A 55,406-nucleotide genomic window follows, 5' to 3' on the forward strand; every position below is an offset into this window, starting at 1 on the left:
CTCCAAAGGGAGACCTGGGGACAGGATCGCCCGCATCCGCTCAGGCCGATTTCGACCGCTTCAGGCTGTGGAACGGCAGATCGCGGGCCCTTGCCGTATCGGTCGGTCAGGTCCAGGATTTCGACGCGATCACCGCCCACCCTGCTCCGGAACCATTGCAGCATCGGGTCGGAAGAGGTGATGAAGCTGTCCCGGCTCTCGCGGATGATCAGCCCGTCGCCCAGCATCTTGCCTTCGTCATTGCACCAACGGGTCGAGCCCGCCTCGGTCATCAACACCGACCGCTGGCGCAGCTACAACCACCTCGGAGACTTCGGTTACGCCCATGTCCGCGTCGACCACGGCCGCGACGAATTCGTCCGCAGCGAGGTCCATATCAACGGCATCGAGGCCTTCTGGGGCTACGCCAAGACCCGCCTCGCCCGCTTCCGCGGCATGAACCCGAAGACCTTCCCGCTGCACTTGAAGGAATGCGAGTTCCGATACAACAATCGGGGCAGGAACCTGACGCGGCTCATCCTCAAGATCTGCCGCGAAAACCCGCTCTCCTAGTCAAGATCCTCTGCAGTTAACGAGCCTGTGACCGACCTACCCGCTGCTGGTGAAGCCGTGCGGGAAGGGCGGCCCCCGAGCGGCCTGTCGGCCCGGCAGAACGACGGGAAAAGTCGCGAGCCTCGGCGGCCTGACCGTCTGACGCGTCATGAAGAGGAGGAGCGGAGAACACGCTGTCGGAGGATCATGCCCACGGCCATGGCGGCAGGGCCGGCGACGGAAGACGCGGAAGAAAGGGCGACAGCGGGCTGGCGGCTTGTCGTTGCGCTGGCTGGCTGATCGTCGCGGGAGGGTCGCTGGACGCTGGCTGCCATCGGGGAGCTGGCTGTCTTGCTGCACCGATAGCTAGGCGCCGGGGCGGCGGGGGCCAATGCGACAGCTGCGCTCGACTGTTTCGGTCGGGATTGTCCGCAGGGCGGCCATGCGGCGCTGCCCCTCACCTCGGGGCGATCAGGATGTCCTTCAGCCCGGGCTTGGCGGCGACGGATTCCTCCACCAGGTCCAGCTCGGCCTCGATATGGTCGAAGTGGTGCTCCATCCAGCGGGCCGCCTCCGCCCCGTCCCCGGCCTCGACCAGGTCGACGATCTTGCGGTGGTCGTCCTGCGGGCAGGTCCGCACGTCGCGGCGCTGGTAGACCGCCAGGATCAGGTAGGAGCGCGACACCAGCCCGTTCAGGAACTCCCACAGCGCCGGGTTCTGCGCGCATTCGCCCAGCTTGAGGTGGAACTCGCCCGACAGCCGCATCATCGGCGCGACCTCGCCGTCGAGGCGGGCCTTGTCCTCCTCGACCAGGATGGCGCGCAGGCCGGCGATCTGCTGCGGGCTGGCGAATTTCGCCGCCTCCCGGACCATGTAGCCCTCGACCAGGCGGCGGGCGTCCAGGATGTTGCGCGACTCGATCACGCTCGGCCGCCAGACGAAGGCGCCACGGTTCGGCTCCTGCTTGACGATGTGCTCCTTGGCCAGAATCAGCAGGACCTTCCGCACCCTGGCCCGGCTGACGTTGAAAAGCGACGCCAGCGAATCCTCGGTCAGCTTGATCCCGGGCACCAGCCGCCGTTCGGCGATGGCGCGGCGGATCTCGCGGTAGAGTTCCTGCTCTGCCTCTCCTCCCGACAATTGCGACATGTTTTCTCTCACCATTCCGCCGGGCAAAGCCTGCTTTCCCGGCCAAGGACCTAGATACCGCGCATTTCCGCCGGCTGACAAGCTGCCCGGATGCCGCCGGGCCGCCGGCAGATTTTCCGCGGTTGCACGAGAAATGTGTAGACAACAAGAGAAAATATTGTGCACAATTTTTCGAAAGACGAACAGGGAAGCAGGAGCCGGCCGGTATCGGCGATGCGGCTCCAGGCCAAGAAAGGACGCGAATGCAGCCGTTCCTGAAAGTGGATCAGGTGACGAAGCGATTCCACAAGGTCGTGGCCAACGACCGGGTGAGCTTCGACGTGATGCCGGGCGAGATCCACTGCCTTCTGGGCGAGAACGGCGCCGGCAAGTCCACCATCGCCGAATGCATCTACGGTTTCTACAAGCCGGACGAGGGCACGATCACCGTCCAGGGGAACCCCGCGGGCCTGACCTCGCCGCGCGACGCCATCGCCCGCGGCATCGGCATGGTGCACCAGCATTTCGTGCTGGTCTCCTCGATGACCGTGCTGGAGAACATCGTCATCGGCACCGATGCGGCGCGGCCCATCCTCGACCTGAAGGCCGCCGCGGCGCGGATCAGGGAGATCGGCCGGCGCTACGATGTCGACATCGATCTGGAGGCGCGGATCTGGCAGCTGCCGGTCGGCCAGCAGCAATGGGTCGAGATCCTGAAGGCGCTGTTCCAGGGCGCCCGCCTGCTGATCATGGACGAGCCGACGGCGGTGCTGACCCCGCAGGAGGCGCGGCGGCTGTTCCAGATCTTCCGCGAGATGACGGCGGACGGCCTGTCGGTCATCCTGATCAGCCACAAGTTCGACGACGTGATGCAGTCCGACCGGGTGACGGTGCTGCGCCGGGCCAAGGTGATCGGCACGGTGAACACCCGCGAGACCACCAAGGAGGCGCTGACCAACATGATGGTCGGCCGGTCGGTCGAGCTGCGGGTCAAGCGCGACGAACACCCCCGCGGCGCGCCGGTGCTGGAGGTGCGCGACCTGCGGGCCGCGAACGACTTCGGCACCGAGAAGCTGTCGGGCATCGACCTCACCGTCCACCGGGGCGAGATCGTCGGCATCGCCGGCGTCGCCGGCAACGGCCAGGGCGAGCTGTTCGAGGCGCTGATCGGCGCGCGCAAAACCCGCGGCGGCAGCATCCGGCTGGACGGCGCCGACATCACCGGCCGCAGCCCGGCCGAGATCCAGCGCATGGGGATGGGCTACATCCCCGACGACCGCTTCGCCGACGGGCTGGTCGGCGACTACGACATCCAGAGCAACCTGATCCTCGGCCACCACCGCCGCGAACCCTTCGCCCGCCGCGGCCTGCTGCAGTTCCGCGCCATCCGCGACTTCGCCCGCAAGGCCATCGAAGAGCTGGAGATCAAGGCCCCGTCCGAGACCACGCGCACCCGCAGCCTGTCGGGCGGCAATGCGCAGAAGGTGATCGTCGCGCGCGAATTCGCCCAGGCGACCAAGGTGATCCTGGCCAACCAGCCCTCGCGCGGGCTGGACGTGGGGGTGATCGAATACATGCACGAGCGGCTGCTGGAGAAGCGCCGCAACGACTTCGGCATCCTTCTCGCCTCCGAGGAACTGGACGAGCTGCTCGGCCTCGCCGACCGGATCGTGGTGATCTTCAAGGGCCGCATCCTGGGCGAGTTCGCCGCCGGGACGGCCGACATCGAACGGATCGGTCTCTTGATGGCGGGCCAGGAGACGGCGGGCAAGGCGGAGGAAATTTCCTGATGGGACTGCGTCTCGAACCCCGGCTGGCCCCGAGCGCCCGCTGGCAGGCCGTGTCGGTGGCCGTGGCGCTGCTGGCCGCGCTGGCAGTCAGCGCGCTGCTGCTGGAAAGCGCCGGAACCGATGTCGGGGTGGCCTTCGCCGCCATCCTCGACGGCGCCTTCGGCGGGCTGCGGACGACGGCGAAGACGCTGGCCAAGGCGACGCCGATGATCCTGACCGGCCTTGCCATCACCGTCGCCTTCCGCGCCAAGGTCTGGAACATCGGCGCCGAGGGCCAGCTCTTCGCCGGGGCGATGGCCTCCTACTGGCTCTACACCCTGACCGGCCCTGCCCTGGGCATGGCGCTGCTGCCCCTGCTCTTCGCGGCGGGCTTCGTGGGCGGCGGGCTCTACGGCGGGCTGGCGGGCTGGCTGCGGTCGGCCTTCCGGGTCAACGAGGTGCTGACCACGGTGATGCTGAACTACGTCATCCTCTACCTGCTGTCCTTCCTGCTGGTCGGGCCCTGGCGCGACCAGAGCAGCTTCTACCAGCAGTCCGAGCGCATCGACCGGGCGGCCTGGCTGCCCGACCTCTGGGCGCCGGGCAAGCTGCACCTGGGCTTCCTGGTTGCCATCCTCGCCGCCGTCGCCATCCATGTGGTGATGAACCGCAGCTGGTTCGGCTACGAGGTCAAGGCCGTCGGCCTGAACGCCCGCGCCGCCCGCTTCAAGGGCATCAACGTCGAACGGACCGCGGTCGCGGTGATGGTCCTCAGCGGCGGGCTGGCCGGGCTGGCCGGGATGATCCAGGTCTTCGGCGTCAACCACCGGCTGGAATCCGACATCTCGCTCGGCTTCGGCTTCACCGGCATCATCATCGCGGTGCTGGCGATGCTGCGGCCGGGCTGGGTGGTCTTCGTCGCCATCCTGTTCGGCGGCTTCGAGAACGGCGGCATCAAGATGCAGGTCGCCACCGGCGCGCCGAGCGCGATCGTCTCGGCGATCGAGGCGATCACGCTGCTGTTCTTCCTGACCGCCGCCGCCCTGACCCGTTTCCGCATCGTCTGGAGGAGCACCTGATGGGCGACCTGTTCACCGACACCATCGTCATCAGTGTTCTGGCCGCGACGATCCGCATCGCCACGCCGCTGATCCTGGCCGCCCTGGGCGAATTGATCGCCGAGCGGGCGGGCATCCTGAACCTCGGGGTGGAGGGCACGATGCTGATGGCGGCCTTCGCGGCCTTCATCGGCGCCTATGCCACCGGGTCGACGCTGATGGCGCTGCTGCTGGCGGTGCTGGCCGGCATGGCGATGTCCTTCATCATGGTGTTCATGGCCGCCACGCTGAAGGTCGAGCAGGTGGTGACGGGGCTGGCGCTGAACCTGCTGGCGGCGGGGATGTCGCTCTATCTCTACAAGGCCTTCTTCGCGGTCGAGGGGCAGGCGATGCCGACTGTCGCGGTGATGCCGGTGGCGCCGATCCCCTTCCTGAGCGAGATCCCCTACATCGGACCGATCCTCTTCACCCAGAAGGTGCTGACCTATGTCGCCCTCCTGATGGTGCCGGTGGTCTGGTTCTTCCTCTACCGCACCAAATACGGGCTGGAGATCCGCTGCCTGGGCGAGAATCCCAAGGCCATCGACACCAAGGGGATGAGCGTCTCGCTGCGCCAGTATGGCGCGGTGATGGCCGGCGGCGCGCTTTGCGGCCTGGCCGGGGCCTTCGTCACCATCGGCTCCTCGGCCCGCTTCGTTCCCGACATCACCAACGGCCGGGGCTGGCTGGCACTGGTCATCGTCATCGCCGCCAACTGGCGGCCAAGCGGCATCCTGATCGCGGCGCTGGTCTTCGCCTTCCTCGACGCGCTGCAACTGCAGATCCAGGGGATCGGCGTGCAGATGCCCTACCAGATCTTCCTCGCCCTGCCCTATGTTCTGGCCATCGTGCTGATGGTGCTGAAAAGCCGCCGCGGCCGCTCGGAAGAGCCCGCCCGGCTGGGCGTGCCCTATTTCCGCGGCGAGAGATGACCGCCAGACCGGACCAAGCATGAAAATCCTCGTCCTCAATCCCAACACCAGCCAGTTCGTCACCGACCGCGTGGTCGAGACCGCCCGCGCCGCCGCCGGGCCGGAGTGCCGGGTGACCGGCGTCACCGGCCGCCGCGGCCCGCCCATCGTCGGCACAAGGTCGGAATGCGCGATGGCCGCGGCCGAGGCGCTGGACCTCGCGGCCGAACATGCCGGCGATGCCGACGGCATCCTGCTGGCGATCTCCTTCGACACCGGCCTCGACGCGCTGCGCGAGATGCTGCCCATCCCCGTCGTCGGGATGAGCGAGGCCGGGATGCTGGCGGCGATGACCGTCGCGCGGCGCTTCTCGCTGCTGACCTTCGGCAACCGCGCGGTGCCGATCTACGAGGAGCTGGTCGCCCATTACGGCTGGACCGGCCGTTCGGCCGGGGTGCTGTCGCTGCCGCCGCTGACCGAGGCGCAGCTGCGCGACACGGCGCTGGTGCTGCCCGACCTCGCCGCGGCGATCGCCGCCGCCGCGGACCGCGGCACCGAGGCGGTGGTGCTGGCCGGCGCGGTCTTCGCCGGGCTGACCGACCGCCTGCGCGACAGCGTGCCCATCCCGGTGATCGACGGCGTAGTGGCGGCCGTGCACCAGCTGCGGATGCTGCACGCGCTGGCCCCGGCCAAGCCCATGGCCGGCAGCCTGGCCTTCCCGCCCGCCAAGCCGCTTGCGGGGATGTCCCCCGCCCTCACCCGCCGGTTCCAGGACTTCCCGGCACCGCCCCCCCGCGACAACGGAAAACCGAAATGAACATTCTGATCGAGTGGCTGGGCATCCTCGGCCGGTGGGCCCATGTCCTGTTCGCCATCACCTGGATCGGGACCTCCTTCTATTTCAACTGGCTCGACCTGTCCGAGCGCAAGCCGAAGGCCCCGACGCTGAAGCCCAACGTCGAGGGCGAGGTGCACGAGATGCACGGCGGCAGCTTCTACTACCACGAACGTTTCTGGCCGACCGGGGACAACCCCCGCACGCTGGCGCATTCCGGCCCGGCGCAGTTCACCTTCCTGACCGGGCTGTTCCTGGTCGCCTATTTCTACTGGCGCGGGCCTTCGGTCTACCTGATCCCGCCCGGCTCGGCCCTGACCGTGGTCGAGGCGGTGATCCTCAGCGGCCTTGCCCTGCTGCTGCCCTGGCTGATCTACCACCAGACCTGCAAGCGGGTGCAGTCCGACACCGCCGTCCTGTGCGCCATGGCGGTGGTGGTCACCGTCGCCAGCTTCGTGCTGACCCGGGTCTTCAACCCGCCGGCCGCCTTCGTCCATGTCGGCGCGATGCTGGGCACAATCATGGCGGCGAACGTGCAATACGTCATCATCCCCAACCATATCCGGATGCGCCGGCAGGTGCAGGCGGGGCAAGAGGTGGACCTGACCTTCCACAAGCTGGCCAAGCGCCGGTCGCAGCACAACAACTACATGACGCTGCCGGTGCTGTTCGGGATGCTCAGCGCGCATTTCCCGCTGGCGACCTCCAGCGAACTGTCCTGGGCGATCCTGGTGCTGGTGATGGCGGCGCTCTTCACCCTGCGCCACTACCGCAACGTCCAGCTGCGGACCGACCGCAAGCCGCGGGCCCTGCTGGGGCTGGCGGGCGCGCTGCTGGCCTGCGGCATCGGGCTCAGCTTCGTGCCCCGCACCGCGGCGGTGGAGGACAGGTCCGCCCTTTCCGCCGCCGATGCCCGCATCCACGACATCGTGCAGACCCGCTGCGCCGTCTGCCACGCCACCACGCCCAGCTTCGACGGCTTCACCGTGGCGCCGAACGGCGTCCATCTGGAGACCATGGCCGAGATCGAGGTGCGCAAGGACCAGATCATGACCCTCGCCATCGCCAGCGACCTGATGCCCCCCGGCAACCTGACCGAGATGACCGACGCCGAGCGCAGGGAACTGGCCGACTGGCTGGCGGCCAGGGGCGCCGTCACCCTGGACCTGGAGTAGACATGGACCCCGTTCCCTATCCGCGCGACATGGTCGGCTACGGCCCGATGCCGCCGCAGCCCCTCTGGCCGGGCAAGGCGCGACTCGCACTGAACTTCGTGGTGAACTACGAGGAGGGCGGCGAGAACTGCGTCCTGCACGGCGACCCGGCCTCCGAAGCCTACCTGACCGAGATCGTCGGCACCGCCCCCCTGCCCGGCCAGCGCAACCCGACCATCGAGTCGCTCTACGAATTCGGCAGCCGGGTCGGGGTCTGGCGGCTGCTGTCGCTGTTCGCCGCGCATGGGCTGCCCTTCACCGCCTTCGCCGTCGGCATGGCGCTGGAGCGTAACCCCGAGGTCGCCCGCCGCATGGCCGCCGAGGGGCACGAGATCGCCAGCCACGGCTGGCGCTGGATCGACTACCGCGACATCGACGAGGCGACCGAGCGCGACCACATGCAGCGCGCCATCCGCCTGATCCGCGACCTGACCGGCCAGCGCCCGCTGGGCTGGTATACCGGCCGCATCAGCGCGCAGACCGCCCGGCTGGTGGCCGAGGAGGGCGGCTTCCTCTACCACTCCGACAGCTATGCCGACGAACTGCCCTATTGGGAGCGGATCGGCGCGGCCGGGAACCTGGTGGTGCCCTATACGCTCGACGTCAACGACATGAAGTTCGGCGGCTACCAGGGCTTCAACTCGGGCGACCAGTTCTTCACCTACCTGAAGGACAGCTTCGACTGGCTTTACCGCGAGGGCGCGACCACGCCGCGGATGATGTCGGTGGGCCTGCATTGCCGCATCGCCGGGCGGCCCGGCCGGATCGCGGCGCTGGACCGTTTCCTGACCCATGTGCGCCGGCACCCCGATGTCTGGGTCTGCCGGCGCGACGAGATCGCCCGCCACTGGCGGGCCACCCATCCCCTTTCTCCAATCCAGGCAGCGACATGAGACAATCCTTCGGCGAAACCCGCGCCCGCTTTCGCGACAACCACGCGCTGATCGGCGCCGACAGCCACGAGCGCACCACCCTGCCCAACTGGCCGGGCATCCCGGTGGTCTTCGTCATCGCGCCGCAGATGGGCGCGCGGTTCACCGAGTTCTTCGCCCACATGCCCGCCGGGGCCGAGGCCCTGCCCCCCCTGCCCGGCTACGAGCGGTTCTTCTTCGTCCTCGACGGCACGGTGGAACTGACGGTCGGTGCAAAGACGCATTCCCTCGCGGCCGAAGGCTACGCCTTCCTGCCCGCCGACACCGACCACCGCATCCGCAGCGCCGGCGAGGCCCGGCTGGTGGTGCTGGAGCGCCGCTACCTGCCGCTGCCCGGCGCGCAGCCGCCGGCGCCGCATGTCGGCGACTGCAAGGCGATGACCGCGGTGCCGATGAAGGGCGACACCGGCCTTATGCTGAAGAAGCTGTTGCCGGAGGAGCTGTCCTTCGACTGCGAGGTCAACGTGATGGACTTCGCCCCCGGCGCCTCGCTGCCCTATGTCGAGACGCATTTCATGGAACACGGGCTCCTGTTCCTGAACGGCGGCGGCGTCTACCGGCTGGACGACAGCTGGTATCCGGTGGCCGAGGGCGACGTGATCTGGATGGGCCCCTATTGCCCGCAATGGTTCGGCGCCATCGGCAAGGGGAATGCCCGCTACCTGATCTACAAGAACTGGAACCGCGACCCGCACGTCTCCTGACCGCGGTGCCGGGCCGGGATGCACAAGATTTTACTACATTGTAAACAATATTTGTGCACAATAATTCCTGCCAGACCGGACGAACCGAGTCGGCCAAGGACCAACCAACAGGAGGAGTGAATGGCAGAATTCGGACGAACGATCAGGGGCCTCGCGGCCGGCGCGGTCCTGTCCCTGGCGGCCGCGGCGGCCTCGGCGCAGGAGGCGACCACGCTGAAATTCGCCGCCGCCTTTCCGGCGGGGGTAGAGAATGCCTGGGTCAAGGCCTGGGTCGATGCCTTCCAGCGGGTGAAGGCGGAAAAGCCCTACGGGCTGGAGCTCGAACTGGCCTATACGGAAAACGTCTACGGCGACAAGGGCATCACCGTCCTGGAGGAATATGCCGAATCCGGCGAATATCCGATCATCTGGGCGCACAGTTCGTTCTCGGACGAGGTGGAGGAGCTGAAGGACAGCTACCCCGACACCATGTTCGTGACGGTGGGCGCGGGGAACCGGCCGCTCGGCGGCAATTCCTACCTGATCTACACCCACCTGCACGAACCGGCCTATCTGGCCGGCGTCCTTGCCGGCGGCATGACCCAGTCCGACCGGCTGGGCGTGGTGGGGCTGTTCCCGGCCGACGACGTGAACGACCAGGTCAACGGCTTCCGCGCCGGCGCCCGGTCGGTGAACCCCGACGTCAAGGTCTCCGTCACCTTCATCGAAAGCTGGTATGACCCGGCCAAGGCCGCCGAGGCGGCGAATGCGCAGATCGCGGCGGGCGCCGACCTGATCTTCCAGCTGGGCGAATCCTTCCAGACCTGCCAGGAGCGCAAGGTGCTCTGCATCGGCAACTACATCGACAGCAGCACCATCGCCCCCGAGGTCGTTCCCACCAGCTCGATGGTGTTCTGGGAACCGCAGATCCGCTATGCCATCGACCAGTGGAAGGCCAAGCAGGACAGCGGCGAAGCCTATGACGCGCCGATGGAGGCGGTCTGGTTCCCGATGGCCGAAGGCGGCGGCGACATCGCCCCCTACCACGACTTCGAGGACAAGATCCCGGCCGAGGTGAAGGAGAACGTCGCCAAGGCCCGCGCCGCCATCCTGGACGGCTCGCTGAAGGTGGAACTGGACAGCTCGCTGCCCGCCTCGGACTGAGCCTTTCCGGCAGGAGACAGAAACGGCCGCCCCCAACAGGCGGCCGTTTCGCCATGCGGCGGGGTCAGGCCGCGGCCCGCCGGTTGCGCTGCAACGTCAGCAGGATGTTCTCGGCGGTGGCGGGCGCGTCCAGCCCGGCGAAATCCCCCGGGCCGATGGCCTGCGCCACCGCATCGGCCAGCGCGCTCAGCACCACCAGCGCCAGGCACAGCGGCGGCTCGCCGATGGCCTTGGAATGGAACACCGTGTCCGGGATCTCGCCCGTGTTGTCGAGGAAGGCCATCCGCATCTCGCGCGGGCGGTCGGCGCAGGCCGGGATCTTGTAGGTCGAGGGCGCATGGGTCCGCAGCCGCCCGGCGGCGTCCCAGACCAGCTCCTCGGTGGTCATCCAGCCCATGCCCTGCACGAAGCCGCCCTCCAGCTGGCCGAAGTCCAGCGCCGGGTTCAGCGACCGGCCGACGTCGTGCAGGATGTCCACCCGGTCGACCGCGTTCTCGCCCGTCAGGGTGTCGATGGTCACCTCGGCCACCGCCGCGCCGTAGACATAGTAGCGGTAGGGATGGCCGGTCATCGCCACCGGGTCGTAGTCGTTCTCGGGCGCCTTGTAGCTGCCGGTCGCCGACAGCGGCACCCGCGCCATATAGGCCCGCTCGGCCAGGTCGTCGAAGCCGATCTCCTGGTTGCCGACGCGGACGCGGTTCGGCAGGAACTCGATCTGTTCGGGCGGGACGGAACCGTCCCGGCACAGGAAATCGACCAGCCGCGCCCGGATCTTCCCCGCCGCATTGCGCGCCGCCGCGGCGTTGATGTCGGTCCCCGACGAGGCCGCGGTGGCCACGGTGTTCGGCACCTTCTCGGTGGTGGTGGCGGAGACGCGGATGCGGGCGACATCGACCTGCAATTCCTCGGCCACCACCTGCGCCACCTTGGTGTGCAGGCCCTGCCCCATCTCCACCCCGCCGTGGTTGAGGTGCAGCGACCCATCGGCATAAAGGTGCAGCAGCGCCCCGCCCTGGTTCAGGAAGTTCAGCCCGAAGCCGACGCCGTATTTCAGCGGCATCAGCGCCAGCCCCTTCTTCAGTACCGGCGAGCCGGCGTTGAAGGCGGCAATCTGCCGCCGCCGGGCGTGATAGTCGGACGAGGCGACCAGCGCGGGCACCACCCGGCCCAGGAGGTTGTCGCCCACCTCCGAGCCGTAGGGGGTGATGTTGCGCGTCGCGGTGCCGTAGAAATTGGCCTGCCGCACCGCCAGCGGGTCGCGGCCCAGATGGCGGGCGATCCGGTCCATCACCCGCTCCACCACCAGAAGCCCCTGCGGCGAGCCGAAGCCGCGGAAGGCGACGGCGCTGACGGTATGGGTCTTCCAGTAATGGCAGGTGGCCCGGAAATGCTCCAGGTAATAGCAGTTGTCGGCGTGGAAGACCGCGCGGTTCAGCACCGGGATCGACTGGTCCAGCGAGTTGCCGCAGGCGCCGTGGATATCGAACTCGATCCCCAGCACCCGGCCTTCGCCGTCGAAGCCCACCCGGAAATCGGTGTGCATCTCGTGCCGCTTGCCGGTGATCTTCATGTCGTCGTCGCGGTCGAGCCGGATCTTCACCGGCCGGCCGGTCCGGCGGGCGGCGACGGCGGCGATGGCGGCGAAATGGCTGGGCACCGTCTCCTTGCCGCCGAAGCCGCCGCCGAGCCGCCGGACCTCGACCGTCACGCTGTTGGCCGGCTGGTCCAGCACGCGGGCGACGATGGTCTGCACCGCGCTCGGGTCCTGGGTGGCGGAGTAGAGGTGGATGTCGCCGTCCTCTTTCGGCACCGCCAGCGCGATCTGGCTTTCCAGGTAGAAATGCTCCTGCCCGCCGTTCGACACCCGCCCCGACAGCCGGTGCGGTGCGGCCTCGATCGCCGCCGCGCTGTCGCCGCGCCTCAGCACCCGCGGCGGCTCGTGCAGGCTGCCGGCCGCGCGCGCGGCGTCCACATCCAGGATGGCGGGCAGTTCCTGATAGTCGATCTCGGCCAGCGCCACCGCATCGCGCGCCGCCGCGCGGCTGTCAGCGACGACGACGAAGACCACCTGCCCGGCGTATTCGACCAGCCGGTCGGAAAACACCCGGTCGTCGCCCAGGCCGCCGTGGCTGAAATCGTTGGTGCCCGGAATGTCGGCCGAGGTCAGCACGGCGCGGACCCCGGGCGCGGCCTCCACCCGGCTCAGGTCCAGCCGGGCGATCCGGGCATGGGCATGGGGGCTGAGGCAGGGATAGAGATGCAGCGTCCCCCGCGGCTCGGGCATGTCGTCCAGATAGGCTGCCGTGCCGGTGACGTGCTTGCGGCCGCTTTCATGCTCCAGCCGGCTGCGGATGCCGCCGGCGATGGCGTCGGCCTTGCTGTCGATCTTGCCCATGCCCGTTCCCCCTATGCCCTGATCCGCGTCGGCACCCGGTCCGGCGCCGTCTCGACATGCACCTTGCGCAGCAGGTTCGCCGCGGCCTGGCGGCGGTAGTCCGCGCTGGCCCGCATGTCGGTGATCGGCGAGAAGTCCCGCTCCAGCGCCGCGCAGGACGCTTCGACCGTCGCCTCGGTCCAGGGCTGGCCCGTCAGCGCCGCCTCGGCCGCCGATGCCCGTTTCGGGGTCGCCGCCATGCCGCCGAAGGCGATGCGCGCGGCCTCCACCCGCCCCCGGGCGATCTTCAGGTTGAAGGCGCCGCAGACGGCCGAGATGTCCTGGTCGAAGCGCTTCGACAGCTTGAAGGCGAAGAAGCGCCAGCCCGGCGCCGGCCGCGGGATCGTCACGCCCACCACCACCTCGCCCGGCGCGCGGTCCTGCTTGCCGTAGGCCAGGAAGTAATCCTCCAGCGCCACCTCGCGCTGTGCCTCGCCGTGCCGCAGCAGCAGACGCGCGCCGATGGCGATCAGCAGCGGCGGGGTGTCGCCGATGGGAGAGCCGTTGGCGATGTTGCCGCCGACGGTGCCGAGGTTGCGGATCTGCCGCGAGCCGATCCGCCGCAGCACCGCGGCGAAGTCCGGGTAATCGGCCAGCAGCGCCGGAGGCAGGTCGCTGTAGCGGACGGCGGCGCCGATGAAGAAGGCCTCCGGCGTCTCGCGGACCTCCAGCAGCTCGGCCACCTGGCCGGTGTAGATGACATGGCGCAGCTTGCGGTTCTGCTTGGTCACCCAGAGCCCGACATCGGTGCCCCCCGCCAGCACGGTCGCCTCCGGCGCCTCGGCGCAGGCGCGGGCCAGGCTGGCCAGCGTCAGCGGCGCATGGAAGCTGCCGCGGGGGCCGGAAAGCAGCAGCTCCTCCTCGGGCCGGATCATTGCCAGCAGCCGGGCGATCCGCTCCTCCGCGGCCAGCACGGCGGGCTGGCCCATGGCGGCCTCCATCGCCTCGACGATGGGGCCGTATCCGGTGCAGCGGCAGAGGTTCCCCGCCAGTTCCTCGGCGATCTGCGCGCGCGAGGGGCGGCCTCCGCCGGCCCAAAGCACATACATCGACATGATGAACCCCGGCGTGCAGAAGCCGCATTGCGAGCCGTGGCGCGCCACCATCTCGGCCTGCACCGGATGCAGCAGGCCGCCGGGCTGGCCGATGCCTTCAACCGTCAGCAGGCTGCAGCCGTCCAGCGTGGCGAGGAACTGGATGCAGGCGTTGACGGCGCGGTAGCGCACCGCGCCGCCCTCCAGCCGCCCCACCGCCACCGTGCAGGCGCCGCAGTCGCCCTCGCCGCAGCCCTCCTTGGTGCCGCGCAGGTCGCGCACCTCGCGCAGGTAGTCGAGCACGGTCGTGGTCGGCCCGACATCGTCCATCTCGATGAGATCCCCGTTCAGGAGAAAGCGGACCGTCGCGCGCTTGACCATGGATCTGTCCCCTGCTGGAGTGGCTGACACCGGCGGCCGGGGCCGCAGTTCCTGCTTGCTTGCCGTCATATTGTTCGCAATACTGTTTGCAATTGTCTACAAAAATCGCCCCGGCAGAGGAGGAAGGATCACATGCCCACACAAAGCGAACAGGACCTCGGCTTCCTGCGCGAAACCATCCGCGTGGCGGCACGGGCGCGGGCCAACGGCGCGCATCCCTTCGGGTCGATCCTGGTCGGGCCGGACGGCAAGGTGCTGCTGGAATCCGAGAACGCCTTCCCCACCGACGGCGGACCCGGCCATGCCGAGACCAACCTGGCCCGGGCGGCGGCGAAGAAATACGCGCCCGAATTCCTGGAGGGCTGCACGCTCTACACCTCGGTCGAGCCCTGCTGCATGTGCGCGGGGTCGGCCTATTGGGCCGGCATCGGCGCGGTGGTCTTCGGCATGACCGAACGCCGGCTGGGCATCCTGACCGGCGACCACCCCGAGAACCTGACCATGGACCTGCCCTGCCGGACCGTCTTCGACGCCGGCCGCCGCAAGGTGCAGGTGCGCGGCCCCTTCCCCGAGCTGGAGGCCGAGATCATGAAGGGGCACGAGGGGTTCTGGGACTGACCCCGTTAATGGGTCAGGAACAGCGACTGGCCGAAGGGGGTGAACTTCAGCGGCAGGTGGTGGTGACGGCCGGGATCGTCGATCCCGAAGGCGAAGACCAGCACCTCCTGGAACAGCGGGCCGTCCCGGCCCGCCGCGCGCTGATAGTCGCCCAGATGGAAGACTGCCTCGAACCGCCCGCGGGCCTCGTTCGGCACCCCGATCATGCCCGCGGCATCGGTCAGCCCGCCCTGCAGCAGCCAGACCGGCCCCTCCGCCGCGTGATGGACCAGATCGACCCGCAGCCCCGCGGCCGGAAGGCCCGCGGCGATGTCGACGGCATGGACCGAGATCGCGCCCATGGTCAGTTGCCCCGGAACAGCGAATAGCCCCAGGGCGAGAACTTGAAGGGCAGATGGATGTGGAAATCGGGCGGCCCGGCCTCGAAATCGAAGCGCACCACGTCGAGGAAGGGCACCTCCGGCAGGTCGTCGCCGCGCCGGCGGAAATAGTCGGCGACCTTGAAGCGCAGGCTGTGGCGGCCCGGGACCAGCGGCTGCGCCAACGCCTCGGCGCAATCGGCCTGGCCGCCGGAGGCGATGCGCCCCGCGGCCAGCAGCCTGCCCGCGCCGTCGCGCAGCTCCAGCGCCAGCCCGATGGCGACCTCACCCCGCGTCAGGTCCACGGCATGGACGGACAGCCCCCCGGCCATGGTCAGGCCGTAACCCGGTCGGCCAGCCGCCAGAGGAAGGCCTCGCAGCGGGCGATCTGGTCGTGGGTCAGGAATTCGTCGGGCTTGTGGGCCTGGTCGATGTTGCCCGGCCCGCAGATGAAGGTGGGGATGCCCGCCTCCTGGAAATGCCCGGCCTCGGTGCCGAAGCCGACGCAGGCGGCGGTGGTCTCGCCCGACAGCGCCCGGGCCATCTCCATCACCGGGTCGTCCTCGGCGGTGTTCAGCGCCGCGCAACCGGGCACGAACTCCCATTTGAAGCCGCAGTCGGGGTTCACCGCCTTCATCTCCGGCTCGACATGGCGGGCCACGAAGTCGCGGCATTCGTTCACATAATCATGCGGGTCCTCGCTCGGCAGGTAGCGGATGTCGAAATCGAAGCTGCATTGCGCGGCGACGATGTTCACCGCGGTGCCGCCATGGACCATGCAGGTCTGGATGGTGGTATACTTGGGATCGTCGAATTCGTCCCGGTAGGGCCCCTCGTCGCGCAGCCGGCGCTGGATCCTCTTGAGGCAGGCGATGGCCTCCCCCGCCGCCTCGACCGCGTTGGCGCCCAGATGGGCGACGCCGGAATGGGCGGCATGGCCGGTCACGGTGACATGGCCGCCGATCTTGCCCTTGTGGGCGCGGATCAGGCCCATCTTCGACGGCTCGCCGACGATGCAGGCCAGCGGCGCCAGCCCCCGCGCCTTCAGGTCCCCGATCAGCAGCGGCACGCCGAGGCAGCCGACCTCCTCGTCGAAGGACATCGCCAGGTGGATCGGCGTCTTCAGTTCGCGCGCGGCGAAGATCGGCGCGAAGGCGGTGGCGATGGCCAGGAACCCCTTCATGTCGCAGACCCCGCGGCCGACCACCCGGTCGTTCAGCCGGGACAGCCGGAAGGGATCGCTGGTCCAGACCTGATCCTCGCAGGGCACGACGTCGGTATGGCCGGAAAGGATGATCCCCGGCCGGTCGGCCGGGCCGATGGTGGCGAAGAGGTTGGCCTTCTGCCCGGTCTCGTCATGGGTCAGCACCGAGTCGATGCCCAGGCCCGCCAGATAGTCCCGGACCCAGTGGATCAGCGGCAGGTTGGAGTTCCGGCTTACGGTATCGAAGCCGATGAAACGGTCGATCATCGGGATCGAGAACAGGGCGTCGGTCATGGCAGCCTCGTGTCAGGAGCCGCGGTAGCAGGAATATCCGGCCGGCGCGACAAGAAGGGGGATGTGGTGATGCCGGCTCGCGTCGGTGACGCGGAAGCCGACATGGGCGCGGGTGAAGAAGGACCGGGTGCCGAGGGCCGCGAAATAGCCGGCCAGGTCGAAGCGGATCTCGTAACCGCCCGGCTCCAGCCCGCCCGGCCCGACCAGCCAGTCGGCGGTCCTCCCTTCGGCATTGGTGACGAAGCTGCCCGTCGCAGACGAAGGACAAGTGAGGTCAAGCGCCATGCCGCCGGCGCCGGTGCCGCGCGCCATGTCGATGACATGGACCGTCAGCCCCGGCCCCAGCGAGCCGGGCGGCGCGCCGGAGGCGACGCCGGCGCCGGGCCCGGCCCCTTCCCGCGGCGGCGGCGCGGCGGCGGGCGGGCGGTGGGGCGGCGCGCCGCGGTAGGTGCTGAAGCCGAAGGGCGACAGGATCAGCGGCACATGGTGGTGGCGCGCCGGATCGGCGATGTCGAACTCCACCCGGATCCGGCCGAAGAAGCCGTTGGCGGTGTCGAAGGCGATGACATGGGTGCCGGCCTGCGCGGCGGCGGTGGTCAGCAGCGGCGCCGCCAGCCGGCCGTTGCCGTTGGTGACCGCCCGCATCAGCGGCTCCTCCCCGCCGGGCGACAGCCGGGAGATCGAGACCTCCATCCCCGCCAGCGGCACCCCCTTTTCCAGATCGAGCACATGCGTGGTGACGCAGGCGTCTTCGGCGTGCAGGTCGCGGGGCGTGTCGGACAGGTTGTTCATGGCGAGATACTATCGTGGGGAGTCGGAATGTCCACAATTTAATATCATATTGTGCACACTATCTTCCGGCGCTGCGCAACAGGGGTGCGGAGCCCCGTCCAGGGGGCTCCGCAGGGGCGAACCCCGTTCAGGGCGTCACTCCGCGGGCCGCCCGGCGGCCGCCTCGGCCCCGGCCTGGTGCTGCGTGCCGCCGTTGAAATAGGCGTTCAGCAGCACGGCGGCGATGGCCGACATGGCGATGCCGCTGTGGGTCAGCGGCGACAGGGCCGCGGGCATGTAGGTGAAGAAGGTCGGCGCGACCAGCGGGATCATCCCGACGCCGACGGCGATGGCGACGATGAAGAGGTTGTGCCGCGCCGAGAAATCCACCGCCGCCAGGATCTTGATCCCGGTGGCGCAGACCATGCCGAACATCACGATCCCCGCCCCGCCCAGAACGTAGATCGGGATCGAGGCCGCGATCACCGCCAGCTTGGGAAACAGCGCCAGCGCGATCAGGATCGCCCCCGCCGCCACGCAGATCCAGCGGCTGCGCACCCCGGTGACGCCGACCAGCCCGACGTTCTGCGAGAAGGAGACATAGGGGAAGGTGTTGAAGATGCCGCCGAACATGGTGCCGAAACCGTCGACCATCAGGCCGCGGGTGATGGCCTTGGAGTCGGGGCGGCGCCCCACCATTTCGCCCACCGCCAGCAGCATCCCGATGGTTTCGACCATGACGATGACCATGACGATGGACAGCGAGGCGATGGCCCAGAAGTCGAAGGTCGGCATCCCGAAGGCCAGCGGCCGCACCGGCTCGATCCAGGGCGCCTCGGCCAGGCCGGAGAAATCGACCCGCCCCATCGCCAGCGCCACCAGGAAGCCGACGACAAGGCCGACCAGCACCGAGATATTGGCCCAGAAGCCCTTGGTGAACCGGGCCATCAGCAGGATGACGATCAGCACCAGCAGCGCGAAGAGCAGGTTCTCGGGCGCGCCATAGGCCGGGTTGGTCACCGTGGTCGGCACGCCGTCCACCACCTGGGTGATGGTGGGATTGCCCCCCGCCGCCCAGTTCAGCCCGACGCGCATGATGGTCAGGCCGGTGACGGTGATCACCGTGCCGGTCACGATCGGCGGGAAGAAGCGGACGAAGCGCCCGACCACCGGCGCCAGCAGCATGCTGGCGATGCCGGCGCCGATGATCGCACCGAACAGCCCCGGCGCCCCCATCTCGGGATTGCCGGCCAGCACCACCATCGAGGGCACCGCCGCGAAGGTGACGCCCATCATCACCGGCAGCCGGACGCCGAGCTTCCAGAAGCCCGCCGACTGGATGATCGACACCACCCCGCAGGCGAAGAGATCGCAGCTGATCAGCAGCGCCAGCTGGTCCTTCGGCAGCTTCAGCACCCCGCCGATGATGATCGGCACCGCGATGGCGCCGGCATACATGATCAGCACGTGCTGCAGGCCGTATATGAACAGCTCGCGCGGCGGCGGCACCTGGTCGACCGGGTGCGTCCCGGAATGTTGGTTCATCTCTTCCTCCCTGTTTGACCGCCACGGCCGGGAAGGCAGCGGTGGACATGTCGCCAAATCTCGGATGGATTGTGGACATATATATATGGTTTTGTATACGAAAAATTTCGGGGCGGCCGATCACGGTCGGGCGTCGGCGCTGAGGACCTGCGTGGGGAAAATTCCTGATGCAGATTAAAGGTTGAAGGCTCCCCCTTCCCCGGCCGCACTTGCCTGCGGATCGCGCGGGATCGTTCGGGCCTGGAAGCAACCGGGGGCCGGACGGCGGGAAGCGCCGTCCGTTCCTTCTTCATTGCGCGACATGCAGGGGCCGCAGCCCCCGCCGTGACTCGCCGGCCGGCTACTCCGGCAACTGCGCATCCTTCCAGGCGCAGATGCCCAGGAAGGCATCCGCTGCGACCTCGGCATTCGGGACCAGCCGGCTGCGCCCGTCCTGGCAGACGACGGTATGGTCCCCCAGCCCGGCCAGATCGACGAGGATCTGGTCCCAGTGCCGGTATTGCGCGGTATGGCCCTCGCCCGGGTAGACCGTGGCCTTGGCCACGTTCTGCACCGCCGCCTGCCATTCCTTCATGTGGTCGACCGGAACCGAGGTGTCGGCCTCGCCGTAGTAAAGATAGACCGGCGCCGTCACGCCGCTGACATCGGCGATGGCCCTGTCGCCGCAGGGCAGCAGGTATTCATGCGCCAGCGCCGCCGGATCGCCCATCTGTCCGGCGACGTAGAAAGAGCGCGTCGCATCGGCATAGGCCCGCGCCTGCCAGCCCGGGATCACCAGCACCGGAGAGCCGGGCACGCCCCACCAGTCCCTGGGGCTGCGGGTATAGGCGCCATAGGTCTCTAGCGCCTCCTCGGGGGTGCGGGTGCAGTTCGGCTCGGTCCGGTTCGGCAGGCTGCGCGACGACGCCACCGCCAGATGCAGCGAGACCAGCCGCTCTCCGGCCGCCTGGGCCAGATGCGCGGCATAGGCGCCGCCGCCCGATATGGCGATGATCGAGAACCTGTCCACCCCGCGCGCATCCAGCACCGCCAGCACCTCGGCGGCATAGTCCTGATAGCCGAGCGCCGGGTCGAAGGGCGATTCGCCGAAGCCGTTCCGTTCCACCGAGATCATCCGCAGCCTTAGGGTCTCGCGTGTGGAGCGGGCGAATTCGGTCAGCTGGAAGGCTTCTAGGCTGGTGCCCTGCCCGCCGATGAAGACGGTGACGCGGCCGTCGCGCGGGCCTTCATCGATGAAATAGACCGCCCGCTCGCCGTGCTTGGTCGCGTGCACTTCGGCGCCGATCGGATCGAACCGGGTCTGAAGCTCCAGGCTGGCGGGATCGGTCTCGGCCATCGCCAGAGTGCCGAGGCCCGCGCCGGCCACGACCGCAAGAAGCGGGGGCAGCCCCCGCCGGAGGATATCGGACATGTCTCTCTCCCTGTTCCGCCCGGGCCCGCCGCCCGGCACATCCTCAGGTTGAAGCCGGCGCGGGCGGGGTTCAAGCCGTTTGTCGCCCGGCCCGCGGCGGCGGCGGCATTTCCGCGCAGCGCGTCCTACCGGCAGCCCATCCTGTCCGCCAGCCAGGACAGGATGCGCCGCATCACCCAGGGGTTGCGCTTGAAGCTGGCATGGTCGTCGTTGGCGGTCAGCAGCAGGTCGAAGGACTTGCCCGCCCGCTCCAGCGCCTTGGCCAGCTGCAGCGTGGTCGAGGGCAGGACATTCTCGTCCATGTCGCCGTGGCCGAGCAGCAGGTGTCCCTGCAACCGCCCCGCCAGCGGCGCATTGGCCGCGCTGTCGTAGCTGGTGCTGCCGTCGGGATGGCGGATCAGCTCCCCCTGCCATTTCTCGGGCCAGCAGCGGTTGTAGCTGCGCGGCTCGTGGCTGCCCGCGGTCGAGACCGCGACCTTGTAGACCTCGGGCCAGGCCAGGACGCCGCGGGCGGCGGCATGTCCGCCGGCGGAATGGCCCATGATGCCGATCCGCGACAGATCGAGCCAGGGCCGCGTCGCCGCCAGCTGCGGGAAGGCGGCGACATGGTCGCTGAGAAAGCCGGGATCGGCCAGGTTGCCGTGGCACAGTTCATGGAAGGCGCGCGAGCGATAGGGCGTGCCGCGCCCGTCCATCATCAGCACCGCCATGCCCATCTCGGCCGCGGCCTGCGCCCAGGCGATCTTGGTCACCTCGTCATGCGGCAGGGCGGTGCGCGGCGACTGGATGCATTGCGGCCCGGGATAGACCATGTCCAGCAGCGGATATGTCCGCGCCGGGTCGAAGTCCCGCGGCTTCCACAGCATCCCGAACAGCCGCGTCCTTCCATCGGCGGCCAGAAGCTCCACCCGCTCGGGCCAGACCAGCGGCAGGGCGCAGCTTCCCTGCTCCAGATCGGCCACGCGGGCGCCGTCGGCCACCCGGCACAGCCAGCTTCGCCCCGGCCCGCCGGCATCGGCGGTGGTGACGACGACATGGCCGCCCCCCGGCGACAGGCCCGAGGGCAGCGGGCCGTTGGCGCCGTTGGTCTCCAGGATCTCGGCCCAGCCGAGGTCGCGCAGGACCGGGGCGTGATCCCCGGCCCCGGGCGTCAGCACCCGCATCCCGCCGCCGTCCAGCGCCGCCACGCAGACCCGGCGCTGGTAGGGATCGGCCGAGGTCTCGCCGCTGCCGGCCAGGAAGACCGCCTGCCGCGCCGCTTCGTCCACCCCCAGCAGTTCCACCACCGGCCAGTCGCCCGTGGTGATCTGCGCCTTCACCGCCCCCGTCGCCAGGTCGCAGAGGTAGAGATGGGCGAAACCGTCGCGCTGCGAGAACCAGACCAGTTCCTCCGAACGGTCCAGCACCCGGATGTTCGGCATCGCGCCATAGGCCATGTTCACGTCGACGAAGGTCTCGGCCTCCTCGGCGATCACCCGCCGCGCCGTGCCGGTGGCGGCATCGGTCTCGACCAGGGTGACCGCGCGCTCGAAGCGGTCGTGGTCCAGCCAGAACACCCGGCGGCTGTCGGCGCTCCACCAGGCCTCGCGCTTTTCCAGGCCCGAGGTCTCGGTCACATGGGTCGGGCCGCAGGGGATGATCCGGCCGGAAGCGATCTCGATCACCGTCTGATGGGCCATCGGCAGATGCTCGTCGCCGGTGAAGGCGTTGCGCATCTCGTAGAGCCGGGGCGCGAAGCCGCCGTCCTCGGGCACGTTCTGGACGATGGGCACGCGGCGGACCGCACGTTCGTCCAGCTGATAGGTGAAGATCCGCCGCGAATCCGGCGACCAGAGCGCAATGGGCGGCAGCCTAAGGCCGCGGCGGGCGATCAGGATCGTCTCCAGGCTCTGGTCGGGCGATTTCGCCCATTCGAAATGCGGCTCCGCCGTTGCGGTCAGCCGCCGCTCCGCCCCGCCCGCCGCCGGCCGCAGCCAGAGGTCGCCATCGCGGCGGAACAGCACCCATTGCCCGTCGGGCGACAGGCTTTCGTCATCGGCATGGGGACGGCCGGGCAGGTCCTCCAGCCGTCCTTCGGCGGAATGCCAGCGCCAGCGCCGGCGGCCATGGGCCAGCCCAACGCCTTGCCCGTCCGCGGCGGTGATCTCCAGCGCGGCGAAAGCCTCGTCGTCGCGCAGCGCCGCCCGCAGCGCCACGGGGTCGAAGGCCGCAGCCTTCCGGCCCGTCGCGGCCTCGACCAGCACGTATTCCGGCCCTGCCTCGCCGTCGCGGCAATACCAGAACCGGCCGTCGTCCAGCCAATGCGGCGCCACGGTCAGGTTGCGGCAGGCGCCGGGAAAGGCCGAGGGCAGACGGTCCTCGACCGAGGGTTTCAGTAAAAGGTCGGTCATGTCCATTCGCCTCGCAACGGATGATGGCAGGTGAAGCCGCGGTCCGCCTCGACGCGGAGATCCGGCGCCCGCAGGCGGCAATCCTCCTGCACGAAGGGGCAGCGGCCGTGGAATTCGCAGCCCTGCGGGCGGCGGGCCAGGCTCGGCACCTCGCCCTCCAGGTCGATCCGGGCGCGGCGCGCCTCGGGGTCGATGATCGGATTGGCCGACAGCAGCGCCACGGTATAGGGATGGCGCGGCCCGGCGAAGATGCGGGCGGTGGCGCCGGTCTCGACGAACCGGCCGAGATACATGATCGCCATCCGGTCGGCGACATGGCGCACCACGTTCAGGTTGTGGGTGATGATCAGCAGCGACAGCCCCAGCTCCTCGCGCAGCGCGTTCAGCAGGTTCAGCACCTCGCTCTGCACCGAGACGTCCAGCCCCGCCGTCGGCTCGTCGGCAATGACCAGCCGGGGTTTCAGCGTCAGCGCCCGCGCCACCCCCACCCGCCGGGCCTGGCCGCCCGACAGCTGATGCGGGTGGCGGTCGGCGATCTCGGGCGACAGGCCGACCAGCTTCAGCAGGCGCTCCACCTCGCCTTCCGGGCACGGCAGGCCGTGGATGCGGAACGGCTCGCGGATCAGGCTGCGGACGGTGAAGCGCGGGCTGAGCGAGCTGATGGCGTCCTGGAAGATGAAGGCGATCTCGCGGCGCAGCCGGTGGCCGTCGCGCCGCAGGTCCAGCTTCTTGCCGGCGAAGCCTATCTCGCCGCCGACCTCGCCGCCGAGGCCCGCCACCGCCCGCGCCAGCGTGGTCTTGCCCGAGCCGCTTTCGCCGACCAGCGCCATGGTCTCGCCGGGGGCGAGGTCGAAATCGACCCCCGCCACCACCTCCAGCCGGTCGGGCCGGCCCATCAGCCGCGCGGCAAGGCCGCCGGTGCGGAAGGCCACCGTCAGGCCGCGGACCTGAAGCAGCGCCGTCATCGCGCCACCTCCAGCCGGGGGGCGTCCGGGTAGTGGCAGCGCACGAGTTCGGACCGGCCGGCGGGGCGGTCGGCCGGATGCAGCCGGCGGCAGGTCTGGTCGGCACGCGGGCAGCGGGGCGCGAAGATGCAGCCCTGCGGCAGGTCGATCAGGTCGGGAAGGCCGCCGCCGATGGCGGGCAGGTGCCGCGTCGCCTCGCGGATCTGCGCCGGGTCGCAGGCGAAGAGCAGCTGGGTATAGGGATGCCGCGGGTCGCGGAACACCGGCATCACGGGCCCGCTTTCGACCAGTTCGCCCGCATACATGATGTCGATGCGGTCGCAGAGTTCCGCCACCACGCCCAGGTGGTGGGTGATGAACAGGATCGCGCAGCCGATCTCCTGCTGCAACTCGCGCAACAGCTTGATGGTGGCGATCTCCAGCGTGGCGTCCAGCGCCGTGGTCGGCTCGTCCGCCACCAACAGGGCGGGCTCGGCCATCAGCGCCATGGCGATGGCGATGCGCTGGCGCATCCCGCCCGAGAATTCGTGCGGATAGCGGTCGATCCGGCTTTCCACGTCGGGAATGCGGACGCGGCGCAGCATCTCGACCGCCCGCCGGCGCTTGGCGGCGCGGCTTTCCGGGCGGCGGTGCTGGATGTCGATCATCTGCCGGCCGATGGTCAGCACCGGGTTGAGCGAGGTCATCGGGTCCTGGAACACCACCGAGATGCGGTCCCCCAGCAGGCCCGACATGCCGTGCGGGCCAAGCTGCACAAGGTCGCGGCCCTCGAACAGGATGCGCCCGCCGGTCACCCGCGCCGCCGCCGGCATCAGCTGCAGGATCGCCTGCATCAGGCTGGACTTGCCCGAGCCGCTTTCGCCGACCAGGCCGACGATCTCGCCCGGGCCGATGGTCAGGTTCACGTCGCGCAGCGCCAGCAACTCGCCGTTCGGCGTGTCGTAGGACAGGCTCAGCCCCTCGACGCTGAGCACGGGGTCGCGGGATCGGGTCATCGTTTCGCCAGCTTCGGATCGAAGGTGTCGCGCAGCGCCTCGCCCAGGAAGGTGAAGCCGAGCGCGGTGACCACGATGGGCAGCCCGCCCGCCACCACCATCCAGACGCTGTCGCGGATATAGGAGAAGCCGTCGAAGAGGATGGTGCCCCAGGACGGCGTCGGCGGCCGCACCCCCATGCCGAGGAAGCTGAGCCCCGCCTCGATGCCGACGACGATGGGAATGTCCATCGCCGCCAGGATCAGCAGCGGGCCGAGGATGTTCGGCAGGATGTGGAAGAAGACGATGCGCGGGAACCGCGCGCCGAGCGCCCGCTCGGCTTCGATGAACTCGGCGCTGCGCAGGGCCAGCACATGGGTGCGGGCGATCCGGGCATAGCCGGGGCCGTTGACCAGCACCACGACCAGCACCACCGCCCAGAGGCTGGGGCCGGTATAGGTGATCAGCAGCAGCGCCAGCATCACCGTGGGGATGCTGTTCATCGCGTCCATGACCAGAAGCAGCAGCGAATCCAGCCAGCGCGGCCCGAAGCCGGCGACGATCCCCAGCACCAGCCCCACCGCCAGCGACAGCGCCGTGGCCCCGATCGAGATCGCCAGCGCGATGCGGGCCCCGTGCAGGACGCGGCTGAACAGGTCGCGGCCCAGGTTGTCGGTGCCCAGCCAGTGCAGGCCCGAGGGCGCCATGAAGCGGTTGGCCGGGCTCAGCTTCGACGGCTCGAAGGGCGCGAAATCCGCCAGCAGCGCCGCGCCGACGGTCAGCACGATCAGCGCCAGCCCGGCCAGCCCCAGCGGGTCCGAGACCAGCCGGGACAGCGCGCCCTGCGGCCGCCTGCGGCGCGACGGCGGGCTGGGTTCAGCGGCTGATGACATTGCGCACCCTCGGGTCGAGAAAGGCGATCAGCAGGTCGGCCAGCAGGCTGACCAGCACGAAGAAGCCGGTCGTCAGCAGCACCGTCCCGGTGACGATGGGATAATTGCGGTTGGCGATGGCATCGTAGACCAGCTTGCCGACGCCGGGCCGGCCGAAGACGATCTCGGCGAAGACCGCGCCCGAGATCATCTGGCCGATGCCCATCCCCAGCACGGTGATGGTGGGCAGGATGGCGATGCGCAGCACGTAGTCATACATGATCCGCCGCTGCGATATGCCGAAGGCGCGCGCGGTGCGCACATGGTTCTCCGCCATCACCTCCAGCATCGAGGCCCGCAGGATGCGCGCCAGATAGCCGATCCAGGCCAGGCCCAGCGCGATGGAGGGCAGCACCAGCCGGTGCAGCTTGTCGGCGAGGCCGTCGCCGGAACCGATGGCCGGGAACCAGCCCAGCCGGATCGAGAAGATCAAGAGCAGGTAGATGGCGATGACGAAAGAGGGCACCGCCATGACCGAGACCGACAGCACCGAGGTGACGCGGTCGAACAGGCTGCCGCGGTGGGTGGCCGAGACCACGCCCAGATGGATGCCCGGGATCACCGCCACCAGCATCGCCCCCGCGATCAGGTAAAGCGTGTCGGGCAGCTGCGACAGGATGACCTGCAGCACCGGCGTGCCCGAGATGGCGTCCTGCCCCAGGTCGCCGCGCAGGATGGCTCCGAAATAGCGCAGGATCTGCACCCAGACCGGCTGGTCGAGGCCCAGCCTGGCGCGATAGGCCTCGACCATCGCTTCGCTGGCGCGCGGGCCCAGCGCGGTGCGGACCGCATCGCCGGGCACGGCGTGCATCATCACGAACATCGCCGCGATCACCGTGAGGATCACGATGATCGCAAGGGTCACACGCCTGGCGATATAGCTGAGCATCCCGGCAGGTCAGCCGCGCTTGAAGCGGGCGAGGATCGGCCAGCCGTCCGGGCGCATCGCCGAGGCGATGCCCGCCCCGGTCAGGGTGCCGACCGGCTCGTAGGTCAGGTAGACCACGTCGCCGGATTCCTCCAGCAGCTCCTGCATCCTGACATACATCGCGTGGCGCTTCTCCGGGTCCATCTCGACCACGGCATCGGCGTTCAGCTGGTCGAACTCGGCATTGCTGAAGCGCTGCCAGTTCCAGACGCCGACCTGGTCGCCGGTGAACCACATCGTGGCCCAGCTGGGGTCGGGCTGCATGGCGAAGCTGAACAGGAACAGTTGCAGGTCCTTCCAGCTGTCGCCGTCGGCCTCGACGCCGAGGCTCCAGAAGCTGCCGCTTTCGTGCTGGTCGATGCGGACTGTGACGCCGATGTCGGCCAGCATCGCCTGGATGATCTGCGCCGCCGCCAGATCCTCGGCCGTCTGCTGGATCGCCAGCGAGACCTGCAGGTCGGCGACCCCCGCCTCGGCCAGCAGGGCGCGGGCGGCGTCGGGGTCGTAGTTGTAGGTGTTCTCGGCCCGGTTGCCGATCAGGCCCGGCGCGATGATCCCCGCCGCGGGCTGCGCCGCGCCCAGATAGGCGGCCTCGACCACCGCCTCGCGCGAGATGCCGTGCTGGATCGCCCGCCGCACCCGCTGGTCGGCCAGGGCCTCGTTGGCCTCGTTCATGCCCATCCAGTAGTAGTTGAGCGCGGTGAACTCCTCGAAGGTGGCGCCGCGCGGGGCGGATGCGGCATAGCGCGGGATCGACGAGATCGAGGTCTGCGCGTGGTCCAGGTCCCCGGCCTCGAAGCCCAGCTCGGCCGTCTTCGGGTCTTCGATCGGCAGCAGCTCGATGGTCTCGAAATCGACCTCGAACAGCTTGAAGTCCGGGTTGCGCTCCAGCACCAGCCGGGTGCGCGGCTGCCAGTCGCGGATGCGGTAGGGCCCCGAGGTGACCGGCGGCGAGGTGGTGAACCTGCCCCCCGCGGCCTCGATGGCGGCGCGCGGCAGGATGATGCCGCTGGTCGCCGGCAGGGTCGAGGTGAACAGCGGCGCGAAGGGCTTCTTCAGCACGATGGTGCCGGTATGGGTGCCGGTCACCTCGACATGGTCCAGCTGCGCCCAGTCGGCGGCATAGGGCGAATCGTTGGCCGGATCGGCGATCCGCTCCCACGAGAACTTGGCGTCCTCGGCGGTCATCTCGCCGTAGTCGCCGGAATAGAGGATGCCGGCGTTCAGCTCGAAGTCGATATGGGTATCGTCGCGCACCGTCACGCTTTTCAGCGCCAGCGGCCGGACATCGAACGCGCCGGTGCCGGCCTCGAACTCCATCGCATAGGCATAGAGCGTCTCCATCACCAGCGCGTCGGAGGCCGAGGTCCAGTAGGCCGGGTCGAGGTTCGAGATGTCGGCATAGAGCCGGGCCCGCAGGGTGCCGCCCTCGGCCGAGACCTCGGCCAGCGCGGGCAGGCCGCGCAGGGCCAGTCCCGCCGCCCCCGCGGCAAGGCCGGCGCCGAGCAGGCCCCGGCGGGTGAAGCTGGACATCGTGGCGGTCTTGGTCATCGGTCTCTCCTATCCTGTTGGTTGTGCGGCTTGGCGCATCTTGTGGTTTCGGTGCTTCCGCCGCCCGGTCATCCCCGGGCGACGCTGTCCTGATGGCTGCGGTGGAAGACCGGGCGCTCCCCCTCCCAGGCGTCGATGTGCTGGACGATGTGCCAGGACTCGGCATCGCCCCACATGCTGGTGACGACGCGGGTCCGGGTCTGCCAGTCGCCGCGGCCGCAGCTGCGGTCCCAGGTGATGTCGACCCGGGCGCTGGCCGGATCGTCGCGGCGGATCGACCAGATCTCCTCCAGCCGGCTGCCGGTGACCAGCCCGTGGTCGAGGTTCTCGGTCGGCGGCACCGTGCCGGAAATGACGATCCGGGTCTCGCCGGTTGTCATGTCGGTCTCGATCCGCTTGCTCTCCTGCCCCTCGCCCTGTGCCTTCAGCGGCAGCGGCGGCGCGCCCGCCGGCTCGGGGAACGCCACCTCGTCGCCCCCGGCCGTCGGCCGCACCGGCAGGTCCAGATGGCCGCCGCTGATCGTTGCCGTCACCGGCTCGGGCTCGGGCCAGAGGAAGGGCCAGTAGCTGGTCGACACCGCGATCCGCAGGCGATGGCCGGCGGGCAGGCGATAGGCGATCTGGTCGAGGTCGAGCGCCACCTCGTAGACCTGCCCCGGCACCAAGGGCTCCGCTGCCTCGTGCGAGGTGCGGTGGCGCAGGTTCAGCACGCCCATGGTGATCAGGGCCGAGGTGCCGTCGGGGCGCAGGTCGTTCAGGCGGACGGCGATCTGCGCCCGCGGCCGGTCCGCCGCGATCCGCAATACCACCCGCGGCGCACCGACGATGTCGGTGGTCTCCGCCACCGGCGCGGAATCGAAACAGGCCGACAGCGCGTCGTCCGCCCGCTGGTCGTCCGGCAGTTCCCCCGGGCCGAAGCCGAAGGGGAAATATTCCCCCGCGCAGAGGCCCACTGCCGTCGAGGGCACCGCCTGCTGGGTGAAGGCTTCCGGCGCCTCGCCCAGCCTGCCGAAGCCGAGATGCAGCCGCCGGGTGCCGATGCGGGGCGAGGGCCATTCGGCCTCGGCGATCCAGCGGCCGGGGCGGTGCGCGAAGCTGGTCGCGGGCTTCACGCTGTCCATCAGCCAGGCGGTATAGGCCGGTTCGCGCTCAACGCCGTTGTCGATGCCCTTCAGCCAATGGTCCCACCAGCGCAGCGCCTCCTGCAGGAAGCCGATCCTCGGCCCGGGCACCGCCATGTGCGGATACTTGTGGTTCCAGGGCCCGACCAGCGCCCGCACCGGCGCCTTCAGGTTGGCGGCCAGATGCGAGGGCGTGTTGCGATAGCCGTCGTGCCAGCCGCCGAGGACGAAGACCGCGGCGCGGATCGCATCGTAATCCTCGCAGACCGAGCCGTGCTTCCAGTAGCCGTCGCGCAGCGGATGTTCGTGCCAAGTCCGGGCCAGGAACGGCGCCTTTTCCAGCCGCTCCAGCCAGATCGCCCGCCAGCGGTCGCCGACCAGCGCCGGGTCCGGCGGCGGCGAGAACCACGAGGCCGCCGTCGCCGCCCAGGCGATGCTCTCGCCCATCAGGCAGCCGCCCTTGAAATGGATGTCGTCGGCATAGCGGTCCACGGTCGAGCAGAGCGAGATCACCGCCTTCAGCGCCGGCGCCCCGTTGGCTGCCGCCTGCAGGCCGTTGAAGCCGCCCCAGGAGATGCCCATCATCCCCACCTTGCCCGAACACCAGGGCTGCGCCGCCAGCCAGGCGATGACCTCCAGCGCGTCCTTCATCTCCTGCGGCGAATATTCGTCGTCGAACAGCCCTTCCGACTCGCCGTTGCCGCGCTGGTCGACCCGGACGCAGACATAGCCCTGCCGGGCCATCCAGGGATGGCTGAGCTGGTCGCGCACCGCGGTTCCGTCGCGCTTGCGGTAGGGGATGTATTCCAGGATCGCCGGCAGCGGCGTCAGCTCCGCCCCCTTCGGCATCCAGACGCGGGCCGACAGGCAAATCCCGTCGGACATAGGAATGCCCATATGCGGGATCTCGACAAGCTCGTCCGCCATCTTCGCTGCGCCTCCAAGGTATCTTCGGAGGCATCATCGGCCGGCAGCGGCGGCTTGCCAATTGAACGGGTTTATGCGACTTTCAGCGCCTTTATGCCAGCCCACGCAAAAGAGCGCAAATTGGCCCGCCGAGCCGCCGCCAGTTCCGAATATTTCTCCGGCAACCTGCGCCGGCTCTGCGCGACGCAGCCCTCGGTCTCGGCGATCTGCCGCGACATCGGCATCAACCGCCAGCAGTTCGAGCGCTACCTGACCGGCGCGGCGATGCCCTCGGCTCACAACCTGCGCCGGATCTGCGCCTATTTCTCGCTGGACGAGGCGCAGCTTCTTGCCGGCCCGCCGGTCTCCGGCAGCCGGCCCATCGACCGCGACAGCCTGGCCGACCTCTCCCCCTTCGCGCAGGCGCTGCGCAGCCAGCCGGGAGAGCTGCCGCTGCTGCGCAACTATTGCGGCACCTACCAGTATCACTTCCTGACACCGTCCTGGCCGGGGCAGATCCAGGTCAGCGTGCTGCAGATCTACGAGAGGGAGCGGCGGATCCTGACCCGCTACCTGGGCCGGGTGCGCGACCCGATCTACGGCACCGTCACCCGGTCGCGCTTCGACGGGCAGGCGGTGCTGCGGGGCGACCGGATCTTCCTGATGGAATATTCCCGCGGCGTCACCGACAGCTTCGCCCAGACGATCCTGTTTCCCGCCCATCGCCATTCCGCCAACTACATCACCGGCATGGCCTTCGGCATCGGCTGGCATCCGCACCGCAGCCCCTTCGCCTCGCATCTGATCCTGCGCCGGCTGCGGCCCAACCAGTCGCTGCAGGAAGCGGTCGCGCAATGCGGGCTCTACGCGCCCGACAGCCGCGCGCTGGACCCGATCGTGCGCAACCAGTTCGCGCAGGGACCGGCGCCCTATGTCGCCGGGCATCTCTGACGGCGCGCGGCCCCGGCCGGGGCTCCCGCTTCACCCCTCTGCCCGCCCGGCCGCAACCGCCCTCGCCCGCTCCCGCAGCACCCGCGACAGGCATTGCGCCGCGGCCAGGTCCGTTCGCGCCCAAAGCCGGACCGCCCGCTCCACCGCCCGCGGCTCCGGCGCGCCGGCCGCAGCGGGCCCGGAGGCGCCTTTCGCCAGGTCGGCGAAGGCGCGGTGTTCCCACCAGTCCAGCACCGCCTGCCGCCAGCCGGCCCGGTCGCGGAAATGCCAGTAGAACGACCCCTTGGTCACCCCCAGCCGGCGCGCCACCGCCTCGACCCGCAGGCCGGCCTCGCCCTCCTGCGCCAGCGCCTGAAGCCCGGCCAGCAGCCAGTCCTCGCGCCCCAGTTGCCGCAGCATCCGCATCGCCGCCCCCTGCATCCTCGGCCCGACCCTAGCGCGGGATCGGTTAACCAGGGCTGAACCGCCGCAGGGTCCATCCGCCCGTCCGGTCCATACGCCGGCAGGAAGGGGCGAAGCGCTTGAAGCACCGCGCGGGACCGTCTAATCAGGACCGGACCACGCGCCCCGGCCCTTCCGGCGGCGCGCGCCGCGGGGGACAGATTGCGCATTCTCATCACCAACGACGACGGCATCAACGCCCCCGGCCTGGACGTGCTGACCCAGATCGCCACCGCCATCGCCGGCCCGCAGGGCGAGGTCTGGACCGTCGCCCCCGCCTTCGAGCAGTCGGGCGTCGGCCATTGCATCAGCTACACCCATCCGATGCTGATCGCCCGGCTGGACCCGCGCCGCTTCGCCGCCGAGGGCAGCCCGGCCGATTGCGTGCTGGCGGCGATCTACGACGTGCTGCAAGGGGCCAAGCCCGACCTGGTGCTGTCCGGCGTCAACCGCGGCAACAACTCGGCCGAGAACGTGCTTTACTCCGGCACCATCGGCGGCGCGATGGAGGCGGCGCTGCAAGGCGTGCCCGCCATCGCCCTGTCGCAGTTCATGGGGCCGGAGACCGAGGCGCTGGACGACCCGTTCCAATGCGCGCGGACCCATGGTGCCGCGGTGGTCAAGGCGCTCCTCGACAAGGGCATCTGGACCGGCGACGACTACCGCATCTTCTACAACGTCAACTTCCCCCCCGTCGGCGCCGCGGCGACCAAGGGCATCAAGGTGGCGGCGCAGGGCTTCCGCCGCGACACCGCCTTCTCGACCGAGCCGCATCTCTCGCCCTCGGGCAAGCGCTTCCTCTGGATCCAGGGCGGGCCGCAGCACCGCCCGACCGAGCCGGGCACCGATGCCGCGGTGAACCTGGAGGGGCATATCTCGGTCACGCCGATGCGGGCCGACCTGACGGCGCACGACCTGCTGTCCGACCTGGCGGCACGGCTGGGCTGAGGCGGACGGGAGGAGGGGCGCATGACGGACCACCCGGACGACCCCGAAGACCTCGCCGAGCGCAAGATGCGCTTCCTCTTCGCGCTGCGCTCGCGCGGGGTGACCGATGCCCGGGTGCTGACGGCGATGGAGAAGGTGGACCGCGGCCTTTTCGTTCGCGGCATCTTCGCCGCCCGCGCCTACGAGGACATGCCGCTGCCGATCGCCTGCGGCCAGACCATCAGCCAGCCCTCGGTGGTGGGGCTGATGACCCAGGCGCTGAACGTCGGCCCGCGCGACACCGTGCTGGAGGTCGGCACCGGCTCCGGCTACCAGGCGGCGATCCTGGCGCAGCTGGCGAGGCGGGTCTACACGGTGGACCGCTGGCGGCGGCTGGTGCGCGAGGCGCAGGACATCTTCCGCCAGCTCGGGCTGGTGAACGTGACGGCGATGACGGCCGACGGATCGCACGGCCTGCCCGACCAAGCCCCCTTCGACCGCATCATCGTCACGGCGGCGGCGGAGGACCCGCCCGGCCCGCTGTTGCAGCAGCTGAAGCCCGGCGGCATCATGGTGCTTCCCGTCGGCCAGTCCGATGCGGTGCAGCACCTGATCAAGGTCACGCGCGGCGAAAAGGGCTTCGATTACGAAGAACTTCGGCAGGTGCGCTTCGTGCCTCTGGTCGAAGGGCTGGGGAACGAGTAGTCTTTCCCCCGTGATCCGGGGCCAACCCGGACACCGGCGGCAAGAGACGACGGCAAGAGGCGGCGACAGCATGACGATTTCCCCCCGATCCACCCCCCCGTCCTTCGCGGGCACCCGGCGCATCCTGACCGGGCTGGCGCTCGGCGGCAGCCTGATGGCGCTGGCCGCCTGCTCGGACGATCCCATCGCCTTCGACTGGGACCTGCGCGGCGGCCCCGGCAACACATCGGAAGAGGCGCGGCAGGCCACGGCGTCGAAGCCGGTGCCGGATGCGAACGGCATCCTCTCCTACCCCGGCTACCAGCTGGCGCAGGCGCGGCGGGGCGAGACCGTGGCGGCGATGGCCGCCCGGCTCGGCCTGAACGCCGAGGATCTGGCCCGCACCAACGCCCTGCGCCCGACCGATCCGCTGCGCGAGGGCGAGATGCTGCTGCTGCCGCAACGGGTCTCCGCCGCGCCGCAGCCGGTCGCGGGGGCAGGCACCGGAACCGGCCCGGTCGACATCACCGCCATCGCCACCACCGCGCTGGACAGCGCCGGCACCCCTGCCCCGGCGGCGAAGCTGCCCGGCGGCGGGAAAGAGCCGATCCGCCACAAGGTCGCCCGCGGCGAGACCGCCTTCACCATCGCCCGGGCCTACAACGTCTCGGCCAAGGCGCTGGCGGACTGGAACGGACTCGGCGCCGACATGGCGATCCGCGAGGGGCAGACACTGATCATTCCGGTCGCCACCGCACCCGCGCCCAACCCCGAGCCGCAGCCGACCGCCCCCGGCGCCGGCAGCCCGACGCCGCCGCCGCCCTCGGCCTCGAAGCCGCTGCCGGACGAGAAGACCCAGCCCGCGGCCGAGAAGCCGAAGGAGACCCCGCCCTCGCCCGACCTGGGCGCCGGGTCGAAGGCGACCCGGCTGGCGATGCCGGTCTCGGGCAAGATCATCCGCGCCTACGACAAGAAGAAGAACCAGGGCATCGACATCTCCGCCGCCGCCGGCACCGCGGTGAAGGCGGCCGAGGCCGGCACGGTGGCGGCAGTGACCAAGGACACCGACCAGGTGACAATCGTGGTGATCCGCCATGCCGACAACCTGCTGACGGTCTATGCCGGGATCGACGGGCTGAAGGTGAAGAAGGGCGACAAGGTGAGCCGCGGCCAGACCATCGGCGCCGTCCGCGCCGCCGATCCGTCCTTCCTGCATTTCGAGGTGCGGAAGGGCGTCGACAGTCTGGACCCGATGAGCTTCCTGCAGTAAGCGCCCGGTTTTTCGGCGAAAACCGGAACGCCTATCCCGGCAGCGTGACCACGATGGCGCCGCGGTCGGTGGCGACCACGGTATGTTCGTATTGCACCACCGGCGCGGCGGGGCGGCTGTAGAGCGTCCAGCCGTCCCTGCCCTCCTCCGCCCACCGGCCGCCGGTGGAGAGGAACGGCTCCACCGTCAGGACCAGGCCGCGGTTGATGCGGCGGCGGTCGCTTGTGGGCCAGGTGGCGATCTCCCCGGGATATTCGTGCAGCGCCCGGCCCACGCCATGGCTGGCGAGGTTGCGGATCAGGGTGTAGCCGCGGGCTTCGGCGAAGCGGCCGATGGCATTGCCGATGCCCGACAGCGGCCGGCCGGAGCGCACCTGCGCGATGCCGACTTGCATGGCGCGCTTGCCGTCGCGGCAGAGCCGGTCCAGCGCCGGGGTCCCGGGCGGCACCCGGAAGGTCGCTCCGGTGTCGGCGAAATAGCCGCCCTTCGAGGCCGAGACGTCGATGTTCACCAGATCGCCCGCCGCGATCACCCGGGGACCGGGGATGCCATGGGCGATCTCCTCGTTCACCGAGATGCAGGTGGCGCCAGGAAAGCCGTAGGTCGATTGCGGCGCCGGGACGGCACCCTCGGCCTCCAGCAGCGCCCGGCCGATGCCGTCCAGTTCGGCGGTGGTCATGCCGGGCTCCATCGCCTGCGCCATCGCCTGCATCGTGTTGGCGACGATGCGGCCGATCCCTTTCAGCCCAGCGAGGTCGTCTTCATGGGTGATGGTCATCAGGGCGGGTTCCTGTGCGGGGTCCGGGACAGGCATAGCGGCAACCCGGGGCGATGTCCCGGAAAAACCGGCGGCCTCCCGCCGGGTTCGGGCGGGGAAAGGCGAGGCACTGCCTCGCCCCGCCCGTGCGCGGCATGTCAACCGGAAACAGTGGCAGCGCTAAACCACGCGAGGCCAGCGCCCGACCCGGTGGGCGAGAAGCGCCCGCCGAGGGCGGGGCGGGCGCTGGCCGGGCCTTGAGGGCCCGGCCGGTCCCGGTTGAGCCGTTGCGCGGTGGCGAAGGCACGCGCCTTCGCCATGGAGGCGGGGGGAGCGGCGGAGTGGCCGCCCTACAGCTTCACCACCAGCACCTTGTCGATGCGCAAGCCGTCCATGTCGATCACCTCGAAGCAATGGCCCTCGACGGTGACGGTCTCGCCCAGGGCCGGCATGTGGCCCAGCTGGTGCAGCACCAGCCCGGCCACGGTGTCGTAGTCTCCGGCCAGGTCGCGCGGCAGGCCGAGGCGGTCGCAGAATTCGTCCGCCGGCATCCAGCCCGCCACCAGAAGGCTGCCGTCCGCCCGCTCGGCGATGGCGGGCTCGTCGGCCTCGGCCGAAGCCTCCGCCCCGGTGATCGCCTCCAGGAGGTCGGCGGTGGTGATGATGCCCTCGAAATGGCCCCATTCGTCGTAGACCAGCGCCATGTGGTGCTCGGACTTCTGCAGCACCTCGATCACGTCCAGCGCCTCCATCCGGTCGCTGACCACGGGCACGTCCTGCAGCAGCGCCTTCAGGTCCACCGCCTCGCGGCGCGAGACGGCGCGGAACACGTCGGCCAGGGTGACGATGCCGACCACGTCGCCCTCGGCATTGGCGACCGGCATCCGCGGCCGGGCGATGCGGCGCACCGCGGCGATGGCCTCGGTGCTGCTGGCCTCCAGCGACAGCATCTCGATCTCGTTGCGCGGCGACATCAGCGCCCGGGCCGAGCGGTCGGACAGCCGCATCACCCCGGCCATCATCACCCGCTCCTCGTCCTCCAGCACGCCGCCCTCATGCGCCTCGGCCAGAAGGACATGCACCTCCTCCTCGGTCACCTTGCTGGACCCCGAGCCGCTCTGGCCGAGCAGCCACAGAAGCACCTTGCCGGAACGGTCGAGGAACCAGACCACCGGCGCCGCGACGATGGAGATCAGCGTCATCAGCGGCGCCACCCGGATCGCCACCCCCTCGGGGTTGCGCAGCGCCAGCTGCTTCGGCACCAGCTCGCCGACGATCAGGCTGACATAGGTGATCGCCACCACCACCCCGCCGACCCCCAGCCGCGCCGCCCAGACCGTATCCATGCCCTGCGCCGCCAGCCAGCCCTCCAGCCGTTCGCCCAGGGTGTCGCCGGCCAGCGCGCCGGAGAGGATGCCGACCGCGGTGATGCCGATCTGCACCGAGGAGAGGAACCGCCCCGGATGCTCGGCCAGCCGCAGCGCCATCCGCGCGCCGCGGCTTTTCGCCTCCAGCGGCTTCAGCCGCGCCGGCCGGGCCGAGACCACGGCCAGTTCCGACATCGCCAGGACGCCGTTCACCACGATCAGCGCAAGGATGACAAGGACTTCGGCAATCATCGGACTTCCCCCCGAGGCGCCTGCGCAACCGGGGGCACCCGTCTTCGACTTCGCGTCTTCGCCTTCATGGCGCAACCCTCACGCCTTCGCGGGCGGCGAGGTCGCAGAAGAACTGCCAGGCCACCCGGCCCGAGCGCGCCCCGCGCGTCGCCTGCCATTCCACCGCCTCGGCCTGCAACCTGTCCGCCGGCACTTCGATCCCGTGCGCGGCGCAATAGCCGCGGATCATCGCCAGGTATTCGTCCTGCGAGCAGGGATGGAAGCCCAGCCACAGCCCGAAGCGGTCCGACAGCGAGACCTTCTCCTCCACCGCTTCCGAGGGGTTGATGGCGGTCGAGCGTTCGTTCTCGATCATGTCGCGCGGCATCAGGTGGCGGCGGTTCGAGGTGGCGTAGAAGATCACGTTCTCCGGCCGCCCCTCGATGCCGCCGTCCAGCACCGCCTTGAGGCTCTTGTAGTGCTGGTCGTCGTGGCTGAACGACAGGTCGTCGCAGAACAGGATGAAGCGGCAGGGCGCGGCGCGCAGGTGGCCGAGCAGGCGCTGCACCGTGGGCAGATCCTCGCGGGAAAGTTCCACGATCTTCAGGTCGTGCCCCTCGGCCCGCACCTGGGCATGGATCGCCTTCACCAGGCTGGATTTCCCCATCCCCCGCGCGCCCCAGAGCAGCGCGTTGTTCGCCGGCAGACCGGCGGCGAAATGGCGGGTGTTCTCCAGAAGCGTGTCGCGCGAGCGGTCCACGCCGACCAGCAGCGACAGGTCCACCCGGGCGACCCGTGCCACCGGCTCCAGCCGGTCGGGCGCGGTATGCCAGACGAAGGCCTCGGCGGCCGCGAAATCGGGGGCCGGCATCGGCGCGGGGGCCAGCCGCTCCAGCGCGGCGGCGATGCGGTCAAGCGTCATGGTCCAGTCTCAAGTCTCGGCCGGGGCAGTCACCCCTGCTCTCCGTCGGTTTCCTCGTCCCAAAGGCCCTCGGCCTTCAGCTCGGCCTCGCGCCGCTTCTCGATCCGGCGGATCAGGAAGATGGAAACCTCATACAGGGGATAGACGGCGAAGAACAGGATCAGCTGGCTCATCACGTCCGGGGGGGTGACGATGGCGGCCACGATCAGGATGATGACGATGGCATAGCGCCGCATCCCGGCCAGCCCGCGCGCCGAGACGATCCCGGCCTTGCCCATCAGCGTCAGCAGGACGGGCAGCTGGAAGCACAGGCCGAAGGCGATGATCAGCTTCAGGCTGATGTCCAGCGTCTCGTTGACCTTGCCCTGGAAGACGATCTCGATGCCTTCGGTGCTGGCGGCGGGGGCAACCGTCACCGCCTCGCCCGCAGGCACGTCGGCCAGGCCGGGGAACACCGCGGCCAGCACCGAATAGCTGTCGGCGAAGCCGAGGAAGAAGGTCATGGCGATCGGCGTCACCACGTAGTGCGAGAACACCGCGCCCAGCAGGAACAGCGCCGGCGAGGCGATCAGGAACGGCAGGAAGGCCTGTTTCTCGCTGCGGTAGAGGCCCGGGGCGATGAAGCGCCACAGCTGGTAGGCGATCACCGGGAAGCTGAGCATCAGCCCGGCCACCACCGAGATATGCACAAGGGTGAAGAAATACTCCTGCGGCGCGGTGTATTGCATCACAGGATGCGGGTTGCCGAGCGCCCGCATCGCGTTCTCGATCGGCTTCAGCATGAAGTCCAGGATCGGGTCCGCCACCACGAAGCAGGCCAGCATCGCCACGATGAAGGCCAGCACCGACCAGATCAGCCGGTTGCGCAGTTCCGCCAGATGCTCGACCAGCGGGGCCGAGCTGTCGTCGATCTCGTCCTTCGCGCTCATGCCGTCTCGCCGTCCGGTGTTGCGGGTTTCTTGCGGGTGCGGCCGGGCTTCTTCGCCGGGGCCGGGGCGGGCTCAGCCTCCGGCGCCGGAGCCGCGGCCTTGCGCAGCTTCTCGGCCGCCTCCTGCGCCACCGCCTTGCGGGCGGCCTGCTTCTCGGCCAGCGCGGCGGTGGCGGGACCCATCGCCGGGGTCGGAGCCGGGGCCGCGGCTTCCGCCGGAGCGGCCGCAGCCGCCGTTGCCGCAGCCGCCGTTGCCGCGGCGGGCTTGGTGACCTTGGTCTTCATCGGGTCCCATTTCTCGAAGCGGTCGGCGGCGGATTTCACCGCATCCAGCCCCATCGCCTTCGGACTGGTGGCCTTCTTCAGGTCCTCCGCCACGTCCTTGACGCCGGTTTCCTGCGCCGCCTGCTCCATCGCCCGGCTGAACTCGCGCCCCATCGCCCGCAGCTTGGCGGTGAAGCGGCCCAGTTCGCGGAACATGCCGGGCAGGTCCTTCGGGCCGATCACGACCAGCGCGACGATGCCGACGACCAGAAGCTCGGACCAGCTGAAATCCATCTCTCGCCTCCGCCCGCGGCGCCGCTCAGACCTTTTCCTTCTCGGCCTCGGCCGGCGTCACGTCCTTGGCGGCATCGACCTTGGCATCCTCGATCTCCTTGGTGCCGTCGGAGACGCCCTTCTTGAAGGCGGTGATGCCCTTGCCGACCTCGCCCATCAGCGAGGACACCTTGCCCTTCCCGAAGAGGACCAGCACCACGACCGCGATCAGCAGAAGACCGGGCAGACCGATATTGTTCAACATGGAAGACCTCCATTCCCCGCGCCCCATCCCCGGGGCCTTGTCCAGAACTGCCCCCAGATAGACCCTGCGGCGGCGGCGTTCCAAGCCCCAACCCCCTTGCCGCCCCGTCTCAACTGACAGTATTTTGTCAGTAGGGCGGGGTTCGCCCCGCCGCCGGAGCCGATGGATGAAACGCGACGCCCGCCTCTACGACCTGATCCAGATCCTGCGCGACGGCAAGCTGCACACCGCGGCCGAGCTGGCCGCGCGGCTCGGGGTCTCGCCCCGCACGATCTGGCGCGACATGGCGATGGCGGCGGAGACCGGGCTGCCGGTGACGGGGGAGCGCGGCCTGGGCTATATCCTGCGCTCGCCGCTGATGCTGCCGCCGACGATGCTGACCGAGGCCGAGCTGGACGCGCTGACCCACGGGCTGCGCCACATCGAGGCGACCGACCCGGCCCGCGCCCGCGCCGCCCGCAGCCTCCTGGCCAAGGTGGCGACGCTGCTGCCGCAGGCGGGGATCGCGGAGGAAGGGTGACCCGATTTTTCGTCGAAAAATCGTGCCTTTCCGGGTTTTCGACGAAAACCCGTCAACCCGGGAAGACGAAGCACCTGTCGCGCCGGATCATCAGCCACAGCACCGTGCCCGGTTTCGGCAGGAACACCCCGGGGACCGAGGCGGTCAGTTTCGACCCGTCGCAGTCCATGCGGAAATCGACCAGGCTCTCGCGGCCCAGATAGCGCGCCCGCATCACCGTGCCGCGGGCCGGCGTGCCCTCCTGCGGCGTCGGCAGCGGGCCGCGGCCGCCGCGGTCGAAGTCGATCTTCAGGTGCTGCGGCCGGATCACGATCTCCACCGCCGCCCCGTCGGCATGACCGGGGGTCAGGAAGTCGCCGAAGGGCGTCGCGGTCAGCGCCCCCTTCGAGATGCCGCGGATCACGTTGACATCGCTGAAGAAAGCCGCCGCCGCCCGGTCCACCGGCGCGTTGTAGACATTGTAGGGCGCACCCTGCTGCACGATCCTTCCGCCGCGCATCAACGCGATTTCGTCGGCCATCCGCATCGCCTCGTCCGGCTCGTGCGTCACCAGCACCACCGCGGTGCCTTCCTCCTTCAGGATCTCCAGCGTGGTGTCGCGGATGCCGTCGCGCAGCCGGTTGTCGAGGCCCGAGAAGGGTTCGTCCATCAGCATCACCTTCGGCCGCGGCGCCAGCGCCCGGGCCAGCGCCACCCGTTGCTGCTCGCCCCCCGACAGCTGGTGCGGATGTTTGGCGGCGAAGCCGGACAGGTTCACCCGCTCCAGCAGCTCCCCGACCCGCCGCGCCTTCGCCGCCTTGTCGCCGGCCAGGCCGAAGCCGACATTGGCCGCCACCGTCAGATGCGGGAACAGCGCGAAGTCCTGGAACATCATGCCGACGCCGCGGCGCTCGGGCGGCAGGTGCAGGCCGGGGCCCGCCATCGGCCTTCCGTCGATCCGCACCTCGCCCGCATCCGCCGTCTCCACCCCGGCGACGATGCGCAGGGTGGTGGACTTGCCGCAGCCCGAGGGGCCCAGAAGGCAGGTCACCTGCCCCGCCGCCACCCGCAGCGCCACATCCTCCACCACCGGCCGGCCGCCGAAGGCGCGGGTCAGTCCGGTGGCTTCCAGCCGGGGGGGGGTCTCCGCCATCGCAAACCTTTGCAAAACGCTCGGGGATTGCGGTAGCAGCCCGCGCCGCGGGCCGCAAGGCGGAGGGGGTCACATGGAAAGATTGGTCGCACCGCCGTCCAGCAGGATGTTCTGCCCGACGATGAAACCGGCATGGGCCGAGCAGAGGAAGGCGCAGGCGGCGCCGAATTCCTCGGGTGTGCCGTAGCGGCCGGCGGGGATGGTCGCCATCCGCTCGGCCTGCGCCTCTTCGTAGGAGATGCCCTTCGCCCGCACCACGCCCTGGTCCAGCGCCACCGCCCGGTCGGTGGCATGGATGCCGGGCAGGAGGTTGTTGATGGTGACCCCCCTGCCCGCCACCTGCCGCGCGGTGCCGGCGACGAAGCCGGTCAACCCCGCCCGCGCCGCGTTCGACAGGCCGAGCACCGGGACGGGCGCCTTCACCGAGACAGAGGTGATGTTGACCACCCTGCCCCAGCCGCGCGTCATCATTCCCGGCAGCACCGCCTGCATCAGCGCGATCGGCGTCAGCATGTTGGCGTCCAGCGCCCGGACGAAATCCTCGCGGCCCCAGTCGCTCCACATCCCCGGCGGCGGCCCGCCGGCATTGGTGACCAGGATGTCGGCCTCGTCCCCCGCCGCCGCCAGCACCACCGCGCGGCCCTCCTCGGTGGTGATGTCGGCCGCCACCGCGGTCACCTTCACCCCGGCCTTGCGCAGGTCTTCGGCCGTCGCCTCCAGCGCCTCGGCGCCGCGGGCGCAGATCACCAGATCGACGCCCGCCCCCGCCAATGCCTCGGCACAGCCGCGCCCAAGTCCCTTCGAGGCCGCGCAGACGATTCCCTTCCTGCCGCGAATTCCCAGATCCATGATGCCCTCCGCCCGTTTGCCCCAGCCTAGCGGGCACAACGTCCGCGGGAAACCCCATGCCGCCGATGCAACAATCGCCGCCTTCCGCGGCTTGCGTTTCCGGCCGGGCATTGCCGGCTCCGCCGGGTTTGACCCCCGCCGTCATCCTTTGCTACGGTCCGGCCACCGAAGGTGGGGGCCTTCGCCCCGTCCTTCATCAGAGTCTGCCGACCGCCATGTCCGCCTCCGTCACTCCGCCTCCCGGCCACGCCTGCCAGCTTTTCGCGGCCGAGGACATCTATGTCACCATCGGCGTCAACACCGGCGACGGGCTCGGCCTGCCCGGCGACGTGCTGGAGGGCGACATCTACGAACTCGACGCCGCCGCCCGGCCGCTGCGGCTGGTGATGACCCGCCCGGTGGCGGGGGTGGAGCCGCAGATCGCCGAAGGCTCCGCCGTCGGCGCCCCGGGCGAGGTGGTGCGGATGGCCGCCCGCTACACGCTGATGTCGCCCGACGGCGACAAGGTGGAGCTGCTGCTGCTGCCGGTCTCCGGCCAGCTCTACGTCCTGCCGCTGTCGCCGCTGTCGGCACGGGCCGACTACACGCTGGTCAAGGTCGAGACCGCGCCGGAGGAGACCCGGCTCTCCGACCTGATGTGCGTCTCCTTCGCCCGCGGCACGCTGATCACCCTGGCGACCGGGGCGCAGAAGCCGATCGAGACGCTCCGTCCCGGCGACAAGGTGCTGACCCGCGACCACGGGCCCCAGCCGCTGCGCCTTCTCGGCCGCGCCACCCTGCGCGCCCATGGCGCCTTCGCCCCGGTGGTGATCCTGGCCGGCACCCTGGGCAATTCCGGCGACCTGATCGTCAGCCAGCACCACCGGATGTTCCTTTACCAAAGGAAGCGCATCCCCGGCCTGCCGACCTCGGAACTGCTGGTGCAGGCCAAGCATCTGGTCGACGACGAGAACGTCTTCATCCGCGAGGGCGGCGCGGTGGAGTATTTCTCCCTGGTCTTCGACCGGCACGAGATCGTCTATGCCGAGGGCATCCCCGCCGAAAGCCTGATGGTGAACGACGCCACCGTCAGCCGCCTGCCGCCCGAGATCGCCGCCGAGGTGCAGGCCCGCTTCCCCGGCCTCGCCCAGGTGCAGCATTTCGGCACCGAGGCCGGGCGGCAGTTCCTGTCGCAGGTCGGCCCCGGCGCGCTCTACGCCCCCGCGCGGCGCCAGCGGCGGCGCTAGCCCGGATTTTCGCCGAAAATCCGCGATTCCGAGTTTTCGGCGAAACCTCGTGCCCCGTGGACGCGCCGCGGCAATCCCGCTAGAAGGCGCGCCATGCTGGACAACGCCCCCACCCTCCCCTCGGAAATCGCCCGCCGCCGGACCTTCGCGATCATCGCGCACCCCGACGCCGGCAAGACCACGCTGACCGAAAAGTTCCTGCTGTTCGGCGGCGCGATCCAGATGGCCGGCCAGGTCCGCGCCAAGGGCGAGGCGCGGCGCACGCGGTCGGACTTCCTGAAGCTGGAGCAGGACCGCGGCATCTCGGTCTCCGCCTCGGCCATGTCCTTCGACTTCGGCCGCTACCGCTTCAACCTGGTCGATACCCCCGGCCACAGCGATTTCTCGGAAGACACCTACCGCACCCTGACCGCGGTGGATGCGGCGATCATGGTGATCGACGGCGCCAAGGGGGTGGAAAGCCAGACCCGCAAGCTGTTCGAGGTCTGCCGCCTGCGCGATCTGCCGATCCTGACCTTCTGCAACAAGATGGACCGCGAGGCCCGCGACACCTTCGAGATCATCGACGAGATCCAGGAGAACCTGGCCATCGACGTCACCCCCGCCTCCTGGCCGATCGGCCAGGGCCGCGACTTCCTCGGCGCCTACGACCTTTTGAACGACCGGCTGGAGCTGATGGACCGCGCCGACCGCAACAAGGTGGCGGAATCGGTCAAGCTGGAGGGGCTGGACGATCCGAAACTGGCCGACCACATCCCCGCCGACCTGCTGAAGAAGCTGCGGGAAGAGGTCGAGATGGCGCGCGAACTGCTGCCCGCCTTCGACCGTTCCGCCTTCCTGCACGGCGCGATGACACCGATCTGGTTCGGCTCCGCCATCAACTCCTTCGGGGTGAAGGAACTGATGGAGGGCATCGCCGCCTACGGCCCCGAGCCGCAGCCGCAGAAGGCGGCCGAGCGTCAGGTCGATGCCGGCGAGCCGCGGGTGGCGGGCTTCGTCTTCAAGGTCCAGGCCAACATGGACCCCAAGCACCGCGACCGCGTGGCCTTCGTCCGCCTCGCCTCCGGCCATTTCGAGCGCGGGATGAAGCTGACCCATGTGCGGACGAAGAAGCCGATGGCGGTGACCAACCCGGTGCTGTTCCTTGCCGCCGACCGCGAACTGGCGGAAGAGGCCTGGGCCGGCGACATCATCGGAATCCCCAACCACGGCCAATTGCGCATCGGCGACGCGCTGACCGAGGGCGAGACCCTGCGCTTCACCGGCATCCCCTCTTTCGCGCCGGAACTCTTGCAGAACATCCGCGCCACCGACCCGATGAAGGCCAAGCACCTGGAAAAGGCGTTGATGCAATTCGCCGAGGAGGGCGCAGCCAAGGTGTTCAAGCCGATGATCGGCGCGGGCTTCATCGTCGGCGTGGTCGGCGCGCTGCAATTCGACGTGCTGGCCAGCCGGATCGAGCAGGAATACCAGATTCCCGTGCGCTTCGAGGGGTCGAACTTCACCTCCGCCCGCTGGATCTCCGGCGACAAGGCCGAGATCGAGAAGCTGGTGAACGTCAACAAGCAGCACATCGCCACCGATTCCGACGGCGACCTGGTGTTCCTGACCCGGCTGCAATGGGACATCGACCGGGTGCAGCGCGACTACCCCGGCGCGAAGCTGACGGCCACCAAGGAGATGATGGCCTGATCCCTGCGCCTCCTCGCCCGGGAAGCGACGGGCGAAGCGGCTTGCCAATCCCTTGCGCCGCGCCCAGACTCGCCGCCGGAGGCATGATGTCAGACCCCACCTACCCCGGCGCGCCCGACAGCCTGATCGAGACCTGGAACCTGCGCCGCCGCCCGCTGCGCGGCGCGCGGGGCGAGGGGCTGCCGCCGCTGGACACGGACCTGAAGGCGCTGCTTTCCGCCCGCGTCCCCGCGCGGGAAGAACCGCCCGAGCCCGCCTCGGCCCATGCGCTGAAACGGCACGAGATCCGGCGCGAACTGGCGGGCTTCTCCGAGCTTGCGGCGCTGAACGCCCTGCTGATCGCCCATCTGCGCAAGACCCGCGCCCCGCATCCGGCCGCCCGCCTGTTCCGCCGCATCTGGACCGAGGAGGCCGAGGCGCTGCTGGCGGAACTGCCGCCGCGCTGGCTGATCTCCTCGGTGATCACCTTCGGCGACCACGGCCGGACCGAGGACCAGCGCCGGGTCGGGCTGGCGATGAACATGCTGTTCTCGCTGATGAAGCTTTACGAGTTCGAGCGGCTCTATTCCGGCCTGCCGCCCGACCGCGCCTTCAGGACCCTCCGCAAGTCCCGTGCGGCGCTGCCGCTGGACATGCCCGCCTTCTCGCTGCTCTCGGGCGGCCTCGACATCAACCTCCTGGCGCAGGTCTGGCAGATGGCGCGGGACGAGCCCGTCGCCGGCCGCATCGCCTGCCACCTGCTGCAGATGCTGAACGACGATCCGCGCGGCCTCTTCCGCCGCATCGGCCTGATGCGCGAGGACCTGCGTGCCCTCCGCGCCGACAAGGCCGCAAGACGGGCCGCCGCGGCCGGATAGGTGTCCTGCCTTGACCGCCCCGGGCCGATCCTGTATCGCGCAATATGGGCCAAAAGGCCCGATCCGCGGGGCGCCATGAAGCCAGCGTCCCTTTTCTTCGTGCGGGCCGATCCCGCCATGACAGGACGCTGATGACCAAATTTTCCGACCTCGCGCTGGACCCGCGCGTGCTGCAAGCCGTCTCCGAAGCCGGCTACGAGACCCCCACGCCGATCCAGGCCCAGGCCATCCCCCATGCGCTTGCCGGCCGCGATGTGCTCGGCATCGCCCAGACCGGCACCGGCAAGACGGCGAGCTTCACGCTGCCGATGATCACCCTGCTCGGCCAGGGCCGTGCCCGGGCGCGGATGCCGCGGTCGCTGGTGCTGGCGCCGACGCGCGAACTGGCCGCCCAGGTGGCCGAGAACTTCGAGATCTATGCCAAGCACACCAAGCTGACCAAGGCGCTGCTGATCGGCGGCGTGTCGTTCGGCGAGCAGGACAAGCTGATCGACCGCGGCGTCGACGTGCTGATCGCCACCCCCGGCCGGCTTCTGGACCATTTCGAGCGCGGCAAGCTGCTGCTGACCGGCGTGCAGATCATGGTGGTGGACGAGGCCGACCGGATGCTCGACATGGGCTTCATCCCCGACATCGAGCGCATCTTCCAGCTGACCCCCTTCACCCGGCAGACGCTGTTCTTCAGCGCCACCATGGCGCCGGAGATCGAGCGGATCACCAACACCTTCCTGTCGAACCCCGCCAAGATCGAGGTCGCCCGTCAGGCCACCGCCTCGACCACGATCACGCAGGGGCTGGTCTCCTTCACCCCCACCCGCAAGGATCGCAGCTTCACCGAGAAGCGCGCCGTGCTGCGCGCGCTGATCGCGGCCGAGGGCGAGGCCTGCACCAATGCCATCGTGTTCTGCAACCGCAAGATGGATGTGGACGTGGTGGCGAAGTCGCTGAAATCGCACGGCTTCAACGCCTCGCCGATCCATGGCGACCTGGCGCAGTCGGAACGGATGAAGACGCTGGACGCCTTCCGCGACGGCACGCTGCATATCCTCGTCGCCTCGGACGTGGCGGCGCGGGGGCTGGACATCCCGGCGGTCAGCCATGTCTTCAACTTCGACGTGCCCTCGCACCCCGAGGATTACGTCCACCGCATCGGCCGCACCGGCCGGGCCGGCCGTCTGGGCAAGGCCTTCACCATCGCGGTGCCGACGGATGCGAAATACCTCGCCGCCATCGAATCGCTGGTGAAGCTGGAAATCCCGCGGGCGCCGCTGCCCGAGGGGCTGGACCTCGCCAGCGCCGGCAGCGACCGCCCGCCGCGGGAAGAGCGCAGCCCGCGCGGACGCAGCCGCGACGGCGAGCGCGACAGACGCGAGCGCAAGCCCAAGCCGCATGGCGAAGAGGCGCCGATGCAGCCGCTGACCCCGGTGGCCGAAGCCGCGCCGGAACCGCGGCGCGAGGAGCCCCGCGAGGACCGCCGGGCCGAGCCGCGCGAGGATCGCCGCAGCGGACGCCGCGAGGAGCGGCGCGACTCCGGTCGGGAACAGGGCCGCGAAGACCGCCGTCCGCCCCGCGACCGCCGCGACGACGGGCCCTCCGTGGTCGGCCTGGGCGACCATGTGCCGGACTTCCTGACCCGCAGCTTCGCGCTGAAGGCCGCCCCGGTCGAAGAGGCGGAGCCGGCGGACGAGGCCGCGACCGAAAGCGAGAACTGAAAAGGGGGCCTTGCGGCCCCCTTCCCTTTTCTGGCCGCAAGGCCCCGATTTTTCGTCGAAAAATCGGCTACTCGGCGACCAGGCGGCTGACCACCACCGTCACCTCGGGCTTCTTGCCGATCTCCTCCATCGCCACTTGGCGGACGACCTTGCGGATTTCCTCCTCCAGCCGGTCGTCGTCGCGCAGCACCTTGCGGCCCGCACGCTCCATGTAGTCGGCGAGATCGGCCTCCATGGTCTCGTTCAGCAGACGCCCGCCCTTGCCCTGGTCGGTCAGGCCCATCAACTCCACCCAGGGCTCGCCCATCGGGTCGTCGTTCTCGTCCAGGATCACCGTCACCAGCGCGTGGCCGTTCAGCGCCATGCGGATGCGGTCGCGGATCACCCCGTCCAGCGCACCGATCAGCACCGTGCCGTCCAGATAGACCCGGCCGGTCTCGATATACTCCGCCACCGCCGGGGTCTCGCCGGTCAGGTCCAGCATGGTGCCGTTGACCGCCACCGCGGCGGCGATCCCGGCCTCGTGGGCGATGCGGACATGTTCGGACAGATGGCGGTGCTCGCCATGCATCGGCACCAGCATGTCGGGCAGCAGCAGCCGGTGGACATGCTCCAGGTCCGGCCGGTTGGCATGGCCGGAGACGTGGTAGAGACCGTTCATGTCGTCGATCACCGTCACGCCCATCTCGGAGAAGGCGTTCCAGATCCGGATCACCCCGCGTTCGTTGCCGGGGATGGTGCGGCTGGAGAACAGGAAGCTGTCGCCCGCCTTCATCTCGAAGCCCAGATACCTGCCGCGGCTCAGCGCAGCGCTGGCCGCCCGCCGTTCGCCCTGGCTGCCGGTGACCAGCAGCATCAGGTTGCGGCGGGGGATTTCCAGCGCCTCCTCCGGCGTCACCACGCGGGGGAAGCCCTGCAGCACGCCGGTCTCCTCGGCCGCCGCCAGCATCCGCTTCATCGACCGGCCGAGCACGCAGATCGAGCGGTCGGCGGCGCGGGCGGCTTCCGCCAGCGTCTTCAGCCGGGCGACGTTCGAGCCGAAGGTGGTGGCGACGAACAGCCCCGGCGCCCTGGCGATCAGCTCGGCCAGCGGCCCGGCCAGCGTTGCCTCGGACCGGCCTTGATGCGGCGAGAAGACGTTGGTGGAATCGCACATCAGCGCCTTCACCGGGCGCTCGGCGGCGATGGCCTCCCATCCGGCATCGTCCCAGGGCTCGCCCACCACCGGGCTGCGGTCCAGCTTGAAGTCGCCGGAATGGACGACGCGGCCCGCCGGGGTGTCGATGATCAGCGCGGCGCTTTCCGGGATCGAATGGGCGACCGGCACGAACTGCACCTTGAACGGCCCGGCCTCCACCACCGCGGGCCGCGCCTCGACCGTGGTGATGGCGTCGAGCGGCAGCCCCTCTTCCTCCAGCTTCAGCCGGCCGATGGTGGCGGTGAAGCGGCGGGCGTAGACCTTCTTCTTCAGCTTCGGCCAGAGGAGGCCGAGCGCGCCGATATGGTCCTCATGCGCATGGGTGATGAAGATCGCCTCCAGCCGGTCGACGCGTTCCTCCAGCCAGGCGATGTCGGGCAGGATCACATCCACCCCGGGGGCGCCGTCCATGTCGGGGAAGGTCACCCCCATGTCGACGAGGATCAGCCGCTCCTTCCCGGGCGCGCCGTAGCCGTAGACGTAACAGTTCATGCCGATCTCGCCGGCGCCGCCCAGGGGCAGATAGATCAGGCGATCCTTGCTCATGCGGTTTCCTTGTTGAAGTCGTTGATGAGGACGAGACCGTGCATCGTCAGGTCGTCCTCGATGGAATCGAAGATGTCGGTGCCTTGGGCGAACAGCGCGGCCAGCCCGCCGGTGCCGATGACCTTCGAGGGCCGCGGGCGTTCGCGGCGGACCTCGCGCACGATGCCCTCGATCAGGCCGACATAGCCCCAGTAGACGCCGGACTGCATGCAGGCGACCGTGTTGGTGCCGATAGCTTTCGCCGGCTTGGTCACGTCGACATGCGGCAGCGCGGCGGCGGCCATGTGCAGCGCCTCCAGCGACAGGTTCACCCCGGGCGCGATGACGCCGCCGACATAGGCGCCGTCCTCGTCCACCACGTCGAAGGTGGTGGCGGTGCCGAAATCGACCACGATCAGGTCGCCGCCGTGGCGGGCATGGCCGGCGACCGTGTTCACCAGCCGGTCGGGGCCGACCGTGGTGCCTTGGTCGACACGGGGGGCCACCGGCAGGCGGCAGTCCAGCTTGCCCACCACCAGCGGCCGGCAGTCGAAATAGCGGTTGCAGAGCACGCGCAGGTTGAACACCACCCGGGGCACGGTGGAGGAGATGATCGCCTCGGTGACATGCGCCTCGGTCCCGGTCAGCTTCATCAGGCTGGAGAGCCAGACGTAGTATTCGTCGGCGGTGCGCTGGTGGTCGGTGGCGATGCGCCAGGTGGCGAGGAACTGCCGGCCGTCCCAGATCGAGAAGACGGTGTTGGTGTTGCCGCAGTCGATGGCAAGAAGCATGGGCGTCTCTCGGGTTTCGGCCGCGGGACCGGGGGTTTCACACCCCCGGACCCCCGTGGAGTATTTCGGCCAAGGTGAAATGGCGCGGGGTCAGAAGAACACCTCGGCGGCGGGAATGGCAAGGGTGGCGCTGGCGGTGCGCAGGATCAGGTTGCCGGTCGCGTCCACCGTCTCGAAGATGCCCTCGCGGGTGTCGGTGCCGGTGCGGGCTGTGATCCTTTTGCCCAGCCGGGCGGCATGGGCCAGCCAGTCGGGGCGCAGCGCGGCGAAGCCGCCCTGCGCGAAGGCGGCCTCGCGGGCGGCATAGGCGGGGGCGAGGGCGTTCAGGAACCCCTCGGGGGTGATCCGCAGGCCGGTCTCCTGCAGCAGGCCGACCGGGGGGACTGCGCCGGGCTCGACGGCGCTGGCCGGCGGCGCGGCGATCAGGTTGACGCCGATGCCGATGGCGAGGATGTCGCCCGAGGCCTCCAGCAGGATTCCCGCCACCTTGCCGCCGTTCAGGAGGACATCGTTCGGCCATTTCAGCGCGAAGGACTCCGGCAGGCCGGTCAGCGCCACGAAGGCGTCGCGCAGCGCCAGCGCGGCCACGAAGCTGCGCAGCGCCACCTGCGCCGGCGGCTCCGCCACCCGCATCGCCAGCGTGCCGTGGAAATTGCCGGGCGGCGAGGTCCAGGGCCGCGCACGGCGTCCCCGCCCCGCCGTCTGCTCGGCCGCCAGAATCCACAGCGGCCCCGTCAGCGACGGGGCCTGCCGGAAGGCCTCGGCATTGGTGCTGTCAACCGAAGCCAGCATCAGCCGGCCCGGCCCGCCGTCACTTCTGGACAAGGGCCTGCGCCGCCACCGCCGCCGAGCCTTCGATGCCGAAGAGGTTGATCACGCCGAGCAGCATCACCGCCGCCGCCGCCATCAGCATCACCCATTGCACCGGGTCCATCCGGCTGTCGGCCGGGTCGTCGCCGCTGCCGAAATACATGTAGTAGACGATGCGCAGGTAGTAGAAGGCGCCGATGACCGATGCCACCGCGCCGGCCACCGCCAGCCAGACCATGCCGCCGTCCACCGCCGCCTTCAGCACGTAGAACTTGCCGAAGAAGCCCACCATCGGCGGCACCCCGGCCAGGCTGAACAGCAGCACCAGCAGCGCCATCGCCTTCAGCGGTTCCTTCTTCGAGAACTGGTTCAGGGAGGCCAGGTCGGTGACCGGGCGGCCGTCCCGCTCCATCGACAGGATGAAGGCGAAGGTGCCGACGTTCATGGTGACGTAGATCGCCATGTAGATCAGCGTCGCCTGCACGCCATAGGCGGTGCCGACCGCCAGGCCGATCAGCGCATAGCCCATGTGGGCGATCGAGGAATAGGCCATCAGCCGCTTGAACTCGGTCTGGCCGATGGCGGCGACGGCGCCGAGGAACATCGACACCACCGACAGCGCCGCCAGCACCTGTCCCCACTGGCCGGGGATGGCGCCGAAGGCGTCCTGCACCAGCCGGGCGATCAGCGCCATGGCGGCGACCTTGGGCGCGGTGGCGAAGAAGGCGGTGACCGGCGTGGGCGAGCCCTCGTAGACATCCGGCGTCCACATGTGGAAGGGCGCGGCGGAGACCTTGAAGGCCAGGCCCGAGAGCATGAACACCAGACCGATCAGCAGGCCCACCGGCACATCCGCGCCCAGCTTGGCGATGATGCCGGAGAAGAGCGTGGTGCCGGCATAGCCATAGGCCAGCGAGGCGCCGTAAAGCAGCAGGCCCGAGGACAGCGCGCCGAGGACGAAGTATTTCAGCCCGGCCTCGGTGGATTTCACGCTATCGCGGCGCATGGCGGCGACGACGTAAAGCGCCAGCGACTGCAACTCCAGCCCCATGTAGAGCGCCATCAGGTCGCCGGCCGAGACCATCATCATCATGCCGAGCACGGCCAGCGCCACCAGCACCGGGAACTCGAACCGCAGGAGGCCGGTGCGGGACATGTAGTCCTGGCTCATCGCCAGCACCGCGGCGGCGGAGAGGAGGACGGTCACCTTGGCGAAGCGGGCGAAGGGGTCGTCGATGAACATGCCGCCGAAGGCCAGTCGGTCACCCTGCCCGCCGAGGCCGATCCACAGCGCCAGCGCGACGAAAAGGCCCACCGTGGCCCAGGTCAGCGTCACCGCCAGCCGATCCTTGCCGGTGTAGACCGCCAGCAGAAGCGCGGCCATGGCCCAGATCCCAAGCACGATCTCGGGCAGGACGATGACGTAATCGGGAACTGCGCTCATATTCCGGTCCTCAGTGCAGCGCCAGCCCGGCCGCGTCGGCGGCCGGAAGCGAGGCGTGGTAGTCGGTGATCAGCGCCGAGACGGACGGGCCGATGATGTCGGTGACAAGGCTGGGGTAGACGCCGAGGATCAGCGTCATCGCGATCAGCGGCGCGAAGATCGCCTTCTCGCGCCCGGTCATGTCCGAGATGGTGCGCAGCGCCTCCTTGATAAGGTCGCCGAAGACGACCCGGCGGTAGAGCCACAGAGCATAGGCCGCCGACAGGATCACGCCCGAGGTCGCCACCGCGGCCACCCAGGTGTTGACCTGGAAGATGCCCATCAGGGTCAGAAACTCGCCGATGAAACCGCTGGTGCCGGGCAGGCCGACGTTGGCCATGGTGAAGAACATGAACACCAGCGCATAGGCGGGCATCCGGTTCACCAGACCGCCATAGGCGTCGATCTCGCGGGTGTGCATCCGGTCGTAGATCACGCCGACGCAAAGGAAGAGGGCGCCGGAGATGAAGCCGTGGCTCAGCATCTGGAAGATCGCGCCGTCGATACCCTGCTGGTTGGCCGCGAAGATGCCCATGGTGACATAACCCATGTGCGCGACCGAGGAATAGGCGATCAGCTTCTTCATGTCGCTCTGCACCAGCGCCACCAGCGAGGTGTAGACGATGGCGATAGCCGACATCCAGAACACCAGCGGCGCCAGCAGGTCGGACGCCACCGGGAACATCGGCAGGCTGAAGCGCAGGAAGCCGTAGCCGCCCATCTTCAGCAGGATCGCCGCCAGCACCACCGACCCGGCGGTCGGCGCCTGGACGTGGGCGTCGGGCAGCCAGGTGTGGACCGGCCACATCGGCATCTTCACCGCGAAGCTGGCGAAGAAGGCCAGGAACAGCAGCGTCTGCAGGCCGCCGGTGATCTGGAAGCCCATCAGCGACAGGGTCTCGGACGAGAACTCGTGCGTCAGGAGCGCCACATTGCCGTCGCCGCAGCCGCCGATGCAGGTGGTGCCCGCTGCGCGATACATCGCGATCATGGCGACCAGCATCAGCACCGAGCCGAGGAAGGTGTAGAGGAAGAACTTGAAGGCGGCGTAGATGCGGTCCTTGCCGCCCCAGATGCCGATGATCAGGAACATCGGGATCAGCCCGGCCTCGAAGAACAGGTAGAACAGCACCAGGTCAAGTGCGGTGAAGACGCCCAGCATCAGGGTCTCCAGCACCAGGAAGGCGATCATGTAGTCCTTGACCCGGGCGGTGACGTCCCAGCAGGACCAGATCACGATCGGCATCAGGAAGGTGGTCAGCATCACGAACAGGATCGAGATGCCGTCCACCCCCATCCGGTAGGTCAGGCCCAGGATCCATTCCCGCTCGGTCACGAACTGGAAGCCGGTGTTCGACGGATCGAAGCCGGCCAGCAGGAACAGCGAGACCAGGAAGGTCGCGGTGGTGGTGAACAGCGCCAGCCGCTTGGCGCCCATCTGCGCGGCGGCATCGTCGCCGCGCATGAACAGCGCCATGATGACCGCCGCCACCAGCGGCAGGAAGGTGATGATCGAGAGGAGTTGTTGTTCCATTTTTGCTCGGTCCCGCCCTTACCCGGCGCCGCCAGAAAGCACCATCCAGGTGACGAGGATCACGATCCCCAGCACCATGGCGAAGGCGTAGTGGAAGAGATAGCCGGACTGCGCCCGGCCGGCGAGGCGGGTGAAGAAGGGAACGATCCCCATCGCCACGCCGTTGATGGTGCCGTCGATCACCGAGCCGTCGCCCTTCTTCCACAGGAAGCGGCCGATGGCCTTGGCCGGGCGGACGAAGATCCAGTCGTAGAGCTCGTCGAAATACCACTTGTTCAGGAGGAACAGGTAGAGCGGGCGCTGCTGCGCCGCCAGGCGCCGCGGCAGGTCGGGGCGGCGGATGTAGAACAGCCAGGCCAGGGCGAAGCCGATCAGCATGGCGACGAAGGGCGAGACCTTCACCCATTTCGGCGCCTCGTGCGCTTCGTGGATGACATGGTTGTCCGGGTGCAGGAAGATCGCGCCCTTCGGTGCGATGGCCGGGGCGGCGGCGTGGTCCGCGGCCGGGGCGGCCTCGCCCTCGGCGGCGATCGCCTCGCCTTCCGCCGGGGCGGCAGCGTGGTCGCCCTCGGCGGCAGCGGGATCGTCGCCATGCTCGGTGGCATGGGCGGCGGCTTCCATGCCGAACCAGCTGCGCATCTTCGCCTCGTCGCCGAAGAACACGCCATACCACAGCATCCCCGAGAACACCGCGCCAAGCGCCAGCACCCCCAGCGGGACCAGCATCACCGCCGGGCTTTCGTGCGGCTCGTGGTGATGGCCGTGATCGTCGTGGCCGTGGTCATCGTGCCCGTGATGGCCGTGCCCATGGGCGCGGCTTTCGCCGTAGAAGGTCAGGAACATCAGCCGCCAGGAGTAGAAGCTGGTGAAGCAGGCCGCCACGACCAGAAGGATATAGGCATAGGAGGACCCGACCCAGGCGCTTTCGATCACCGCGTCCTTCGACAGGAAGCCGGCGAAACCCCAATGGGTCAGCGGGATGCCGACGCCGGTGATGGCGAGCGTGCCGATCAGCATCGCCCAGAAGGTCAGCGGGATCTTCTTCCGCAGGCCCCCATAGTTGCGCATGTCTTGCTCGTGATGGGTGGCATGGATCACCGAGCCGGCGCCGAGGAACAGCATCGCCTTGAAGAAGGCATGGGTGAAGAGGTGGAACATCGCCACCGGATAGACGCCCACCCCGGCGGCCACGAACATGTAGCCGAGCTGCGAACAGGTCGAATAGGCGATCACCCGCTTGATGTCGTTCTGCACCAGGCCCACGGTCGCCGCGAAGAAGGCGGTGGTGGCGCCGATCACGACGATCATCGTCTTGGCATCGGGCGCATATTCATAGAGCGGCGACATCCGGCAGACCAGGAACACCCCGGCCGTCACCATGGTCGCGGCGTGGATCAGCGCCGACACCGGGGTCGGTCCCTCCATCGCGTCCGGCAGCCAGGTGTGCAGGAACAGCTGCGCCGATTTCCCCATCGCGCCGACGAACAGCAGCACCCCGATCAGGTTGGCGGCGTTCCAGTCGGCCCAGAGGAAGCGCAGCTCGGTCTCGGCCAGCGCCGGGGCGGCGGCGAAGACATCGTCGAAGCGGATGCTGTCGGTCAGGTAGTAAAGCCCGAAGATGCCGAGCGCGAAGCCGAAGTCGCCGACCCGGTTGACCACGAAGGCCTTGATCGCGGCGGCATTGGCGGAAGGCTTGCGGTAGTAGAAGCCGATC

At 69.4% G+C, this 55,406-nt stretch carries 50 protein-coding genes and 1 pseudogene (1 of these 51 running past the window's edge); 19 read left to right on the forward strand and 32 right to left on the reverse strand.

Translation table 11 applies throughout. The features are described 5' to 3' along the window. A partial coding sequence (locus G5B31_RS21095; RefSeq protein WP_205912012.1) for a hypothetical protein occupies nucleotides 1–227 on the reverse strand: 227 nt, incomplete at its 3' end. Nucleotides 228–249: 22 nt separating this feature from the next. Here G5B31_RS21095 and G5B31_RS18275 point away from each other — a divergent pair. Then, nucleotides 250–552 (forward strand): annotated as a pseudogene (locus G5B31_RS18275) (IS1595 family transposase); the annotation flags it as partial. Between the two features lie 436 nt (nucleotides 553–988). Here G5B31_RS18275 and G5B31_RS18280 read toward each other — a convergent pair. Then, a complete protein-coding gene (locus G5B31_RS18280) occupies nucleotides 989–1,681 on the reverse strand; it encodes a GntR family transcriptional regulator (protein WP_165019654.1) in 693 nt (230 codons plus the stop codon). 242 nt (nucleotides 1,682–1,923) lie between these two features. On the opposite strand from G5B31_RS18280, the gene G5B31_RS18285 reads away from it, so the two are divergent. The 8 genes from G5B31_RS18285 (at nucleotide 1,924) to G5B31_RS18320 (ending at nucleotide 10,265) form a co-directional block, all read left to right on the forward strand. Then, nucleotides 1,924–3,450: an ABC transporter ATP-binding protein gene (locus G5B31_RS18285; RefSeq protein WP_165019655.1), complete on the forward strand. Its 1,527-nt coding sequence runs from the start codon at nucleotides 1,924–1,926 to the stop codon at nucleotides 3,448–3,450. Next, nucleotides 3,450–4,508, forward strand: coding sequence for an ABC transporter permease (locus tag G5B31_RS18290; protein ID WP_165019656.1), 1,059 nt, complete (start codon nucleotides 3,450–3,452; stop codon nucleotides 4,506–4,508). Before G5B31_RS18285 ends, G5B31_RS18290 begins: the two co-directional genes overlap by 1 nt. Continuing rightward, a complete protein-coding gene (locus tag G5B31_RS18295) occupies nucleotides 4,508–5,458 on the forward strand; it encodes an ABC transporter permease (RefSeq protein WP_165019657.1) in 951 nt (316 codons plus the stop codon). The genes G5B31_RS18290 and G5B31_RS18295 overlap by 1 nt, the downstream gene beginning before the upstream one ends. Nucleotides 5,459–5,477: 19 nt before the next feature. Next, nucleotides 5,478–6,254, forward strand: a complete 777-nt coding sequence (locus tag G5B31_RS18300; protein ID WP_165019658.1) for an aspartate/glutamate racemase family protein — start codon at nucleotides 5,478–5,480, stop codon at nucleotides 6,252–6,254. Further along, on the forward strand, nucleotides 6,251–7,447 hold the full coding sequence (locus G5B31_RS18305; protein WP_165019659.1) for a urate hydroxylase PuuD: 1,197 nt from the start codon (nucleotides 6,251–6,253) through the stop codon (nucleotides 7,445–7,447). The genes G5B31_RS18300 and G5B31_RS18305 overlap by 4 nt, the downstream gene beginning before the upstream one ends. 2 nt (nucleotides 7,448–7,449) lie before the next feature. Continuing rightward, complete coding sequence (puuE, locus tag G5B31_RS18310) at nucleotides 7,450–8,379, forward strand: allantoinase PuuE (RefSeq protein WP_165019660.1); 930 nt, start codon at nucleotides 7,450–7,452, stop codon at nucleotides 8,377–8,379. After that, nucleotides 8,376–9,122 carry a (S)-ureidoglycine aminohydrolase gene (allE, locus tag G5B31_RS18315; RefSeq protein WP_165019661.1) on the forward strand — a complete coding sequence of 249 codons (747 nt, stop codon included), beginning with the start codon at nucleotides 8,376–8,378 and terminating at the stop codon, nucleotides 9,120–9,122. The genes puuE and allE overlap by 4 nt, the downstream gene beginning before the upstream one ends. A 120-nt stretch (nucleotides 9,123–9,242) precedes the next feature. Continuing rightward, nucleotides 9,243–10,265 carry a BMP family protein gene (locus G5B31_RS18320; RefSeq protein ID WP_165019662.1) on the forward strand — a complete coding sequence of 341 codons (1,023 nt, stop codon included), beginning with the start codon at nucleotides 9,243–9,245 and terminating at the stop codon, nucleotides 10,263–10,265. Nucleotides 10,266–10,329: 64 nt separating this feature from the next. Here G5B31_RS18320 and xdhB read toward each other — a convergent pair whose 3' ends face one another. Further along, a complete protein-coding gene (xdhB, locus tag G5B31_RS18325) occupies nucleotides 10,330–12,660 on the reverse strand; it encodes a xanthine dehydrogenase molybdopterin binding subunit (protein WP_165019663.1) in 2,331 nt (776 codons plus the stop codon). Nucleotides 12,661–12,671: 11 nt separating this feature from the next. Further along, the gene (gene xdhA, locus G5B31_RS18330) at nucleotides 12,672–14,114 is read right to left on the reverse strand and encodes a xanthine dehydrogenase small subunit (RefSeq protein WP_165019664.1); all 1,443 of its coding nucleotides are present in this window, start codon (nucleotides 14,112–14,114) and stop codon (nucleotides 12,672–12,674) included. 132 nt (nucleotides 14,115–14,246) lie between these two features. Here xdhA and G5B31_RS18335 point away from each other — a divergent pair, with 132 nt between their 5' ends. After that, a complete protein-coding gene (locus G5B31_RS18335) occupies nucleotides 14,247–14,732 on the forward strand; it encodes a nucleoside deaminase (RefSeq protein WP_165019665.1) in 486 nt (161 codons plus the stop codon). A 5-nt stretch (nucleotides 14,733–14,737) separates the two neighbouring features. Here the strand turns inward: G5B31_RS18335 and G5B31_RS18340 are convergent, their stop codons facing one another. The 13 genes from G5B31_RS18340 to G5B31_RS18400 form a co-directional block, all read right to left on the reverse strand. Next, complete coding sequence (locus G5B31_RS18340) at nucleotides 14,738–15,073, reverse strand: hydroxyisourate hydrolase (RefSeq protein ID WP_165019666.1); 336 nt, start codon at nucleotides 15,071–15,073, stop codon at nucleotides 14,738–14,740. A 2-nt stretch (nucleotides 15,074–15,075) separates the two neighbouring features. Further along, nucleotides 15,076–15,423 (reverse strand): hydroxyisourate hydrolase, encoded by a 348-nt coding sequence (locus G5B31_RS18345; protein WP_165019667.1) that lies wholly within the window; start codon nucleotides 15,421–15,423, stop codon nucleotides 15,076–15,078. Between the two features lie 2 nt (nucleotides 15,424–15,425). Continuing rightward, nucleotides 15,426–16,589 carry an acetylornithine deacetylase gene (argE, locus tag G5B31_RS18350; RefSeq protein WP_165019668.1) on the reverse strand — a complete coding sequence of 388 codons (1,164 nt, stop codon included), beginning with the start codon at nucleotides 16,587–16,589 and terminating at the stop codon, nucleotides 15,426–15,428. Nucleotides 16,590–16,601: 12 nt separating this feature from the next. After that, entirely contained in the window at nucleotides 16,602–17,381 is a 780-nt protein-coding gene (gene uraH / locus G5B31_RS18355) for a hydroxyisourate hydrolase (RefSeq protein WP_165019669.1), read from the reverse strand. A 135-nt stretch (nucleotides 17,382–17,516) separates the two neighbouring features. After that, the gene (locus G5B31_RS18360) at nucleotides 17,517–18,905 is read right to left on the reverse strand and encodes a nucleobase:cation symporter-2 family protein (RefSeq protein ID WP_165019670.1); all 1,389 of its coding nucleotides are present in this window, start codon (nucleotides 18,903–18,905) and stop codon (nucleotides 17,517–17,519) included. Between the two features lie 340 nt (nucleotides 18,906–19,245). Then, a complete protein-coding gene (locus G5B31_RS18365; RefSeq protein ID WP_165019671.1) occupies nucleotides 19,246–20,316 on the reverse strand; it encodes an alpha/beta fold hydrolase in 1,071 nt (356 codons plus the stop codon). Between the two features lie 125 nt (nucleotides 20,317–20,441). After that, nucleotides 20,442–22,706, reverse strand: coding sequence for a DPP IV N-terminal domain-containing protein (locus G5B31_RS18370; protein ID WP_165019672.1), 2,265 nt, complete (start codon nucleotides 22,704–22,706; stop codon nucleotides 20,442–20,444). Beyond that, nucleotides 22,703–23,671 (reverse strand): ABC transporter ATP-binding protein, encoded by a 969-nt coding sequence (locus tag G5B31_RS18375; protein WP_165019673.1) that lies wholly within the window; start codon nucleotides 23,669–23,671, stop codon nucleotides 22,703–22,705. The genes G5B31_RS18370 and G5B31_RS18375 overlap by 4 nt, the downstream gene beginning before the upstream one ends. Next, the gene (locus G5B31_RS18380; protein WP_165019674.1) at nucleotides 23,668–24,666 is read right to left on the reverse strand and encodes an ABC transporter ATP-binding protein; all 999 of its coding nucleotides are present in this window, start codon (nucleotides 24,664–24,666) and stop codon (nucleotides 23,668–23,670) included. Before G5B31_RS18380 ends, G5B31_RS18375 begins: the two co-directional genes overlap by 4 nt. Beyond that, complete coding sequence (locus G5B31_RS18385; RefSeq protein ID WP_165019675.1) at nucleotides 24,663–25,538, reverse strand: ABC transporter permease; 876 nt, start codon at nucleotides 25,536–25,538, stop codon at nucleotides 24,663–24,665. The genes G5B31_RS18380 and G5B31_RS18385 overlap by 4 nt, the downstream gene beginning before the upstream one ends. After that, entirely contained in the window at nucleotides 25,522–26,466 is a 945-nt protein-coding gene (locus G5B31_RS18390; protein WP_165019676.1) for an ABC transporter permease, read from the reverse strand. Before G5B31_RS18390 ends, G5B31_RS18385 begins: the two co-directional genes overlap by 17 nt. A gap of 9 nt (nucleotides 26,467–26,475) precedes the next feature. Beyond that, nucleotides 26,476–28,056, reverse strand: a complete 1,581-nt coding sequence (locus G5B31_RS18395; protein WP_165019677.1) for an ABC transporter substrate-binding protein — start codon at nucleotides 28,054–28,056, stop codon at nucleotides 26,476–26,478. A 68-nt stretch (nucleotides 28,057–28,124) separates the two neighbouring features. Continuing rightward, complete coding sequence (locus G5B31_RS18400) at nucleotides 28,125–30,104, reverse strand: CocE/NonD family hydrolase (protein WP_165019678.1); 1,980 nt, start codon at nucleotides 30,102–30,104, stop codon at nucleotides 28,125–28,127. Between the two features lie 120 nt (nucleotides 30,105–30,224). Here G5B31_RS18400 and G5B31_RS18405 point away from each other — a divergent pair, with 120 nt between their 5' ends. Continuing rightward, complete coding sequence (locus tag G5B31_RS18405; protein ID WP_165019679.1) at nucleotides 30,225–31,034, forward strand: helix-turn-helix transcriptional regulator; 810 nt, start codon at nucleotides 30,225–30,227, stop codon at nucleotides 31,032–31,034. A 30-nt stretch (nucleotides 31,035–31,064) separates the two neighbouring features. On the opposite strand, the gene G5B31_RS18410 is transcribed toward G5B31_RS18405, so the two are convergent. After that, nucleotides 31,065–31,439, reverse strand: a complete 375-nt coding sequence (locus G5B31_RS18410) for a TetR/AcrR family transcriptional regulator (RefSeq protein ID WP_165019680.1) — start codon at nucleotides 31,437–31,439, stop codon at nucleotides 31,065–31,067. A 198-nt stretch (nucleotides 31,440–31,637) separates the two neighbouring features. Here G5B31_RS18410 and surE point away from each other — a divergent pair, with 198 nt between their 5' ends. From surE to G5B31_RS18425, 3 genes are all read left to right on the forward strand, one after another. After that, nucleotides 31,638–32,423, forward strand: coding sequence for a 5'/3'-nucleotidase SurE (gene surE, locus G5B31_RS18415; RefSeq protein WP_165019681.1), 786 nt, complete (start codon nucleotides 31,638–31,640; stop codon nucleotides 32,421–32,423). A 21-nt stretch (nucleotides 32,424–32,444) separates the two neighbouring features. Then, complete coding sequence (locus G5B31_RS18420; protein ID WP_165019682.1) at nucleotides 32,445–33,107, forward strand: protein-L-isoaspartate(D-aspartate) O-methyltransferase; 663 nt, start codon at nucleotides 32,445–32,447, stop codon at nucleotides 33,105–33,107. 154 nt (nucleotides 33,108–33,261) lie between these two features. Then, nucleotides 33,262–34,356, forward strand: a complete 1,095-nt coding sequence (locus tag G5B31_RS18425) for a peptidoglycan DD-metalloendopeptidase family protein (protein ID WP_240904490.1) — start codon at nucleotides 33,262–33,264, stop codon at nucleotides 34,354–34,356. A 31-nt stretch (nucleotides 34,357–34,387) separates the two neighbouring features. Here the strand turns inward: G5B31_RS18425 and map are convergent, their stop codons facing one another. The 6 genes from map to G5B31_RS18455 form a co-directional block, all read right to left on the reverse strand. Next, on the reverse strand, nucleotides 34,388–35,134 hold the full coding sequence (gene map / locus G5B31_RS18430; protein ID WP_165019684.1) for a type I methionyl aminopeptidase: 747 nt from the start codon (nucleotides 35,132–35,134) through the stop codon (nucleotides 34,388–34,390). A gap of 329 nt (nucleotides 35,135–35,463) precedes the next feature. Continuing rightward, entirely contained in the window at nucleotides 35,464–36,732 is a 1,269-nt protein-coding gene (locus G5B31_RS18435; RefSeq protein WP_165019685.1) for a hemolysin family protein, read from the reverse strand. A gap of 64 nt (nucleotides 36,733–36,796) precedes the next feature. Further along, nucleotides 36,797–37,633, reverse strand: coding sequence for an ATP-binding protein (locus G5B31_RS18440; protein WP_165019686.1), 837 nt, complete (start codon nucleotides 37,631–37,633; stop codon nucleotides 36,797–36,799). Between the two features lie 29 nt (nucleotides 37,634–37,662). Continuing rightward, nucleotides 37,663–38,562 carry a twin-arginine translocase subunit TatC gene (gene tatC, locus G5B31_RS18445; RefSeq protein ID WP_165019687.1) on the reverse strand — a complete coding sequence of 300 codons (900 nt, stop codon included), beginning with the start codon at nucleotides 38,560–38,562 and terminating at the stop codon, nucleotides 37,663–37,665. Further along, nucleotides 38,559–39,119, reverse strand: a complete 561-nt coding sequence (tatB, locus tag G5B31_RS18450) for a Sec-independent protein translocase protein TatB (protein ID WP_165019688.1) — start codon at nucleotides 39,117–39,119, stop codon at nucleotides 38,559–38,561. The genes tatC and tatB overlap by 4 nt, the downstream gene beginning before the upstream one ends. Nucleotides 39,120–39,144: 25 nt before the next feature. Beyond that, nucleotides 39,145–39,363 (reverse strand): twin-arginine translocase TatA/TatE family subunit, encoded by a 219-nt coding sequence (locus G5B31_RS18455; RefSeq protein ID WP_165019689.1) that lies wholly within the window; start codon nucleotides 39,361–39,363, stop codon nucleotides 39,145–39,147. Nucleotides 39,364–39,529: 166 nt separating this feature from the next. On the opposite strand from G5B31_RS18455, the gene G5B31_RS18460 reads away from it, so the two are divergent. Beyond that, nucleotides 39,530–39,883 carry a YafY family protein gene (locus G5B31_RS18460; RefSeq protein ID WP_165019690.1) on the forward strand — a complete coding sequence of 118 codons (354 nt, stop codon included), beginning with the start codon at nucleotides 39,530–39,532 and terminating at the stop codon, nucleotides 39,881–39,883. Nucleotides 39,884–39,935: 52 nt separating this feature from the next. Here the strand turns inward: G5B31_RS18460 and G5B31_RS18465 are convergent, their stop codons facing one another. Together G5B31_RS18465 and G5B31_RS18470 are read right to left on the reverse strand one after the other, a co-directional pair. Then, entirely contained in the window at nucleotides 39,936–41,015 is a 1,080-nt protein-coding gene (locus G5B31_RS18465) for an ABC transporter ATP-binding protein (RefSeq protein ID WP_165019691.1), read from the reverse strand. A gap of 69 nt (nucleotides 41,016–41,084) precedes the next feature. After that, nucleotides 41,085–41,864 carry an SDR family oxidoreductase gene (locus G5B31_RS18470; RefSeq protein ID WP_165019692.1) on the reverse strand — a complete coding sequence of 260 codons (780 nt, stop codon included), beginning with the start codon at nucleotides 41,862–41,864 and terminating at the stop codon, nucleotides 41,085–41,087. Nucleotides 41,865–42,079: 215 nt separating this feature from the next. Here G5B31_RS18470 and G5B31_RS18475 point away from each other — a divergent pair, with 215 nt between their 5' ends. From G5B31_RS18475 to G5B31_RS18490, 4 genes are all read left to right on the forward strand, one after another. Next, nucleotides 42,080–43,090: a Hint domain-containing protein gene (locus G5B31_RS18475; protein WP_165019693.1), complete on the forward strand. Its 1,011-nt coding sequence runs from the start codon at nucleotides 42,080–42,082 to the stop codon at nucleotides 43,088–43,090. Between the two features lie 93 nt (nucleotides 43,091–43,183). After that, the gene (locus tag G5B31_RS18480; protein WP_165019694.1) at nucleotides 43,184–44,782 is read left to right on the forward strand and encodes a peptide chain release factor 3; all 1,599 of its coding nucleotides are present in this window, start codon (nucleotides 43,184–43,186) and stop codon (nucleotides 44,780–44,782) included. 86 nt (nucleotides 44,783–44,868) lie between these two features. After that, entirely contained in the window at nucleotides 44,869–45,639 is a 771-nt protein-coding gene (locus G5B31_RS18485) for a hypothetical protein (RefSeq protein ID WP_165019695.1), read from the forward strand. Between the two features lie 131 nt (nucleotides 45,640–45,770). Further along, a complete protein-coding gene (locus tag G5B31_RS18490; protein WP_165019696.1) occupies nucleotides 45,771–47,351 on the forward strand; it encodes a DEAD/DEAH box helicase in 1,581 nt (526 codons plus the stop codon). A gap of 67 nt (nucleotides 47,352–47,418) precedes the next feature. Here the strand turns inward: G5B31_RS18490 and G5B31_RS18495 are convergent, their stop codons facing one another. The 6 genes from G5B31_RS18495 to nuoL form a co-directional block, all read right to left on the reverse strand. Further along, entirely contained in the window at nucleotides 47,419–49,095 is a 1,677-nt protein-coding gene (locus G5B31_RS18495) for a ribonuclease J (RefSeq protein WP_165019697.1), read from the reverse strand. Next, entirely contained in the window at nucleotides 49,092–49,865 is a 774-nt protein-coding gene (locus G5B31_RS18500; protein WP_165019698.1) for a type III pantothenate kinase, read from the reverse strand. Before G5B31_RS18500 ends, G5B31_RS18495 begins: the two co-directional genes overlap by 4 nt. A gap of 90 nt (nucleotides 49,866–49,955) precedes the next feature. Next, the gene (locus G5B31_RS18505; RefSeq protein ID WP_165019699.1) at nucleotides 49,956–50,657 is read right to left on the reverse strand and encodes a biotin--[acetyl-CoA-carboxylase] ligase; all 702 of its coding nucleotides are present in this window, start codon (nucleotides 50,655–50,657) and stop codon (nucleotides 49,956–49,958) included. A gap of 19 nt (nucleotides 50,658–50,676) precedes the next feature. Beyond that, the gene (gene nuoN, locus G5B31_RS18510) at nucleotides 50,677–52,119 is read right to left on the reverse strand and encodes an NADH-quinone oxidoreductase subunit NuoN (protein WP_165019700.1); all 1,443 of its coding nucleotides are present in this window, start codon (nucleotides 52,117–52,119) and stop codon (nucleotides 50,677–50,679) included. A 10-nt stretch (nucleotides 52,120–52,129) separates the two neighbouring features. Then, nucleotides 52,130–53,692, reverse strand: coding sequence for an NADH-quinone oxidoreductase subunit M (locus G5B31_RS18515; RefSeq protein ID WP_165019701.1), 1,563 nt, complete (start codon nucleotides 53,690–53,692; stop codon nucleotides 52,130–52,132). Nucleotides 53,693–53,710: 18 nt separating this feature from the next. Then, nucleotides 53,711–55,406 carry the 3' portion of an NADH-quinone oxidoreductase subunit L gene (gene nuoL, locus G5B31_RS18520; protein WP_165019702.1) on the reverse strand. 464 nt of this gene lie beyond the right edge of the window, so only the last 1,696 of its 2,160 coding nucleotides appear in the window; the start codon falls outside the window, past its right edge — the gene reads right to left on this strand; the stop codon is at nucleotides 53,711–53,713.

This window comes from Rhodobacter sp. SGA-6-6 (genome assembly GCF_011043545.1).
Classification (GTDB): domain Bacteria; phylum Pseudomonadota; class Alphaproteobacteria; order Rhodobacterales; family Rhodobacteraceae; genus Pseudogemmobacter.

Bases quoted from the DNA above. Each gene is read 5' to 3' on its own strand.
- G5B31_RS18280 (WP_165019654.1), bottom strand. From the start codon at position 1,681: ATGTCGCAATTGTCGGGAGGAGAGGCAGAGCAGGAACTCTACCGCGAG.
- G5B31_RS18285 (WP_165019655.1), top strand. From the start codon at position 1,924: ATGCAGCCGTTCCTGAAAGTGGATCAGGTGACGAAGCGATTCCACAAG.
- G5B31_RS18290 (WP_165019656.1), top strand. From the start codon at position 3,450: ATGGGACTGCGTCTCGAACCCCGGCTGGCCCCGAGCGCCCGCTGGCAG.
- G5B31_RS18295 (WP_165019657.1), top strand. From the start codon at position 4,508: ATGGGCGACCTGTTCACCGACACCATCGTCATCAGTGTTCTGGCCGCG.
- G5B31_RS18300 (WP_165019658.1), top strand. From the start codon at position 5,478: ATGAAAATCCTCGTCCTCAATCCCAACACCAGCCAGTTCGTCACCGAC.
- G5B31_RS18305 (WP_165019659.1), top strand. From the start codon at position 6,251: ATGAACATTCTGATCGAGTGGCTGGGCATCCTCGGCCGGTGGGCCCAT.
- puuE (WP_165019660.1), top strand. From the start codon at position 7,450: ATGGACCCCGTTCCCTATCCGCGCGACATGGTCGGCTACGGCCCGATG.
- allE (WP_165019661.1), top strand. From the start codon at position 8,376: ATGAGACAATCCTTCGGCGAAACCCGCGCCCGCTTTCGCGACAACCAC.
- G5B31_RS18320 (WP_165019662.1), top strand. From the start codon at position 9,243: ATGGCAGAATTCGGACGAACGATCAGGGGCCTCGCGGCCGGCGCGGTC.
- xdhB (WP_165019663.1), bottom strand. From the start codon at position 12,660: ATGGGCAAGATCGACAGCAAGGCCGACGCCATCGCCGGCGGCATCCGC.
- xdhA (WP_165019664.1), bottom strand. From the start codon at position 14,114: ATGGTCAAGCGCGCGACGGTCCGCTTTCTCCTGAACGGGGATCTCATC.
- G5B31_RS18335 (WP_165019665.1), top strand. From the start codon at position 14,247: ATGCCCACACAAAGCGAACAGGACCTCGGCTTCCTGCGCGAAACCATC.
- G5B31_RS18340 (WP_165019666.1), bottom strand. From the start codon at position 15,073: ATGGGCGCGATCTCGGTCCATGCCGTCGACATCGCCGCGGGCCTTCCG.
- G5B31_RS18345 (WP_165019667.1), bottom strand. From the start codon at position 15,423: ATGGCCGGGGGGCTGTCCGTCCATGCCGTGGACCTGACGCGGGGTGAG.
- argE (WP_165019668.1), bottom strand. From the start codon at position 16,589: ATGACCGACGCCCTGTTCTCGATCCCGATGATCGACCGTTTCATCGGC.
- uraH (WP_165019669.1), bottom strand. From the start codon at position 17,381: ATGAACAACCTGTCCGACACGCCCCGCGACCTGCACGCCGAAGACGCC.
- G5B31_RS18360 (WP_165019670.1), bottom strand. From the start codon at position 18,905: ATGAACCAACATTCCGGGACGCACCCGGTCGACCAGGTGCCGCCGCCG.
- G5B31_RS18365 (WP_165019671.1), bottom strand. From the start codon at position 20,316: ATGTCCGATATCCTCCGGCGGGGGCTGCCCCCGCTTCTTGCGGTCGTG.
- G5B31_RS18370 (WP_165019672.1), bottom strand. From the start codon at position 22,706: ATGACCGACCTTTTACTGAAACCCTCGGTCGAGGACCGTCTGCCCTCG.
- G5B31_RS18375 (WP_165019673.1), bottom strand. From the start codon at position 23,671: ATGACGGCGCTGCTTCAGGTCCGCGGCCTGACGGTGGCCTTCCGCACC.
- G5B31_RS18380 (WP_165019674.1), bottom strand. From the start codon at position 24,666: ATGACCCGATCCCGCGACCCCGTGCTCAGCGTCGAGGGGCTGAGCCTG.
- G5B31_RS18385 (WP_165019675.1), bottom strand. From the start codon at position 25,538: ATGTCATCAGCCGCTGAACCCAGCCCGCCGTCGCGCCGCAGGCGGCCG.
- G5B31_RS18390 (WP_165019676.1), bottom strand. From the start codon at position 26,466: ATGCTCAGCTATATCGCCAGGCGTGTGACCCTTGCGATCATCGTGATC.
- G5B31_RS18395 (WP_165019677.1), bottom strand. From the start codon at position 28,056: ATGACCAAGACCGCCACGATGTCCAGCTTCACCCGCCGGGGCCTGCTC.
- G5B31_RS18400 (WP_165019678.1), bottom strand. From the start codon at position 30,104: ATGGCGGACGAGCTTGTCGAGATCCCGCATATGGGCATTCCTATGTCC.
- G5B31_RS18410 (WP_165019680.1), bottom strand. From the start codon at position 31,439: ATGCGGATGCTGCGGCAACTGGGGCGCGAGGACTGGCTGCTGGCCGGG.
- G5B31_RS18420 (WP_165019682.1), top strand. From the start codon at position 32,445: ATGACGGACCACCCGGACGACCCCGAAGACCTCGCCGAGCGCAAGATG.
- G5B31_RS18425 (WP_240904490.1), top strand. From the start codon at position 33,262: ATGGCGCTGGCCGCCTGCTCGGACGATCCCATCGCCTTCGACTGGGAC.
- map (WP_165019684.1), bottom strand. From the start codon at position 35,134: ATGACCATCACCCATGAAGACGACCTCGCTGGGCTGAAAGGGATCGGC.
- G5B31_RS18435 (WP_165019685.1), bottom strand. From the start codon at position 36,732: ATGATTGCCGAAGTCCTTGTCATCCTTGCGCTGATCGTGGTGAACGGC.
- G5B31_RS18440 (WP_165019686.1), bottom strand. From the start codon at position 37,633: ATGACGCTTGACCGCATCGCCGCCGCGCTGGAGCGGCTGGCCCCCGCG.
- tatC (WP_165019687.1), bottom strand. From the start codon at position 38,562: ATGAGCGCGAAGGACGAGATCGACGACAGCTCGGCCCCGCTGGTCGAG.
- tatB (WP_165019688.1), bottom strand. From the start codon at position 39,119: ATGGATTTCAGCTGGTCCGAGCTTCTGGTCGTCGGCATCGTCGCGCTG.
- G5B31_RS18455 (WP_165019689.1), bottom strand. From the start codon at position 39,363: ATGTTGAACAATATCGGTCTGCCCGGTCTTCTGCTGATCGCGGTCGTG.
- G5B31_RS18460 (WP_165019690.1), top strand. From the start codon at position 39,530: ATGAAACGCGACGCCCGCCTCTACGACCTGATCCAGATCCTGCGCGAC.
- G5B31_RS18465 (WP_165019691.1), bottom strand. From the start codon at position 41,015: ATGGCGGAGACCCCCCCCCGGCTGGAAGCCACCGGACTGACCCGCGCC.
- G5B31_RS18470 (WP_165019692.1), bottom strand. From the start codon at position 41,864: ATGGATCTGGGAATTCGCGGCAGGAAGGGAATCGTCTGCGCGGCCTCG.
- G5B31_RS18475 (WP_165019693.1), top strand. From the start codon at position 42,080: ATGTCCGCCTCCGTCACTCCGCCTCCCGGCCACGCCTGCCAGCTTTTC.
- G5B31_RS18480 (WP_165019694.1), top strand. From the start codon at position 43,184: ATGCTGGACAACGCCCCCACCCTCCCCTCGGAAATCGCCCGCCGCCGG.
- G5B31_RS18485 (WP_165019695.1), top strand. From the start codon at position 44,869: ATGTCAGACCCCACCTACCCCGGCGCGCCCGACAGCCTGATCGAGACC.
- G5B31_RS18490 (WP_165019696.1), top strand. From the start codon at position 45,771: ATGACCAAATTTTCCGACCTCGCGCTGGACCCGCGCGTGCTGCAAGCC.
- G5B31_RS18495 (WP_165019697.1), bottom strand. From the start codon at position 49,095: ATGAGCAAGGATCGCCTGATCTATCTGCCCCTGGGCGGCGCCGGCGAG.
- G5B31_RS18500 (WP_165019698.1), bottom strand. From the start codon at position 49,865: ATGCTTCTTGCCATCGACTGCGGCAACACCAACACCGTCTTCTCGATC.
- G5B31_RS18505 (WP_165019699.1), bottom strand. From the start codon at position 50,657: ATGCTGGCTTCGGTTGACAGCACCAATGCCGAGGCCTTCCGGCAGGCC.
- nuoN (WP_165019700.1), bottom strand. From the start codon at position 52,119: ATGAGCGCAGTTCCCGATTACGTCATCGTCCTGCCCGAGATCGTGCTT.
- G5B31_RS18515 (WP_165019701.1), bottom strand. From the start codon at position 53,692: ATGGAACAACAACTCCTCTCGATCATCACCTTCCTGCCGCTGGTGGCG.